The 57,671-nt window shown below is 70.8% G+C and carries 47 protein-coding genes and 1 tRNA gene (1 of these 48 running past the window's edge); 20 read left to right on the forward strand and 28 right to left on the reverse strand.

The annotated features are described in order from the left end of the window. Positions 1 to 562: 562 nt before the first annotated feature. The 3 genes from ASG04_RS07830 to ASG04_RS07840 all read right to left on the reverse strand — a co-directional run bounded on the left by ASG04_RS07830 (position 563) and on the right by ASG04_RS07840 (position 5,069). Positions 563 to 639 (reverse strand) — tRNA-Met (locus ASG04_RS07830). Positions 640 to 700: 61 nt separating this feature from the next. Then, on the reverse strand, positions 701 to 3,763 hold the full coding sequence (locus ASG04_RS07835; RefSeq protein WP_414835824.1) for a UPF0182 family protein: 3,063 nt from the start codon (positions 3,761 to 3,763) through the stop codon (positions 701 to 703). A gap of 196 nt (positions 3,764 to 3,959) precedes the next feature. Next, positions 3,960 to 5,069, reverse strand: coding sequence for a PDZ domain-containing protein (locus tag ASG04_RS07840; RefSeq protein ID WP_056122149.1), 1,110 nt, complete (start codon positions 5,067 to 5,069; stop codon positions 3,960 to 3,962). Between the two features lie 126 nt (positions 5,070 to 5,195). Between ASG04_RS07840 and ASG04_RS07845 the strand changes: the two genes are divergently transcribed. After that, positions 5,196 to 6,593 carry a zinc-dependent metalloprotease gene (locus tag ASG04_RS07845; RefSeq protein ID WP_056122152.1) on the forward strand — a complete coding sequence of 466 codons (1,398 nt, stop codon included), beginning with the start codon at positions 5,196 to 5,198 and terminating at the stop codon, positions 6,591 to 6,593. A 44-nt stretch (positions 6,594 to 6,637) separates the two neighbouring features. After that, complete coding sequence (locus ASG04_RS07850; protein WP_056122155.1) at positions 6,638 to 7,495, forward strand: TOMM precursor leader peptide-binding protein; 858 nt, start codon at positions 6,638 to 6,640, stop codon at positions 7,493 to 7,495. On the opposite strand, the gene ASG04_RS07855 is transcribed toward ASG04_RS07850, so the two are convergent. Further along, positions 7,386 to 9,149, reverse strand: a complete 1,764-nt coding sequence (locus ASG04_RS07855; protein WP_082517887.1) for an ATP-dependent helicase — start codon at positions 9,147 to 9,149, stop codon at positions 7,386 to 7,388. The two genes, ASG04_RS07850 and ASG04_RS07855, sit on opposite strands and share 110 nt — an antisense overlap. Next, entirely contained in the window at positions 9,146 to 10,081 is a 936-nt protein-coding gene (gene nudC / locus ASG04_RS07860; RefSeq protein WP_056122158.1) for an NAD(+) diphosphatase, read from the reverse strand. Before nudC ends, ASG04_RS07855 begins: the two co-directional genes overlap by 4 nt. Positions 10,082 to 10,212: 131 nt before the next feature. Here nudC and ASG04_RS07865 point away from each other — a divergent pair, with 131 nt between their 5' ends. Beyond that, positions 10,213 to 11,211 (forward strand): phosphotransferase, encoded by a 999-nt coding sequence (locus ASG04_RS07865; RefSeq protein ID WP_056122162.1) that lies wholly within the window; start codon positions 10,213 to 10,215, stop codon positions 11,209 to 11,211. A gap of 78 nt (positions 11,212 to 11,289) precedes the next feature. Here ASG04_RS07865 and ASG04_RS07870 read toward each other — a convergent pair whose 3' ends face one another. After that, on the reverse strand, positions 11,290 to 14,568 hold the full coding sequence (locus ASG04_RS07870; protein ID WP_235515478.1) for an ATP-dependent DNA helicase: 3,279 nt from the start codon (positions 14,566 to 14,568) through the stop codon (positions 11,290 to 11,292). After that, complete coding sequence (locus ASG04_RS07875) at positions 14,565 to 17,720, reverse strand: ATP-dependent helicase (RefSeq protein WP_162241701.1); 3,156 nt, start codon at positions 17,718 to 17,720, stop codon at positions 14,565 to 14,567. Before ASG04_RS07875 ends, ASG04_RS07870 begins: the two co-directional genes overlap by 4 nt. A 122-nt stretch (positions 17,721 to 17,842) precedes the next feature. Between ASG04_RS07875 and ASG04_RS07880 the strand changes: the two genes are divergently transcribed. Together ASG04_RS07880 and ASG04_RS07885 are read left to right on the forward strand one after the other, a co-directional pair. Continuing rightward, positions 17,843 to 18,067, forward strand: a complete 225-nt coding sequence (locus ASG04_RS07880; RefSeq protein WP_056122168.1) for a DUF3107 domain-containing protein — start codon at positions 17,843 to 17,845, stop codon at positions 18,065 to 18,067. A gap of 6 nt (positions 18,068 to 18,073) precedes the next feature. Beyond that, entirely contained in the window at positions 18,074 to 18,379 is a 306-nt protein-coding gene (locus ASG04_RS07885) for a hypothetical protein (protein WP_056122171.1), read from the forward strand. Between the two features lie 35 nt (positions 18,380 to 18,414). On the opposite strand, the gene ASG04_RS07890 is transcribed toward ASG04_RS07885, so the two are convergent. Further along, complete coding sequence (locus ASG04_RS07890; protein WP_235515479.1) at positions 18,415 to 19,131, reverse strand: ferritin-like fold-containing protein; 717 nt, start codon at positions 19,129 to 19,131, stop codon at positions 18,415 to 18,417. Positions 19,132 to 19,215: 84 nt separating this feature from the next. On the opposite strand from ASG04_RS07890, the gene ASG04_RS07895 reads away from it, so the two are divergent. Continuing rightward, positions 19,216 to 20,706, forward strand: coding sequence for a DEAD/DEAH box helicase (locus ASG04_RS07895; protein ID WP_056122174.1), 1,491 nt, complete (start codon positions 19,216 to 19,218; stop codon positions 20,704 to 20,706). A gap of 76 nt (positions 20,707 to 20,782) precedes the next feature. On the opposite strand, the gene ASG04_RS07900 is transcribed toward ASG04_RS07895, so the two are convergent. Then, the gene (locus ASG04_RS07900; RefSeq protein ID WP_056123822.1) at positions 20,783 to 21,655 is read right to left on the reverse strand and encodes a PHP domain-containing protein; all 873 of its coding nucleotides are present in this window, start codon (positions 21,653 to 21,655) and stop codon (positions 20,783 to 20,785) included. Positions 21,656 to 21,723: 68 nt separating this feature from the next. Between ASG04_RS07900 and ASG04_RS07905 the strand changes: the two genes are divergently transcribed. Together ASG04_RS07905 and ASG04_RS07910 are read left to right on the forward strand one after the other, a co-directional pair. Beyond that, positions 21,724 to 23,208 carry an aminopeptidase P family protein gene (locus ASG04_RS07905; protein WP_056122177.1) on the forward strand — a complete coding sequence of 495 codons (1,485 nt, stop codon included), beginning with the start codon at positions 21,724 to 21,726 and terminating at the stop codon, positions 23,206 to 23,208. A gap of 9 nt (positions 23,209 to 23,217) precedes the next feature. Next, positions 23,218 to 23,706, forward strand: a complete 489-nt coding sequence (locus tag ASG04_RS07910; protein WP_321164483.1) for a GNAT family N-acetyltransferase — start codon at positions 23,218 to 23,220, stop codon at positions 23,704 to 23,706. Between the two features lie 211 nt (positions 23,707 to 23,917). On the opposite strand, the gene ASG04_RS07915 is transcribed toward ASG04_RS07910, so the two are convergent. Beyond that, complete coding sequence (locus ASG04_RS07915; RefSeq protein WP_056122180.1) at positions 23,918 to 24,868, reverse strand: general stress protein; 951 nt, start codon at positions 24,866 to 24,868, stop codon at positions 23,918 to 23,920. 80 nt (positions 24,869 to 24,948) lie between these two features. Here ASG04_RS07915 and ASG04_RS07920 point away from each other — a divergent pair, with 80 nt between their 5' ends. The 4 genes from ASG04_RS07920 to ASG04_RS18020 all read left to right on the forward strand — a co-directional run bounded on the left by ASG04_RS07920 (position 24,949) and on the right by ASG04_RS18020 (position 29,413). After that, positions 24,949 to 26,265 (forward strand): magnesium transporter MgtE N-terminal domain-containing protein, encoded by a 1,317-nt coding sequence (locus ASG04_RS07920; protein ID WP_056122183.1) that lies wholly within the window; start codon positions 24,949 to 24,951, stop codon positions 26,263 to 26,265. Positions 26,266 to 26,293: 28 nt separating this feature from the next. Next, complete coding sequence (locus ASG04_RS07925) at positions 26,294 to 26,791, forward strand: DUF1003 domain-containing protein (protein WP_414835826.1); 498 nt, start codon at positions 26,294 to 26,296, stop codon at positions 26,789 to 26,791. After that, a complete protein-coding gene (locus ASG04_RS07930; protein ID WP_056122190.1) occupies positions 26,784 to 27,950 on the forward strand; it encodes an Mrp/NBP35 family ATP-binding protein in 1,167 nt (388 codons plus the stop codon). Before ASG04_RS07925 ends, ASG04_RS07930 begins: the two co-directional genes overlap by 8 nt. A 161-nt stretch (positions 27,951 to 28,111) precedes the next feature. Further along, entirely contained in the window at positions 28,112 to 29,413 is a 1,302-nt protein-coding gene (locus ASG04_RS18020; RefSeq protein ID WP_200938426.1) for a carbohydrate-binding protein, read from the forward strand. Between the two features lie 106 nt (positions 29,414 to 29,519). Here ASG04_RS18020 and ASG04_RS07940 read toward each other — a convergent pair whose 3' ends face one another. Beyond that, positions 29,520 to 29,894 (reverse strand): twin-arginine translocase TatA/TatE family subunit, encoded by a 375-nt coding sequence (locus ASG04_RS07940; RefSeq protein WP_056122195.1) that lies wholly within the window; start codon positions 29,892 to 29,894, stop codon positions 29,520 to 29,522. A 60-nt stretch (positions 29,895 to 29,954) separates the two neighbouring features. On the opposite strand from ASG04_RS07940, the gene ASG04_RS07945 reads away from it, so the two are divergent. After that, positions 29,955 to 30,587, forward strand: a complete 633-nt coding sequence (locus ASG04_RS07945; RefSeq protein WP_056123827.1) for an O-methyltransferase — start codon at positions 29,955 to 29,957, stop codon at positions 30,585 to 30,587. Positions 30,588 to 30,623: 36 nt separating this feature from the next. Here ASG04_RS07945 and ASG04_RS07950 read toward each other — a convergent pair whose 3' ends face one another. Both ASG04_RS07950 and ASG04_RS17075 read right to left on the reverse strand, forming a co-directional pair. Next, complete coding sequence (locus tag ASG04_RS07950) at positions 30,624 to 31,373, reverse strand: AAA family ATPase (RefSeq protein WP_056123829.1); 750 nt, start codon at positions 31,371 to 31,373, stop codon at positions 30,624 to 30,626. 90 nt (positions 31,374 to 31,463) lie between these two features. Further along, positions 31,464 to 31,634: a DUF3117 domain-containing protein gene (locus tag ASG04_RS17075; RefSeq protein WP_017887054.1), complete on the reverse strand. Its 171-nt coding sequence runs from the start codon at positions 31,632 to 31,634 to the stop codon at positions 31,464 to 31,466. Positions 31,635 to 31,761: 127 nt separating this feature from the next. On the opposite strand from ASG04_RS17075, the gene ASG04_RS07955 reads away from it, so the two are divergent. After that, entirely contained in the window at positions 31,762 to 32,919 is a 1,158-nt protein-coding gene (locus tag ASG04_RS07955; protein WP_162241702.1) for an AI-2E family transporter, read from the forward strand. Here the strand turns inward: ASG04_RS07955 and ASG04_RS07960 are convergent. Both ASG04_RS07960 and dapE read right to left on the reverse strand, forming a co-directional pair. Then, positions 32,898 to 34,148 (reverse strand): hypothetical protein, encoded by a 1,251-nt coding sequence (locus ASG04_RS07960; RefSeq protein WP_235515480.1) that lies wholly within the window; start codon positions 34,146 to 34,148, stop codon positions 32,898 to 32,900. The genes ASG04_RS07955 and ASG04_RS07960 overlap by 22 nt on opposite strands. Further along, positions 34,133 to 35,215 carry a succinyl-diaminopimelate desuccinylase gene (gene dapE / locus ASG04_RS07965; RefSeq protein ID WP_056122200.1) on the reverse strand — a complete coding sequence of 361 codons (1,083 nt, stop codon included), beginning with the start codon at positions 35,213 to 35,215 and terminating at the stop codon, positions 34,133 to 34,135. The genes ASG04_RS07960 and dapE overlap by 16 nt, the downstream gene beginning before the upstream one ends. 121 nt (positions 35,216 to 35,336) lie before the next feature. Between dapE and dapD the strand changes: the two genes are divergently transcribed. After that, positions 35,337 to 36,305, forward strand: coding sequence for a 2,3,4,5-tetrahydropyridine-2,6-dicarboxylate N-succinyltransferase (dapD, locus tag ASG04_RS07970; RefSeq protein WP_056122203.1), 969 nt, complete (start codon positions 35,337 to 35,339; stop codon positions 36,303 to 36,305). Positions 36,306 to 36,506: 201 nt separating this feature from the next. On the opposite strand, the gene ASG04_RS07975 is transcribed toward dapD, so the two are convergent. The 7 genes from ASG04_RS07975 to typA all read right to left on the reverse strand — a co-directional run bounded on the left by ASG04_RS07975 (position 36,507) and on the right by typA (position 44,623). Further along, positions 36,507 to 37,802 carry a citrate synthase gene (locus tag ASG04_RS07975; RefSeq protein WP_082517890.1) on the reverse strand — a complete coding sequence of 432 codons (1,296 nt, stop codon included), beginning with the start codon at positions 37,800 to 37,802 and terminating at the stop codon, positions 36,507 to 36,509. A 159-nt stretch (positions 37,803 to 37,961) separates the two neighbouring features. Then, on the reverse strand, positions 37,962 to 39,080 hold the full coding sequence (gene dapC / locus ASG04_RS07980; protein WP_056122206.1) for a succinyldiaminopimelate transaminase: 1,119 nt from the start codon (positions 39,078 to 39,080) through the stop codon (positions 37,962 to 37,964). Positions 39,081 to 39,093: 13 nt separating this feature from the next. Beyond that, positions 39,094 to 39,411, reverse strand: a complete 318-nt coding sequence (gene fdxA / locus ASG04_RS07985) for a ferredoxin (protein ID WP_056122211.1) — start codon at positions 39,409 to 39,411, stop codon at positions 39,094 to 39,096. A 37-nt stretch (positions 39,412 to 39,448) separates the two neighbouring features. Next, complete coding sequence (locus ASG04_RS07990) at positions 39,449 to 40,711, reverse strand: PIG-L family deacetylase (protein ID WP_162241703.1); 1,263 nt, start codon at positions 40,709 to 40,711, stop codon at positions 39,449 to 39,451. A gap of 19 nt (positions 40,712 to 40,730) precedes the next feature. After that, positions 40,731 to 41,276, reverse strand: coding sequence for a hypothetical protein (locus ASG04_RS07995; protein WP_056122216.1), 546 nt, complete (start codon positions 41,274 to 41,276; stop codon positions 40,731 to 40,733). A 101-nt stretch (positions 41,277 to 41,377) separates the two neighbouring features. Then, a complete protein-coding gene (locus tag ASG04_RS08000) occupies positions 41,378 to 42,568 on the reverse strand; it encodes an amidohydrolase (RefSeq protein ID WP_056122219.1) in 1,191 nt (396 codons plus the stop codon). A gap of 132 nt (positions 42,569 to 42,700) precedes the next feature. Then, positions 42,701 to 44,623, reverse strand: a complete 1,923-nt coding sequence (gene typA, locus ASG04_RS08005; RefSeq protein WP_056122222.1) for a translational GTPase TypA — start codon at positions 44,621 to 44,623, stop codon at positions 42,701 to 42,703. A 139-nt stretch (positions 44,624 to 44,762) separates the two neighbouring features. Here typA and ASG04_RS08010 point away from each other — a divergent pair, with 139 nt between their 5' ends. Further along, positions 44,763 to 45,512: a CPBP family intramembrane glutamic endopeptidase gene (locus ASG04_RS08010; protein WP_056122225.1), complete on the forward strand. Its 750-nt coding sequence runs from the start codon at positions 44,763 to 44,765 to the stop codon at positions 45,510 to 45,512. Positions 45,513 to 45,921: 409 nt separating this feature from the next. Next, positions 45,922 to 46,311: a PH domain-containing protein gene (locus ASG04_RS18075; protein WP_156463575.1), complete on the forward strand. Its 390-nt coding sequence runs from the start codon at positions 45,922 to 45,924 to the stop codon at positions 46,309 to 46,311. Positions 46,312 to 46,374: 63 nt separating this feature from the next. Here ASG04_RS18075 and ASG04_RS08020 read toward each other — a convergent pair whose 3' ends face one another. Continuing rightward, positions 46,375 to 48,090, reverse strand: coding sequence for an ABC transporter family substrate-binding protein (locus ASG04_RS08020; protein ID WP_162241704.1), 1,716 nt, complete (start codon positions 48,088 to 48,090; stop codon positions 46,375 to 46,377). A 259-nt stretch (positions 48,091 to 48,349) separates the two neighbouring features. On the opposite strand from ASG04_RS08020, the gene ASG04_RS08025 reads away from it, so the two are divergent. From ASG04_RS08025 to ASG04_RS08035, 3 genes are read left to right on the forward strand one after another with little or no spacing between them, the layout of a single operon-like run. Then, entirely contained in the window at positions 48,350 to 49,333 is a 984-nt protein-coding gene (locus ASG04_RS08025) for an ABC transporter permease (RefSeq protein ID WP_056122234.1), read from the forward strand. Positions 49,334 to 49,336: 3 nt separating this feature from the next. Then, on the forward strand, positions 49,337 to 50,275 hold the full coding sequence (locus ASG04_RS08030; protein ID WP_082517893.1) for an ABC transporter permease: 939 nt from the start codon (positions 49,337 to 49,339) through the stop codon (positions 50,273 to 50,275). Beyond that, positions 50,268 to 52,415, forward strand: a complete 2,148-nt coding sequence (locus ASG04_RS08035) for an ABC transporter ATP-binding protein (protein ID WP_056122237.1) — start codon at positions 50,268 to 50,270, stop codon at positions 52,413 to 52,415. The genes ASG04_RS08030 and ASG04_RS08035 overlap by 8 nt, the downstream gene beginning before the upstream one ends. Before the next feature lie 89 nt (positions 52,416 to 52,504). On the opposite strand, the gene ASG04_RS17980 is transcribed toward ASG04_RS08035, so the two are convergent. The 5 genes from ASG04_RS17980 to ASG04_RS08060 all read right to left on the reverse strand — a co-directional run. After that, positions 52,505 to 52,999, reverse strand: a complete 495-nt coding sequence (locus ASG04_RS17980; RefSeq protein ID WP_056122240.1) for a PH domain-containing protein — start codon at positions 52,997 to 52,999, stop codon at positions 52,505 to 52,507. A 62-nt stretch (positions 53,000 to 53,061) separates the two neighbouring features. Then, positions 53,062 to 54,804, reverse strand: coding sequence for a dipeptide ABC transporter ATP-binding protein (locus ASG04_RS08045; RefSeq protein ID WP_056122243.1), 1,743 nt, complete (start codon positions 54,802 to 54,804; stop codon positions 53,062 to 53,064). After that, complete coding sequence (locus ASG04_RS08050) at positions 54,801 to 55,751, reverse strand: ABC transporter permease (protein ID WP_056122246.1); 951 nt, start codon at positions 55,749 to 55,751, stop codon at positions 54,801 to 54,803. Before ASG04_RS08050 ends, ASG04_RS08045 begins: the two co-directional genes overlap by 4 nt. Continuing rightward, positions 55,741 to 56,670 (reverse strand): ABC transporter permease, encoded by a 930-nt coding sequence (locus tag ASG04_RS08055; RefSeq protein WP_056122248.1) that lies wholly within the window; start codon positions 56,668 to 56,670, stop codon positions 55,741 to 55,743. The genes ASG04_RS08050 and ASG04_RS08055 overlap by 11 nt, the downstream gene beginning before the upstream one ends. A 210-nt stretch (positions 56,671 to 56,880) precedes the next feature. Beyond that, positions 56,881 to 57,671, reverse strand: partial view of a peptide ABC transporter substrate-binding protein gene (locus tag ASG04_RS08060; RefSeq protein WP_056122250.1) — the end only. It continues 844 nt past the right edge of the window; only the last 791 of its 1,635 coding nucleotides appear in the window; the start codon falls outside the window, past its right edge; its stop codon occupies positions 56,881 to 56,883.

Genomic DNA, 57,671 nt, shown 5'->3' on the forward strand with positions numbered 1-57,671 from the left:
CCAGACCCCGCTCCCAACCAACCGCGCCGAACGGGCGGAAACGCCGGGTCCCTCCACGCCTGGCCCGGGGACTCCACCCGCTCGCGCTGGGACGGTTGGGGACGTCCATCCGATCGGCCTGGTCCATCTCGAGCGGGCGGGAACGCGCGCGCCGCACCGGCGGCACCCGGGTACTCCGCCCGCTCGACGTCGGAGGGATCACGTCAGGGCGCTGGCTCACGCGCACGAACACGCCTCGCCGAACGGGCAGGAACGTCGGGCTGCCGTTCACGGAACCGGGAGGATCCGCCCGTTCGCGAACATGCGCGCGACGGCCCCGGTTCGCGATGAGGAATTCCGTGTCACGGGGGGTGCCGGCAGACGGAAGCCCGGTGCACGAGCGGTACCAACCGGGGAGACGACACCTCGAACGGAGCTTCCGACACCAGGCAGTCGGAAACCGGGCACGAGGCACTGGGCATCGGGCACTGGGCACACGAAGAAGCCCCGGTCCTGATGGACCGGGGCTTCTTGTGACGCAAGAAGCCCCGGTCCTGATGGACCGGGGCTTCTTGTGACGCGTTGGTTGCGGGGGCAGGATTTGAACCTACGACCTCTGGGTTATGAGCCCAGCGAGCTACCGAACTGCTCCACCCCGCGGCACGTATGTAAGCCTACACGGGGTCGGGCGGGGTGCCAAATCGAGAACCCCGCCCGCGTGTCAGTTGCCCGACCCGGAGTCACCCTCGGCCGAGACGGCAGCCTGGATCGCCGCCTGCAGACGCTTGTCCGCCTCGGCCGCAGCGACCAGGTCGTTGTCGGCGTAGGCCTGCTGGCGGTCCTGCAACGCCGCACTCGCATCGGCCAGAGCCTGGCGGAGTTCCGGGCTCTGGGTGCTCGAGCCGGAGCCCGTCGAGCCAGAACCGGACGACCCGGAACCCGAGCCCGTCGAACCGGAGTCCGACGAACCACCCGACGAGTCCGACCCGGTGCCCGAACCCGAGTCCGAGGACCCGTTCGACGCGCCCTGGTCACCCGCGGCCGCACCGGAGTCGCCTCCGAAGAGCTGGTTGAGCGCCTCGTCGAGCGTGTCCTCGAACGCGATCTTGTCCCCGAACGCCACCAGGACCTTCTGCAGCAGCGGGTACGAGCCGCTCGAGGTGGACTGGACGTAGACCGGCTGCACGTAGAGGAAGCCACCGCCGACCGGCAGCGTCAGCAGGTTGCCCTGCTTGACCGTGCTGTTCCCACGCTTCAGGATGTTCAGCTCCTGCGACACCGTGGTGTCCGAGTTGAACAGGTTCTGCACCTGGAGCGGACCGGGGATGTTGTCCGTCTTGGGGATGGTCAGCAGTGTGAGCTTGCCGTACCCGGAGGCACGTTTGCCCTTGCCGGATCCGCCCGCGTCCGAGTCGACCGCGAGGTACCCGGTCAGCACGTTCCGCGCGTTCGACCCCGTCTGCTGTGGGATGTAGGTCGTGTAGAGCGTGTAGGCGGTCCCCTGCCCCGGCACCTTCATGGTCAGGTAGTACGGGTCCTGTTGGTCGGCCCGTGCCGCCGTCGTCTGGGTGCCCAGGGCGTTCGTCGTCGTGGTCGTGGTGGTGTTCGTGGTGTCGCTGCCGTTGGACGTGGCCGTCGGGTCGGACGGAGTCGTCCACGCATCGTCACCCGAGTAGAACGAGTTCGCGTTCGTGACGTGGTACGTGCCCAGGATCGAGCGCTGCACCTTGAACAGGTCGGTGGGGTAGCGGACGTGGTCGAGGAGCTCGGCGCTCATCTGCGACACCGGCTTGGTGGCCGTCGGGAAGATCTTCTGCCACGTCTTGAGCACCGGGTCCTTGGTGTCCCAGCTGTAGAGCGTCACCTTGCCCGTGTAGGCGTCGACCGTGGCCTTCACCGAGTTCCGGATGTAGTTCACCTGGTCGGTGCGGAAGCTCGAGGTCTCGGTGCCGTTGATGCTGTCCGACAGGCTCTGGCTCTGCGAGTACGGGTAGGCGTCGCTGGTCGTGTACCCGTCGACGATCCACTGCAGACGGTGGTCGACGATCGCCGGGTAGGCGTCGCTGTCCAGGGTCAGGTAGGGCGCGACCTTCTGCACACGGGTGATCGGGTCGCGGTCGTAGAGGATCTGCGAGTCCGGGTTGACCGCGTTCGACAGCAGGATCTGCTCGGACTGGAACTTCGCCGCGTAGACCAGACGGTTGAAGAAGTTGCCGATGCTCGGCCCGCCGTTGCCCTGGTAGGTCGTCGTCGCGTTGCCGCCGTTGGCGTCGTTCGAGTCGTCGGAGCCGGACGGGTAGTCGAGCTCGACGTTCTTCGTGCCCTTGGGCGCACCGACGATCGAGTACGGCGGCGAGGTCTCGCCGAAGTACACCCGCTGCTGGTAGTCGCCGAGGGCCCCGGTGGTCGGGATCCCCGACTCGAGGAACACGGGCTTGCCGTCGCTCGCGCGCTGGTTGCCGTACGCCGCAGTGACACCGAAGCCGTGCGTGTACACGAACGTTCGGTTGTACTGCGTGTTGGCGGCGCTGCTGAGCCCGTCGAGGTCGATGTCGCGGACCGCGATCACCGTGTCCTCGGTCTGGCCCTTGATGTCGTAGCGGTCGACGTCGAGCTCGTCCGGGAACTGGTAGTACTGCCGCGACTGCTGCAGCTGGCTGAACGTGTCGGAGACGATCTTCGGGTCGATCAGCCGGATGTTCGTCGTGGTCTGGGCGTCCTCGGCGAGGGCACCGGTGGCGGTCTCGGTGGTGGCGTCGTAGTCGGACTCCTTGACCCCCGAAACGTCGTAGGCATCACGCGTCGCGTCGATGTTGCGCTGGATGTACGCCGACTCGAACGAGCGCTCGGACGGAGCGACCTGCAGACGCTGGACGATCCACGGGTAGATGCCGCCGATGACGATGGCCGACACGAGCAGCAGCCCGGTGCCGACGATGGAGATGCGCCAGCGCCCGATGACCGCCGTCACGATGAACAGGAGCGCGACGATCGCCGCGATGCCCGCCATGATCTCGCGACCGGGGATCGTGGCGTTCACCTCGGTGTACTGCGCACCGGTGATGAGCGAGTTGCTCTTGGTGAGCGCCGCGTACTGGTCGAGCCACAGGCTGACCGCCTGGAGGGCGATGTAGACCGCCGCGGTCACCGAGAGCTGGACGCGCGCGGCACGGGAGATGCGGACCTCGCGACCACCGAAGCGCATGGCGCCGTACAGGTAGCTGGCGGCGACGGCGGCGAGCCCGGCGATGAGCACGACGGCCGACGCGTACGCCACGACCGAGCGCCAGAACGGCAGCTCGAAGACGTAGAAGCTGATGTCGAGCCCGAACTGCGGGTCGGTCTTGCCGAACGGCGTCCGGTTGAAGTACTCGAGGACCATGCTCCACCGCGGAGCCGTCGCCAGCCCGGCGAAGATGCCGAGCACCACCGGGATGCCGATCATCACGACGCGGCGGAGCGGCTCGATGACCTGCTGGTAGCGGTCGAGCTGCGAGCCGAGCTTCGCGTAGACGGGGCGGAGCCGGAACGCCAGCAGGATGCTGACGTAGACGGGGATCGCCATGCCGAGGAACCCGGCGAGGAACATCGCCGAACCCGCCAGCCACCGGGTGGTGAGGACCTGCTGAAACCCCAGCTGCGCGAACCACGCGTAGTCGGTGTACAGGCTGGCGAAGATGAAGAAGGCGATCACCAGTGCGGCGAGCACGATGATCGTGACCACGATGGGGACACGCGGCGAACGCCGTCCCGCGGTGGACGAGGTGGACGAGGGTGTCGTCACGTGATGTGCTCCAGACGTGTCGGACCGGCCGGCCCGGCGCACCGGGCCGTCAGTCCCACGATCCTATGGGACGTCACCGACAGCGAACCTGTACCCGACCTCAGGAAGTCCCCCGGTCCTCCTGTCCGGACTGGAGGCCCGGCGGACTCCGCCACGCGACGAGCGTCGCGCATGTGTCGGGTTCCGCAGTCGGTGGTCAGGAACCGCAGGTCGCCAGACCGGCGGTGCTCTTCCCGCTGGCGATGGTCTGCAGGTCGGTGACCGCCTGGTCGAGGGTCTTCACCGCGTAGACGTCGAGGCCCGCGGGGACGTGGCCGACCACCTCGTTGCAGTTCGACGCGGGCGCCAGGAAGACCGTCGCGCCCGCGTCCGCCGCCCCGTAGAGCTTCTGCCGGATGCCGCCGATCGGACCGACCTGACCGTCGGCGGTGATGGTGCCGGTACCCGCGACGTGCTTGCCGCCGTTGAGCTTGCCGGGCGTGATCTCGTCGATGATCCCGAGCGCGAACATCATGCCCGCCGAGGGACCGCCGACGTCCTGCAGCTGGATCTTCACGTCGAACGGGAAGTCGTACCGCACGACGACGCCGACGCCCAGCAGCGCGGTGCCGCTCTGCTCGCGCGGGGTGACCCGCACGTCGCGGGACGCGCCGTCGCGGGTGATCGTCACCGTGGCGGGCGACGAGGTGCCGTGCTTCGCGACCAGGTCGCGCAGCGTCGTGGCGTCGGCGTCGGTGGTGAGGGCGGTGCCGTCGAACGCCGTGATGACGTCGCCCTTGCGGATCGTGCCCTGGGCGGCGGTGCCCTCACCCACCGTGCCGACCTCGAGCTCGGTCGGGACCGCGATGCCCTGCTGGATCATCGCCGCGGCGACGGCGGACTGCTGCGAGTTCGTCATGTCGGCGGCGTCCTGCTCGTTCACCTGCTCGGTCGTCGTGCCGGGCGGGTAGATCACCGAGGCGGGGACGACCGCCTGGGACTTCGTGAACAGCGCCCGGATGACGCTCGTCCAGGCCGGCCGCTGCGTCGCGGTGCCCTCGACGCTCACGGTGAGCATGTCCAGCGCACCCGAGGTCGGGTAGGTCTCGCGGCCCCGGACCTCGATGAGCTCGACCTGCTTCGCGTCCTTGCCGGTGCCCTGCTGCTGCGTGCCGATGGTGTTGAACACCGGGCCGGGGAGCTCGATCACGTAGGGGCTCGGCAGGATGCTCGCCACGATCGCCAGCACGACGGCGCCCACGACCAGGACCCAACCCACCGTGCGGGAGCGGGAGCGGCGACGGGGCTCGGGCGCGAAGAGGGTCAACGGGGTCCTTCCGGAGGGCACTGGCGGGCCGCGCGGCCCGGCTGTTCGCCCTCGGCGCAGCCGGATGGGCGTTCCCACGGGGCCGTCCCAGGTGCGGCCCCACGAGCGGGGATTAGCGTAGTCGGCATGCCTGATGAACCGCAGCCGGGGCCGGACGACGACTTCCAGGAGATGCTCCGCAAGCTCCTCGCGGGCGAGGGACAGATCGACCCGTCCCAGCTCGCGGGTGCCGCCGGGCTGCCGAACGACCCGGCCTTCGTCGCCAACCTGATGAGCCAACTCCAGCAGGCCGCACAGCACGGCGGCGACGGCATCGACTTCTCGGTGACGTCGGAGCGCGCGGCCGCCATCGCGAAGGAGGGCTCGCACGGCGTCGACCCGGCGACCAGCCAGGCGAGCGACCAGGCGTTCCAGGTGGCGGCGCTCTGGCTCGACGAGGTCACGACCGTGGCCGAGCTGACCGCGACCCCGAGCCTGTACACGCGTGAGCAGTGGGCGAAGGCGACGGCTCCGGTGTGGGCGCAGATCGCCGAGCCCGTCGCCGCGAGCATCGCGGACGCCCTGACTGAGGCGATCGACCAGCGTGCCCCGGAAGAGCTCAAGGCGATGCTCGGCGACGTGTCCAAGGCGATGCGCGGCGTCGGTGGCGCCCTGTTCGCGATCCAGCTCGGCCAGGTCGTCGGACAGCTGTCGAAGGAGGTCGTGTCCGGCGGTGACGTCGGCGTGCCGCTCCTCGACGAGCAGGTCGCCGCACTGCTCCCTCAGAACGTCGCGGAGTTCGCCAAGGGACTCGACGTCCCCGAGGACGAGGTCCGCATCTACCTGGCCGTCCGCGAACTGGCCCACGCCCGGCTCTTCCGGTCCGCCCGCTGGCTCCGGCTGCACATCATCTCCTCGATCACCGAGTACGCCCGCGGCATCCACATCCCCTTCGACCGGGTCGAGGAGCTGGCCGCCGACATCGACCCGACCGATCAGGAGCAGCTCCGCGATGCCCTGGCCTCCGGTGCGCTGATCCCGCCCCGCACCCCGGAGCAGGACGCCGCCCTGGCGCGGCTCGAGACGATGCTCGCGCTCGTCGAGGGCTGGGTCGACACCGTCACCGCTGCCGCCACTGCACGGCTGCCCCGGTCCGGTGCCATCGCCGAGACCGTGCGTCGCCGCCGGGCGGCCGGTGGTCCGGCCGAGTCCGCCTTCGCCACGCTGGTCGGCCTCGAGCTGCGCCCGCGCCGCCTGCGCGAAGCCGCGGCGATGTGGCAGCGCGTCACTGACGAACTCGGTTCGGAGCAGCGCGATGCCCTGTGGGCGGCGTTCGACCTGGTCCCGGGCACCGACGACATCGACGCACCCGACGCGCTCGTCGCACGACTGCGCAGCCCGGGTCAGACCCCGGCGGACGACGAGTTCGACCGGGCGCTCGAGGACCTGCTGAACGACTCGACGGGATCGCGACCGCACGAGGACGAGTCCGGCGGGATCGAGGACCCGGACGCCGACGGCCCCGGGCGTTCTCCACAGATCTGACGACGGGTGCCCGCCCACCGGGTCGCTTCCGACACGGTGGAGCCATGGGCATCCGCATCGATCCGACACTCGAGTTCGTCTGGCGCGACCCGTCGACGGTGCAGCTCGGGGTCGATCCGCCGCGCGCCGTCGTGGCGGTCCCCACGACGGCCGAGGAACGCTTCCTGCTGGCACTCCGAGCCGAGACCGGCCGTGACGCCCTGGCCGGTGTCGCCACCAGCGTCGGCTGTCGGCCCGAGGTGGCGGCCCACGTGCTCGGTGCGGCATCCCCCGCGGTGCTCGACATGATCCCCGAACCGCTCGTCCGCGCAGAGGTGCACGGCACCGGGCGGGTGGCCGACGCGGTGGACGCCTACCTGACGGGCGAGGGCGTCACGGTCGTCCGGACCACGGCTCCCCGGGGCGGACCGGTCACCCTCCCGGACCCGGAGCCCAAGCTCGCGGTGCTCGTCGCCGACCACGTCGTCGACCCTGCGCTGCGTGCCGCCTGGACCCGCCGCGGTGTCCCGCACCTGCCCGTCGTCGTGAGCGACGGGCGGGTGCGCATCGGGCCGTTCCTGGTGCCCGGCGCGGGGCCGTGCCTGCAGTGCCTGGAGTACGCGCACGTCGACGACGACCCCGCATGGCCGGCCATCGCCGCGCAGGTCTGGGGACGTCCGGCCGCAGCCCTGTCGCCCTACCGCTCCGGGGCGATCGCTGCGGCGGTGACGCGACTCGTGGTCGAGCGGCTCCCCCGGACCACGGCACGGCCGGGCATCGACCAGCTGGTGTTCGAGCGGGACGACCTGTCGGTCACGCGTCGTCGGACGGCACCGCACCCCCGGTGCGCGTGTCGAGCGCTGCCAGGAACCGACTCGGCGCCCGGGAACCCCCGCGCGTGGACCCCTGCCGTGACCACGTGATCGTGACGGTGCGCCGTGCACGGGTCAGCCCGACGTAGAACAGCCGGCGTTCCTCGTCGACCTCGTCCTCGGTGGTGGCGTGCGAGATCGGCAGCAGGCCCTCGGCGGCACCGGCGATGACCACGTTCGGCCACTCCAGACCCTTCGACGAGTGCAGTGTCGACAGGGTCACCGCGTCCAGGTCGGGCTCGTGGTGCGTCGCCGCACGGTCGACCAGGTCCTGGGTGAACTCCTGCATGCTCGTGCCGGCAGGGGCGTCCTCGGCCAGCCCCATGATCGCCTGCAGCGCCTCCCACTGCTCGCGGACCGCACCGGTCCCCTCCGGCGCGGTCGGGGTCCAGCCGCTGACCTGCAGCACGAGTCCGACCCGTCGGGTCAGTTCGTCGTCGGTCTGGCGGATCGCCTCGCCGCGCATGTGGTGCACGGCGAGCTTCACCTCGGGTCGGTCGAAGAACCGTGTGCCGCCCTGCACCCGGTACGGCACCCCGTTCCTGCCGAGTGCCGCTTCGAGCGCCGCCGACTGCGCGCCGACACGGAACAGCACCGCGCAGTCGCCGTACGCGGCACCGGCACCGACGAGCTCGGTGATCCGCCGGGCGATCGTCTGTGCCTCGTCGCCGTCGTGCACGCACGGCACGACGACGGGGTCCGGTCCCGGCTCGGGGTCCTGGGCGGCGAGGTCGAGCGCGCCGGGTCGGCCCCGCATGAGGGCGTTCGCCGCGTGCACCACCTGCACCGTCGACCGGTAGTTGCGCTCGAGCCGCAGCACGGACCCGCGCGGGAACTCCGACCCGAAGCCGAGCAGGTAGCGGCTGGACGCGCCGGCGAACGAGTAGATCGTCTGGCTGGCATCGCCGACGACGCACAGGTCCTGCCGGTCGCCGAGCCAGGCGCGGAGCAGGTCGTGCTGCACGGGCGAGACGTCCTGGTACTCGTCGACCACGAAGAACCGGTACTGCTGCCGGACGTAGCTGGCCACCCGGGGCTCGGACTCGACCATCCCGAGCGTCGCGAGCAGCACGTCCTCGAAGTCGATCTGGTGGCGGTCGTCCTTGAGCCGTTCGTAGGCACGCATCAGGTCGATGACCCGCGCCGGGGTCGTGTCACGCGGCATCACCCGGTCGGCCGCAGCCGCTTCGTACTCGTCGACGGTCAGGCGCTGCACCTTCCGCCACTCGACCTCGGCCGCCAGGTCCCGCAGCACCGGCTTGTCGACGTGCATCCCGACCGTGTCCGCCGCGTGCGCGATGATCCGTGCCTTCGACTCGACGATCCGGGGCGCATGCCCGCCGACGGTGTCCGGCCAGAAGTAGCTCAGTTGGCTCATCGCCGCGGCGTGGAAGGTCCTGGCCTGGACCGCACCGGCGCCGAGCGCGCGGAGCCGGCTGCGGAGCTCGCCGGCGGCCCGGGTGGTGAAGGTCAGCGCGAGGACGTGACCGGGCGAGTAGGTCCCCGTCGCGACGCCGTACGCGATGCGGTGCGTGATCGCCCGGGTCTTGCCCGTGCCGGCACCGGCCAGCACGGCGACCGGACCGAGCAGGGTGGTCGCGACGGTCCGCTGCTCGGCGTCGAGCGCGGCCAGCAGGGCCTCCGGCGACGGAGGCGAGGACTGCGGAGCCGGGCGCTGCCCGGCCGGGGGCGACGCTGGCGTCACGGCAGGTCCAGCGGGCCGCCGTACCACTCCTCGATGATCGCCCGTGCGATCGACGTCCGGCCGGGCAGCATCAGGGTGTCACCAGCGCGCTCGCGGATGTCCTCGCGCGAGAACCACTGCACGTCGAGGATCTCGACGCCGTCCGGACGCACCGTCGACGGGTCGCCGTCGAGCGCACGGGCCCGGAAGCCGACCATGAGCGACGCGGGGAACGGCCACGGCTGCGAACCGAGGTACTCGGGCTCCTCGACGTGCACACCGGACTCCTCGAACACCTCGCGGCGGACGGCGTCCTCGAGGGACTCGCCCGGCTCGACGAACCCGGCGAGCAGCGAGTAGCGGTCCTGGTCCCACGCGGCGTTCGACCCGAGCAGGATGCGGTCGTCGCGGTCGACCACGCCCACGATCACGGCGGCGTCGGTGCGCGGGAAGAGCTCGTGGCCCTGGTCGTCACGGCGGACCCAACCGCCCGTCACCACCTCGGTGTCCGAACCGGTGCGCGGCGAGAACCCGTGGACGGCGTGCCAGTTCGCCATCGCGACCGCCTCGACCGCCAGGCCCTGGTCGCGAGCGGAGAGCTCGGTGCTGAACATCCGCAGGTTCTCCCACGCGTCGGTGTCCGGCTCGATCCGCGACGCGGTGTCGGCGTCGACCAGGACCGCGGCGAACCGGGTGCCGGCGGGGGCGTCCGCGGCGTCGGCCAGCGAGCGACCGAGGTAGACGAGCGGTGCGGACTCGGGCACGTCGGCCGCGTCGACGAACCGCAGGGTGCCGTCGGCGTTCCGCAGCATCGCGGCGCCGTGGACGGGCAGGAACCGGGTGGCGGTGTCGTCGCGCAGGACGCGCCCGACATCGGGGGTGGTGCGGAACTCGGCGTCGCGGTCGAGTTCGTTGCGGGCGAGCGGGAGGCGAGCGGCGAACTCCACGGTCACGTGGGACTCCTCGGGTCGGTGTCGTGTCGGGACCGGGCCAGTGGGAGTGGACACGGCTGGATGTGCGCACGGGCCGGTGCACACGGTGTGGCGCGCACGGTCTGGGTCGTCGGCGGACCTACCCTGAGGGCATGGCGGGATCCCAGTTCACTCTAGCGGCGTTGGCGACGACAGCCGTCCCAGGACTCGTCGTCACGGGCACGCGCACCCTCGGCTCGGTCGCTGCCGGCGACTACGAGTCGGCGCTCATCCGACACGCCGACGGCGTCCAGTCGGTCATCCGACGTCCGCGCAACCAGCGGGCGGAAGCACGGCAGTCGGCCGACCTCCTCGCGATCCGCGCGCTGAGCGCCGGGATCCGGTCGCGCCTCCCGTTCGCCGTCCCCGAGTACCGGGGCCAGGCGCCGATCGGCTCCACCCGCGCCATCGTGACCGGCTACGTGCCCGGCGCGCACCCGACGCTGCGCGCCCTGGGTGAGCGCCCTGCGCTCGCCACCGCCGTCGGCGGGGCCCTCGCGGCGGTCCACCAGCTCCCCACGAGCTTCGTCACCGACGCCGGACTGCCGTCGCTGACCCCCTTCGAGATCCTGCGGTCCGCGGTGTCCGTCATGGACCGCGCCGTCGCGACGAAGCTCGTGCCGGCCGCGCTCCAGGAACGCTGGGAGGGCGCGGCCCGCGACCAGCAGCTCTGGCAGTTCACGCCGACCGTCGTGCACGGCGCCGTCGGCACGGAGTCGCTGCTCGTCGAGGGCGATGCCGTCACCGGCGTGCTCGGCTGGGGCGAACTGCGGCTGGGCGACCCGGCGAAGGACCTGGCCTGGGTGCTCGCCGGGCCGCGCGAGGCGTTCCCCACGGTCCTCAGTGCGTACGAGGCGAACGGCGGCGGTCGAGACCGGCAGCTCGCGCAGCGCGCCCGTGTCCACCACGAGCTCGAGACGGCGCAGTGGCTGCTGCACGGCGTGCAGGCCAAGAGCACCGAGGTCGTCGACGACGCGGTCGCGATGATGCACCGGTTGGTCGACGCGGTGCACGCGCCGTCCACGCCGCCGCTGCAGTCGGTGTCGCCGGACACGATGGAGATCGGCGAGGTCGAGCAGCTGCTGTCGACGACCGAGCGCAAGCACGGCTGACCTCGGTCGGTCCTGCGGCCCGGTCCGTCCTGTCGGGAGGCCCGGTGCGGGTCCGCCGCGCGCGTCCCGCCGGGTGGGTCAACCGACGGCGACCCGCCATGCTCGTTCGAGCCCGGCGCGGTCCAACAGTTCGGTCGGCCGGATCTCGAGGTCGTCCGCCACGAAGTAGAACACCGCGTCGACGTCGTCGACCGGGCGCCCGGTGAACTCGGCGTAGGCCACTCGGTACAGCGCGAGCTGCAGCTGCCGGCGCTCCAGGTCCTGTGCGCCGCTGGGCGCCTTCCCCGTCTTCCAGTCGATGACCTCGAACCGGCCGTCGATCTCGTAGACGGCGTCGAGCTTGCACACGACGCTGTGCCCGAGGAACGGGATGTGGATCTCGCGCTCGACGTCGACCGGGGTCAACGCTGCCCAGCGTGACCGGGCGAAGGTCGCCTGGAACTCGCTCAGCCGGCGGGCGTCGTCGTCGCTGACGGCGGCGTCGGATGCTGCGGTCGACCCCTCGTCGGCGTCGAGGTCGAGTTCGCCGTCCCAGGCGTCGAGGGTCTCGAGCGCTCCGCCGGACCGGCCGCGCTGCTCGACCCACTGGTGGAAGAGCGTACCGAGACGGGTCGCACGGTAGGGGCGCTCGGGCATCGGTCGTCGCAGGCGCTCGGCGACCGCGTCGGGCTCGGTCAGGTAGTCCTTGAACCCGGACGCGGGCACCCGGTGCGGCACCACGACCCGGTGCTTCGCCGAGCGGGTGGCACGCCGCTCGGCGAGCAGCAGGTCGATGTCGGCCGCGTACCGTCCCGAGGCACCGGGGTTGGCGTTCCGCACGCGATCGGCGGCGGCCAGGACCCGGGGTGCGCGGTCGCCGAACGGCACGTGGGGCCAGGTCTGGGTCGCGCCGGCGTCACCGAGCGGGTTCGTCTCGTGCTCGGTGGTCTCGGGCACGGCCGCGCCGTCGACCACGCCGGCCTCGACCAGGTCGGCCAGGTAGCGGCTCGGCTGCATCGGCTTGACGCCCCCTGCCCAGAACGAGCCGCTCACGAGCAGCTCGTGCCGCGACCGGGTCAGCGCGACGTAGGTCAAGCGACGTTCCTCGTCCTCGTTGCGGGCCCTGACCTCGTCCTTGTACGACTCGATCGCCAGCGTGACGTCCTTCTGCGAGTCGTGCCCGCGCCACGCGAGACGCGGGAGCTCGTCGGCGTCGCCGCGGAACTCGTACGGCAGACGACCGAAGCCGAGCCACCCGGACGACCCTTCCTGGGGCCGCGCGGGCAGGGCGCCCTCGACCATCCGTGGCACCGCGACGGCGTCCCACTCGAGGCCCTTCGAGCCGTGGATCGTCAGGACCTGGACCGTGCCCGCCTCGGGCTCCTCGGACCGCGGGCCGAGGTCGTCCCGGCGCGCGGCGGCGTCGATCCAGCCCAGGAAGCCGCCGAGGTCGGCCCGGTCGTCGGTCGCGACGAAACCGGCCAGCTCGTCGATGAAGGCGTCGAGGTAGGCCGCGCTTCCCTGTTCGTGCGCGGCGACCTCGATGTCGAGGCGCATCTCCTGCACGACGAGCGTCACGAAGTCGACCAGGTCGCCGGCTGCCCGGGAGCGCAGCGACGCCAGCTGCTGCCCCAGGCTGCGCATCCGGTCACGTCCCGCCGGGGTGATGCCCTCGAGCGCGCCGTGGTCGTCGGGCGCCACGGCGACGAAGTCGAGTGCGTCGACGACGGATCCGTGTTCGCCGACCGCGACCGACGCCCGGAAGGCCGCGGTGACCTCGTCGTCCAGACGCTGCTGGGTGTGGTCGCGCTTGAACAGCCACGACGCCAGGGCGTGCAGGGCCTGGATGTCCGCGGCGCCCACCCGCCACCGAGCTCCGGCGAGCAGGCGGATCAGGTCGTTGCCAGCGGCCGGGTCGTGCAGCACGCGCAGGCACGCCACGAGGTCGACGATCTCCGGGCGCTGCAACAGTCCGCCGGTGCCGAGCACGTGGAACGGCACGCCGTGGTGGGTGAACGCCCCGGTGAACGCGGCGAGGTCCTTCCGGGCGCGCAGCAGGAGCGCCATCGAGCCGTCAGGGTTCCGGCGCCGGTGGTCGGCGAACCACGCGGCGACGGCGGCGGCCTCTTCCGGCAGGGTCTCGGTGAACACCGCGTCGACCACGCCGGCGTCGGCACCGGGTCTGGGCGAGAGCCGTTCGACGTCGACCTCGGAGGCGGCGGACAACGGTGCGACGACCGCGTTCGCGCCGGCGAGGACGTCGACCGGGTTTCGCCAGCTGGTCGAGAGCGCGAACGTCCGAGGGGCATCGACGCCGTCCGTGGTGCCGTCGTCACTCGCGCCGAAGTCCCGCGGGAACCGGGCGAGGTTCGCCGCACTCGCACCGCGGAAGCCGTAGATCGACTGGTGGGGGTCACCGACGGCCATCACCGGGTGGGCGCGGAACAGCCGGGCGAGGAAGCGGGTCTGCACCACCGACGTGTCCTGGTACTCGTCGAGCAGGACCACGCGGAACCGGGCGCGCAGGTCGTCGACCACGCGCGGTGCCGCCTGGCTCGCGGCGAGCGCCAGCGCGATCTGGTCCGAGAACTCGACGAACCCGCGGTCGACCTTCTGGCGTCGGAACTCCTCGACCAGGTCGGTCAGGGGCTCGAGCGCTCCGATGGCGGCGACCGCCTGGGTGATGGCGGCGTAGGGCTTGCCCCGGTTGCCGGGGAGCTCGAGCAGGCCGGCGAACTCGATCGCGAAGCGCCGCAGGCGAGCCGGCTCGACCAGGTGCTCCGATGCTGCCCCGGCGAGTGCGACGACCGCCGCGGTGACGGTGTCGACGTTCCGGTCGAGGCCGGCCAGGCGGTCGTCCCGGGCGGCCACCACGACGCGCCGCGCGAGCTGCCACGCGGACGGCTCGGTGAGGACCTGGGACTCGCCGTCCCGTCCGACCAGCAGCGCGTTCTCGCGGAAGACGCTGTTCGCGAAGGCGTTGTAGGTCGACACCGTCGGCGCTTCGAAAGCGTCGCCAGGGGTGATCAACCCGGCGTCCTCGAGCGCGCGGATGCGGTCGTTGATCCGGATCGAGAGCTCGCCGGCGGCCTTGCGCGTGAAGGTCAGCCCGAGCACCTGGTCGGGTCGGACGAACCCGTTCGCCAGCAGCCACACCACGCGGGAGGCCATGGTCTCGGTCTTGCCGCTGCCCGCACCCGCGACCACGAGGGCGGGCGCGAGCGGCGACTCGATCACCGCGCGCTGCTGTTCGGTGGGTCGGGGACGACCCAGGGCGTCGGCGATCGCATCGGCGCCGTGGCGCGGGACGGTGCCGATGCCCGTGGCGGCGCCGGATGCGGCGCCGAGTGCGGTGTCGGTCAGGAGGTCGTCGGTCACCAGGTCACCTCGCCCACGACGTGGATGCGGCACTCCACACCCGTCCGTGCCTTCTCGCAGTGGTCGTCGACGTTCGCGACGAAGGTCCGTCCCGCCATCCCCCGCGCAACGGTGTGCAGTCGTTCACGGTAGGCCTCGCGTGCTTCGGCGTCGAAGGCGTGCTGCGTCCGCTCAGAGTACGCGTGCCCGCCGCGGGGGTTCTGCACGAAGACCAGGCGGGCGTCGGTCATCGGGGACCCGGCGGGGACGCCCTCGACCGCGCCGTCCTCGACCGCGAGCTGGTAGGCCCCGAGCTGCGGGTGCTCCGGCATGTCGTTCTTCTCACTCGGCATCCAGCGTCCGGTCTTCAGGTCGACCACGCTGACGCGGCCCTCGGGGTCGACCTCGATGCGGTCGATGCTGCCGCGCACCCGCGCCGGGCCCGTGACGAGCGCGAACGAGGTCTCGGCACCGAGGACCTGCCTGCCCGCGCTGGCGAAGGTACGGAGGTAGTCGCTCAGCCCCTCGACCATCCGGCGCGTCCTTGCCCGCTCGCGGTCGGCGATCCACGGGGACTCGAACGAGAGCTCGCCCCACCGGGCGTCGACGCGTGCCCAGAGCGACTCGACGTCGATCTCGGTCGCGTGCTCCATCGCCTCGTGCACGATCGTGCCGATCCCCATCGCCGGACTCGGAGCGCCGCCGCCGAAGGTCTGCACGAACCAGTGCACCGGGCACTCCTCGAACGTGCCGATGCGCGACGGCGACACGGCGACCGTCGGGGCGGCCGGTTCGCCGGTCACCGGGTCGTCGACGGGCTCGCCCTCGAGGTCGACCAGGGGGTCCTCGGTCGTCGGCTCGACCGTGCCGTACCAGTCGTCCGGGGACGCCCCGGGGACCTCGGCCTCGGCCAGGCGAGCCAGCGCCGACGCGGCCTCGTGGTCGCCGGTCGACACCACGCGACGGCGGAGCGAGCCGGCCAGGCCGCGCAGCGACAGCGGGTGGGCAGACGGCTGACGGTCGGGAGGCACCGGGACCAGCCGGACGAACGGTGACGGTGACTCGTCGTCGTTGGCGATCGTGCCGATGACGACCTGGGTCGTCGCCCGGGACACGGCACGTGCGAAGAGTCGGAGCTCGTCCGCGACGACGGCAGCACGGTCGTCGACGTCAGTGTGGTCGATGCCCTGCGCGGCGCGGACCAGGCCGTCCGGGTCGAGCAGGCTGCCGCGGACGCGGGTGTTCGGCCAGACACCGTCCTGCAGCCCGAGCACGACGACCACGTCGGTCTCGAGGCCGATCGTCGCGGAGGGGGTCAGCACCCGGACGCGTCCCGCCGTGCGGTCGGGGCCGATGCTGTCCTCGGGCAGGTCGGCGCCGAGCAGGTCGTCGATGAACACCCGGGCCGGCGCGTCCGGCGTGCGCTCCACGAAGCGCTTGGCGGCGGTGAACAGCCCGACGACGGCGTCGAGGTGCCGGTCCGCTTCTCCCGCACCGATCCCGCCAGCGGAGGACTGCCCACCCCAGACCCCGGCCAGGCCGCTGCGTTCCCACAGCCCCCACAGGATCTCCTCGATGCTGGCACCGGTCTCGGCGTCGGTACGGGCCTGCACCAGGCTGCGCGCGAGCCGGGTCGCACGGCGCGCGAAGGCCGCGTCGACGGTGGCCAGACGTTCCGGGGCGCCGAGCGCGTCGACCAGGAGTTCGTCAGCGGTCCGGGTGCCGTCGCCCGCGAGTTCCTCGCGACGGAGGGCCAGCCGGAGCCGGCGCATCGCGAGGGTGTCGAGCCCGCCGAGGGGGCCGGTCGCGAACGCCGTCGCGAGGGTGGCGTCGAGCGGCAGCACCCCGAGGGCGACGGCCGCGGCGTCGATGAGCGAGCGCGACGCCGAGTCGTCGCGGGGCCTGGTCGGCGCCGCCCCGGCGGTGGCAGGGACCTCGGCCACCGAGAGTGCGCGGACGAGTTCGGGGATCGCGGACCCGCTGCGCGTGACCACGACCATCCGGTGCCACGGGACGCCGTCGAGCAGGTGGTGTTCGCGGAGCCGGCGGGCCACCGCGACGACCAGCGCCGAGCGGCTGCCCGCTTCGAGGTGCAGCACCGAGTCGGGGCGGCCGTCGGTGTCGGCGGCCACCGCCGTGCGCTGCCGTCCCGCAGCGGCGGCGCCGATGCGGGCGGTGACGGCGGACACGAGGGTGCGGACGGCCGCCGGGTGCCGGTGCACGGTCCCGAGGACGACGTCCTGCACGGCGTCCACCCCGAGCCGGACGGCGAGTCGACCGAGGACGTCGGGCTCCGCGCCCCGGAAGGCCGACGCAGCGATGTCGGGGTCGCCGAACGCCACGACCTGGACGCCGGCACGGGCCAGGGCCCCGAGCAGCGCGATCTCGCCCTCGACGAGCTCCTGCGTGTCGTCGACCACGACGAGTCGAAGCGCCGCGACCGCCGGCGGAACCGTCCCACGCAGGACCGCGGCGGTGGCGAAGGCGACGAGCTCGGCGGCGTCGAGACTGGTGGTGCGGAACGCCGTCAGGGCGGCTCGGTACTCGTCCACCAGGTCGCCGACCGCCCGCCACTCGGGACGGCCGTGGTCGTCGGCGAGCTCGCGCATGTCGTCCGGTTCGACCCCGGCGGCGACACTGCGCATCATGACGTCGCGCAGGGCCGTGCGGAAGCCGGCGCGTTCGCGGACGACGGCGGTGACGGGATCGGGCCAGTCGGGACCGGTGCCGTCGGCTTCGTGCCCGGCGAGCAGGTCGGCGAGGATGCGGTCCTGCTCGCCACCGGTCAACAGGGTCGGCGCCGGCTGCCCCTGGACGGCCGCGGCGTGCGCGACGATCTGGAACGCCAGGGAGTTCACGGTGCGCGCGAGGGCACCGGGGGTGACCCGCTCGACCGTCGCCGCGAGCTGGTCGCGCAACGCGGTGGCCGCGGTCCGAGACGACGTGAGTGCCAGGACGGCCGCGTGCCCGTCAGCGCTGACGCCGTCGGGACGTCGAAGCCGCGCCGCGACCAGCCGCGCGAGCGTCGAGGTCTTGCCCGTCCCCGGCGCGCCGATGACGGCCGCGTGCCGGCCGTCGGGCAGCTCGAGCACGGCCCGCTGCGCGGGGTCGTCGACCAGGGCACGCGTCACACCCGTCGGCGCGGGGGCGGGCGTCAGGATGGTCGGTGGCACGTCGGTACCGTACCCACCGCTGCCGACATCACCCATGCGGAGCGCCGCCTCTTGCTGGCGGCCTGCGTGCGCCCGCGGCGAACGCCGGGGACCCCGTCGAGACGCTCGGATATGGTGAGCACGTGGACATCAAGATCGGCATCATCAACAGCCCGCGCGAGATCGCCTTCGAGACGAAGCAGACCGCAGACGAGATCGAGAAGGCCGTCTCGGACGCGCTCTCCTCCGGTGCGACGCACCTCACGCTGCAGGACGACAAGGGCCGCAAGTTCATCGTCCCCTCGGTGTCACTCGCCTACGTCGAGTTCGGCGCCGAAGAGGCCCGTCGCATCGGCTTCGTCGCGTAGCTCCCCGTGGAGCTCCTCTTCGCCGTCCTCGGCGGCATCATCTGTGGCGCGGTCGCGCACGTGGTCCTGCCGTGGCGGTCGACGCGCGGACAGCTGCTCGGCCCGGCCGTCGGTGGCATCTCCGCCGCGGTGCTCTGGGAGCTCCTGACCTGGCTGGGGTGGCCGTACGACGGCACCTGGATCTGGGTCGTCGCCCTGCTCGGTTCGGGCGCGGTCGCGCTCGCCGTCGCGTGGCTGCTCGGACGACGGCGGACCGCACACGACGATGCGTATTACGAGGCCGCCAAGAACCGCGGCAGCCGGACCGTCTGAGTCGGAAGACCGACACGAACTCGATCTGGCGGCCGTCAGGCGGTCAGACCGAGCGCGTCCATGCGGCGGGTGTGGGCCGCGATCAGCTCGGTCCACACCGGCTCGAGCCGTGACTGGTCCTCGCGCGCATGCGACGCCAGCGCCGAGCGGGCGACCAGCAGCGTGTCGCCGACGAGCCGCCGGCCCCACATCGCCAGACGTGACGACACGAGGGGTTCCTCGTCGATCCGGGCGCTGAGTTCCTCGACCACAGCCGCTTCTTCGCGCGGGTCGAACACGGTCTTCAGGCGCTGCTGTACGTCGCTCGGGAGCGAGCGCAGCAGGTTGGCGAACAGGTCGTTGAGGATGCCCGCCGTCACGTAGCCGGTCAGCATCGACTCGTACCAGTCCGCACCACTGGTGCGCTCGACGAACCGGTCGATGGCCTGACGGTGCGGCGCCATCAGCTCGGCCGGGTCTGCGCCGGTGCGTTCGATCTCGGCCACGATCGACCGGTGCCGTTCGAGGGCGGTCGTCGCCAGCACGCCCGTGACGAGCCGTCCGGACAGCGTCGGCGCTCCGGCACCGGCACGGCCCATCGTCTCGTAGAGCGAGAGCTGCAGGTAGGCCGCTTGGCCCAGGTACACGTCGAGCTCGGGACTGACGTCGTCGAGCTGCAGACGCTCGGTCTGGGTGGCGCTCTTCGGGTTCCGCGACGCGAGCCACTGGGCTGCGAGCTGCGCCGCGCGCTTCCGGTTCCACCACGACACCACGCGACCAGCATAGGGGCCGCGACCGGCACCTCCCCGCACCCCGGTAGACTGGCACGGACTCCCCGATAGGACAGGGTGACCTTTTTGACTTTCTCAGACCTCAACATCGAGCAGGACATCGTCGATGCACTGGCCGGCAAGGGCATCATCGAGCCCTTCCCGATCCAGGAGCAGACGATCCCGCTCGCCCTCACCGGCCAGGACATCATCGGCCAGGCCAAGACGGGCACCGGCAAGACCTTCGGGTTCGGCCTCCCCCTGATCCAGCGCCTCGGCGCCGACCCCGCGCACGGCGTGAAGGCCCTCGTGGTCGTCCCGACCCGTGAACTCGCGGTCCAGGTGACCGAGGACCTCGAAGTGGCGACCTCGAACCGCCCCACCACGATCGTCTCGATCTACGGCGGCAAGGCGTACGAGGGCCAGATCGAGCAGCTCAAGGCCGGCGCGCAGATCGTCGTCGGCACCCCCGGGCGCCTGATCGACCTGCAGCGCCAGCGACTGCTCGACCTCTCCCACGTGCAGGAAGTCGTCCTCGACGAGGCCGACCGCATGCTCGACCTGGGGTTCCTGTCGGACATCGAGCGGATCTTCCAGGCCGTGCCGGACGTGCGCCACACCATGCTCTTCTCGGCGACCATGCCCGCGCCGATCGTCGCGCTCGCCCGTCGCTTCATGAGCCGGCCGGTCCACATCCGCGCGACGGACCCGGACGAAGGCCTCATGCAGGCCAACATCAAGCACCTCATCTACCGCGCGCACTCGCTCGACAAGGACGAGGTCATCGCGCGCATCCTGCAGGCCGAGGGCCGCGGCAAGACCGTGATCTTCACCCGCACCAAGCGTGCCGCGGCGAAGCTCGTCGAAGAGCTGAAGGACCGCGGGTTCAACGCCGCAGCGGTCCACGGCGACCTCAACCAGGAGCAGCGCGAGCGTGCGATGGCGGCGTTCAAGGCCGGCAAGCGCGACGTGCTCATCGCCACCGACGTCGCAGCGCGCGGCATCGACGTGGACGACGTCACCCACGTGATCAACCACACGATCCCGGACGACCCGGACACGTACCTGCACCGTGCCGGACGCACCGGTCGCGCGGGCAAGACCGGCATCGCGGTCACGTTCGTCGACTGGGACGACCTGCACAAGTGGACGCTGATCGACAAGGCCCTCGAGTTCGGCATCCCCGAGCCCGTCGAGACCTACTCGTCGTCGCCGCACCTGTTCGAGGAGCTCGACATCCCCCAGGGCACGAAGGGCCGCCTGCCCGGCTCCTCGTCGCACGCCGCCACCGCGGGCACGACGGAGCGCGCCGTGTCCCGCCCGCCGCGTCAGCCGCGCGAGCAGGGCACGTCCGAGCGGTCGAGTGACGCACCGCGTCGCCGCACCCGGAGCGCAGGCGCGGATCGGCCCGCGGCCTCGGCCACCGACTCCGCGCCCCCGGTCGACAGCACGGGTCCGGACAGCTCCGACGGCGACGGTTCCGCACCGAAGCGTCGCCGCCGCCGCCGCCGTCGCGGAGCCGGCTCGGGGGACGAGGCGACCGCCTCGGCACCGCAGCAGACCTCGGACGGCGAGTAGCGCCTCCTGGCAGGACACGACGAAGGCCCGTCGCTCACGCGACGGGCCTTCGTCGTCCGGTCTGCTGCCGCGCCGGTCAGGACAGGCGCGAACCGGGGCCGACCACCGGGTCCGCTCCGGTGGCCTGCGTGACGATCGCGTCGAAGGACCGACGCGCCGTCCGGTGTTCCCCGAGTCGGTTCGGCTTGCCGGTGCCGTGGTAGTCGCTCGAACCCGTGACGAACAGCCCGTAGCGGTCCGCCCACTCGAGCAACGTGCGCTTGCCGTGCGCGAGGTTCTCCCGGTGGTCGACCTCGAGGCCCCCGAGCCCCGCGTCCACGAGTTCGCGCAGTGCGGGCTCGTCGATGACGATGCCTCGCGAGCTGGCGGCCGGGTGGGCGATCACGGGGACGCCACCCGCACCACGGATGAGTTCGACGCCCCGGAGCGGTGACGGCGCCTCGTGCGGTTCGTAGTAGCCCGATGCCGGGTGCAGGATCCCGCGGAACGCGGCGCTGCGGTCGGACTCGAGGCCGCGTGCCACCAGCGCGTCGGCGATGTGCGGCCGGCCGATCGTGGCACCGGGACGGGCCTGTGCCAGGACGTCGTCCCACGTGATCGGGTGGTCCTGCCCGATGCGGTCGACCATCCGACGCGCGCGTGCGAGGCGCCCGTCGCGGATGCGTCCGGTCTCGGCGACCAGGCCCGGGTCGTCGGGGTCGACCAGGTACCCGAGGACGTGGACGCTGCGGTACCCGACGCGGGTGCTCAGCTCGAGGCCGGGGACCAGGGTGAGCGGGAGCCCACGGACGGCGTCGATCGCGTCGGACCAGCCCGACGTGGTGTCGTGGTCGGTGAGGGCCACGCCGTCGAGCCCGGCCGCCGCCGCCGCGCGGACGAGCGCGGCAGGGGGCTCGGTGCCGTCGGAGACACTCGAGTGCGTGTGCAAGTCGATGAACGGGTCGGGCACCACGCAATCGTATCCACAGGTGTGGGACCGCACAGGACGTCGATCCGGTGCGGTGCGATGATGGGGGCATGGCCGACACCACTCCCCGCGCGACGAGCAACCGCTCCACCACTCCCGGCTCCTCGACCTTCAAGGACTTCATCGGGTCCCAGTGGGCCGAGCGTGACCGCCCGATCCCCGCGGCGCGCGAGCAGGCGCCGTTCGCTGCCGAGCGCCGCGCCGCGCTCTCGGCGCTGCACACCGGACGCACCATCGTCGTGCCGGCGGGCACCGCCAAGGTGCGCTCGAACGACTGCGACTACCCGTTCCGCCCGCACTCCGCGTTCGCGCACCTGACCGGCTGGGGCACCGACACGGTCGTCGGCTCCGTGCTCGTCATGACGCCGGCCGGCGACGGTCACGACGCCACCCTGTACTTCCGGGCGACCGCCGGGCGCGACTCCGAGGAGTTCTACGCCAACCCCGAGATCGGCGAGTTCTGGGTCGGCCCACGTCCGTCCCTCGACGAGGTGTCCGCCGACCTGGGGCTCGCGACGGCCGACCTCGGCGAGCTCGACAGTGTGCTCGACGGGGTCGATGCCTCGGTGCTGGTCGTACGCGACGCCGACAGTGACCTGACGCGGTCGCTCGACGAGCGCCTCGGCTCCCCGGTCGGCGGGGCCGCTGCCACCGACGACTCCCCCGCGTCGGACGACGTCCTGGCGCGCGACCTGTCCGAACTCCGGCTGGTCAAGGACCCGTACGAGGTCAACGAGCTCCGCAAGGCGGTCGAGGCCACCGGGCACGGCTTCGACGACGTGATCGCCGACTTCGACGCCGTGCTCGCGCACCCCCGCGGTGAGCGCATCGTCGAGGGCACCTTCAACCGCCGCGCACGCGCCGACGGCAACACCGTGGGCTACGACACGATCGCCGCCTCGGGCCACCACGCCTGCATCCTGCACTGGACCCGCAATGACGGGGCCGTGCAGCCGGGCGACCTGATCCTCATCGACGCCGGGGTCGAGGTCGACTCGTTCTACACGGCCGACATCACCCGCACGCTGCCGGTCAGCGGCACCTTCACCGACGTGCAGCGCATGGTCTACGACGCGGTGCTCGAAGCCGCCGACGCCGCGTTCGCGATCGTCAAGCCGGGCATCACCTTCCGCCAGGTCCACGCCACGGCGATGCAGGTCATCGCCCGCAAGACCGCCGAGTGGGGCTTTCTGCCCGTCTCCGCCGACGAGTCCCTGCAGCCGGACAACCAGTTCCACCGCCGGTACATGGTGCACGGCACCAGCCACCACCTCGGGCTCGACGTGCACGACTGCGCCAAGGCCCGTCGCGAGCTGTACATCGACGGGGTCGTCGAAGCCGGCATGGTGTTCACGATCGAACCCGGCCTGTACTTCCAGCAGGACGACCTCACCGTGCCCGAGGAGTTCCGCGGCATCGGTGTCCGCATCGAGGACGACATCCTGGTGACCGCCGACGGCGCCGAGAACCTGTCCGTCGGCATCCCCCGGACCCCCTCGGAAGTGGAGGGGTGGATCGCCCGCACCGGACGCTAGCCTGAGCGGGTGAGCACACCCGACGCCCCGCAGCACACGGACCCGCGCAACATCGTCATCGACGTCGAGCACTTCGACTCGCCCGATGCGATGCGGCTCCGGGCTGCGCAGCGGATCGAGATCGACAGCACCTACGGCGGCGACACCGAACCAGGCGAGAAGCCCACGGCCGAGTCGATCGCGGTGTTCTTCGTCGCGCGCGACCAGGACGGCACGCCGCTTGGCTGCGGCGGGCTGCGCATCGTCGAGGACGGCATCACCGAGATCAAGCGGATGTACGTGCGGCGGGAGTCGCGGGGTGCCGGGGTCGCAACGGAGATCCTGCGGCGTCTCGAAGAGGCAGCGCTCGACCTGGGTTCACCGGCGCTCGTCCTCGAGACCGGTCCGGCGCAGACCCGTGCGATCGGGTTCTACGAACGCGAGGGCTTCACGCGCATCGCGAACTTCGGGCCCTACGTGGGTGCCCCGCTGTCCGCCTGCTACTCCAAGGTGCTCTAGCCCGCGAGGGGTTGACCGCCCGCCGCCGCCCACTCGGGCGCACGAGGTTCCAGAATTCTGGCATCTCGAGACCGCGGACAGGCTACTCGCGCGACCCCGACGGCCCTGAGCGGCGCGTCGCGGAACCTCGCGCGTCGGTGAGGCAGCGCCCCACCGAGACACACGCACCGGGGCCCGGGACACCGGGACACCGGGTCACCAGCCCACCGGGTCAGCGGGACTCGGCGTCCCCGTCCCGTCGCTGCTCGTCACGTGCAGGATCGGACGAGCCAGACCCGTCGGACGACGACGCGGGAGCCGCCGGGTTCGCACCCGACACACGCTCGCCGTACTGCGGCGGCTGGTCGGCGCGCGGAGCAACCGGACCGGACGGCTGCGCCGGTCCCGCAGGTCGCTGCGACGGCGCCGGCTGACCCGGCTGCGCGGACTCTCCGTAGCGGGGCCCGTCGTTCGTGCCGTACCGGGGGCCGTCGTTGGTGCCGTACCGGGGCTGCGAACCCGGACCCGACTGACCGCTCTGGCCGGAGCCCGCGGGCTGGTTGTGCGGGGTCGACTGCCCGCCGTAGGGCGAGCCCTGCGCCTGACCGGACGGACCGGGGCCCGGCCGCCACGGCTGCTGCTGCTGTCCCTGGAACGGGGCCTGCTGCTGCCCGGGGTTCCACGCGGCGTGCGGGGTCGCGCCGGACTGGCCGAGGATCCGCTGCGCCTGCCCGACGAGCTGCGGGTCGACGATGATCTGGTAGTTCGTGGCGAGCACCTGGTGCACGCTCGTGAAGTCCCGCTGGCGCTTCGTGATGGCGAACGAGACGATGCCGTACAGCATGCCGAACGCGGCACCGATGATCGCCGCGGCCAGGATCAGTCCGCCGGCGGTCGGCGAGAACAGGGTCAGCACGATGCCGAAGAAGATGCCGAGCCACAGCCCGGACAGCGCGCCGGCGATGGCGGCCCGACCGTAGGTCATCTTGCCGGTGACCCGCTCGACCGTCTTGAGGTCGTTGCCGACGATGGAGAGCTTGTTGACCGGGAAGTCGGACTCGGCGAGCTTGGCGACGACCGCCTGGGCTCCCGGGTAGCTGTCGAAGGTGCCGAGGACGTCGCCGCGGGGCAGCGTGGGGAAGACCTGCGCCGTACGACCGCGGAAGGGGCTCTGAGTGCTCACACAGTCATCATCCACCGTTCCCCTTGCAATCGTTCGAGAGCCGCCAGGGAACCGACCGGACGACCGGCTACGCTTGCCGTGTGAGCGCCTCGAAGGTATTCGTCGCCCGCCTGGCCGGGTGCTCCGTCTTCGACCCCGCTGGCGATCGCGTCGGCAGGGTCCGGGACGTCCTGGTCGTCTACCGGCGGGTCGATCCCCCGCACGTCGTGGGGCTGATCGTCGAGGTCCCCGGCAAGCGGCGCATCTTCGTCAGCATCGGTCGGATCACCTCGATCGGCGCCGGACAGGTCATCACGACCGGCCTGGTCAACATGCGGCGCTTCGAGCAGCGCGGCGGCGAGGTCCGGGTCATCGCGGAGATGCTCGGGCGCAAGGTGCTCATCACGAAGGACCGCATCCGCGCCACGATCGAGGACATCGCGATCGAGGACCGCGGGCAGGGCGACTGGGAAGTCGCACAGCTCTTCCTCCGCAAGCCCAAGACCACGCCGTCGCCGTTCGGCAAGGGCCCGACCACCTTCGCCACCTGGAACGAGGTGACCGAGGACGAGCTGCCGGGCGAGTCGCAGTCGGCCGAGCACGTCATCGCCGCGTACTCGGACCTGGTGCCAGCCGACCTGGCCTCGACGCTGCTCGACCTGCCGGTGGAACGCCGGCTCGAGGTCGCCGAGGAACTCCCGGACGACCGGCTCGCCGACGTGCTCGAGGAGATGCCCGACCAGGAGCGGGTCGAGATCCTCTCGTCGCTCGAGGACGCCCGTGCCGCCGACGTCCTCGACCAGATGCAGCCAGACGACGCCGCCGACCTGCTCGCCGAGCTCTCCGACGAACGGAGCGAAGCCCTCCTGCAGCTCATGGAGCCGGAAGAGGCGCAGGACGTCCGCATGCTGCTCGAGTACGAGCCGGACACGGCCGGTGGTCTGATGACGACCGAGCCGGTGATCGTCTCCGCCGACGCCACGGTGGCCGAGGGGCTCGCCCTCATCCGACGGCACGAGCTCGCTCCCGCCCTCGGTGCGAGTGTCTGCGTCACACTGCCGCCGTACGAACCGCCCACCGGCCGCTTCCTGGGCCTCGTACACTTCCAGCGCATGCTGCGGTACCCGCCGAACGAACGCCTCGGCACGCTCATCGACCAGCAGACCGAACCGGTCCGCGTCGACGCCAGCGCCGCCGAGGTCACGCGCGTGATGGCCACCTACAACCTCGTGTCCGTGCCCGTGGTCGACGACGCCCACCGTCTGGTCGGGGTGGTGACGATCGACGACGTGCTCGACCACGTCCTCCCCGATGACTGGCGAAGTCGCGGGGACGACGACGCAGCACGCCCCCGCACCCGCGCTCGCAGGACCCCCGTGACGACGGGCAGGAGGACCACTCGTGGCACGAACGGATGAGAACACCCGGCTCGACTCGCCGAAGGGCATGCGGACGAGCGTGCTGCCGACCCGCCGACGCAAGGGCAGCGGCGACGCGTTCGGTCGGGCCACCGAAGGCATTGCGCGTGCCATGGGAACGCCCTGGTTCCTGATCGGCCTGACCCTGTTCTGCGTGGTGTGGATGGGGTGGAACACGCTCTCCCCGAAGGCCTGGCAGTTCGACTCCGCCGCCATCGGCTTCACCGCCCTGACGCTCGTGCTGTCCCTGCAGGCCTCGTACGCGGCGCCGCTGATCCTCCTCGCGCAGAACCGGCAGGACGACCGCGACCGCGTGCAGTTCGAACAGGACCGACAGCGCGCGGAGCGGAACCTGGCCGACACCGAGTACCTGGCCCGCGAGGTCGTCGCCCTGCGTCTGGCGATGCGCGACATGGCGTCGAAGGACTTCATCCGCGCCGAACTCCGGTCGCTGCTCGAGGAGCTCGATCGACGCGACGCGATCGACGAGGGCGAACCGGGACGCACGGCGGACGTCCGTGGCTGACGCCACGGTTCCGCAGGACGACCAGCAGCTCGGTGCCGCCGTGTTCGCTGCGCTCGGACGTGTCATCGACCCCGAGATCCGTCGGCCCGTCACGGAGCTCGACATGATCCGTGGTGTCGACGTCGGTCCGGGAGGCTCGGTGCGGGTCGACCTGCAGCTCACGATCGTCGGGTGCCCGGCCGCCGACACGATCGAGCGGGACGTGCGAGCGGCCGCCGGTGGCGTCGCCGGGGTGGTCGACGTGGACGTCGACGTGTCCGTGATGGCGCCGGAGGTCCGCCGGGCGCTGACCGAGCGACTGCGCGACGGTCGGCCCCAGGGCGTGCAGTTCACCCCCGACTCGCTCACGCGCGTGATCGCGGTGACGAGCGGCAAGGGCGGCGTCGGCAAGTCGACGGTCACCGTGAACCTGGCCGTCGCACTCGCCCGCCGCGGCCAGCGGGTCGGCATCGTGGACGTCGACGTCCACGGGTTCAGCGTCCCCGGGTTGATGGGCCTGACCGACCGACACGGCGTCGCGCCCCGCCCGACCCGGGTCGACCAGATGATCCTGCCGCCCGTCGCCCACGACGTGAAGGTCGTCTCGATCGGCATGTTCGTCGACGACGTCTCCACCGCGGTCTCCTGGCGCGGACCGATGCTGCACCGCACCGTCAACCAGTTCCTGTCCGACGTGTGGTTCGGCGACCTCGACGTGCTGCTGCTCGACATGCCGCCGGGCACCGGTGACGTCGCGATCTCGGTCGGGCAGCTGCTCCCCCACGCCGAGGTCCTGGTCGTCACCACTCCGCAGGCGGCTGCGGCCGACGTCGCGGAGCGCAGCGGCATCGTCGCCCGGCAGACGGGTCAGCGGGTCATCGGCGTGGTCGAGAACATGTCCGGGCTCGTCCAGCCGGACGGCTCGGTGCTCCACCTGTTCGGCGAGGGCGGCGGCGACGAGACCGCACGACGGCTCTCCCGCGGGCAGGACTCCCCCGTCCCCGTGCTCGGCCGGGTACCGCTCTCAGTACCGCTCCGTCAGGGGGGCGACACCGGCGTGCCCGTGGTCCTCGGCGATCCGTCGGACCCCGCGTCCCTGGCGCTGCTCGACATCGCGGACGGACTGTCGGCGATGGGCCGGGGCCTGGCCGGACGGAAGCTCGGGCTCTCCCCTCGCTAGCCCTCCGGTTCCGTCCGGTCGACGCTCCCTGTACGTCTCCTCATGGTCGTGATCGCCATGTCGCGCAATTATGCAAGGGCATTGCACAATGCTCCTGCGGAATCAGGCGCAGGAGTTCCACCCTCCCGGCAACGGAGCCGGGCGAGGAACAGGAGAACCGCGTGGACAGGAACACCAGGATCCGGCTCGGGGCCATCGGCGCCGTCGCGGCAGCGATCATCGGGGGGACGATCGCCGCAGCACCGGTCGCGGCACAGGCCGCATCGACGTGTGCCACCGCATGGTCGTCCGGCACCGCCTACAACGGCGGGGCCACGGCCAGCGAGAACGGCACGAACTACACCGCCAACTGGTGGACGCAGGGTGACGACCCCGCGACGCACTCCGGCGCGACCGGCAGTGGCCAGCCCTGGACGGCAGCCGGCTCCTGCACCGGCGGCGGGACCGGCGGCAGCACCGGCGGCGGGACCGGCGGCGGGACGACGACCCCGGGGAACGGCAGCACCGGCACCGCGAGCGGGTTGGTCTTCAGCCCGTACAAGGACGTCACGGTGAACCTCGACTGGAACACGAGCGTCATGAACACCGCGGTCACCGGCACCCGGATCCCGGTCGTCGGGTCGAGCAACAGCCTGGTCTCGACGCGCGAGCCCGGACTCAAGGCCATCACGCTCGCCTTCGCGACCGGCACCTGCGGCAGCGAGAACTGGGGCGGGGTCGCCGCCGATGCCTTCGCCAGTGCCAACATCCCGAAGCTCGACGCAGCCGGGGTGAACTACATCGTCAGCACGGGTGGAGCAGCCGGTCAGTTCACGTGCTCCGGCACCGCGCTGCAGAGCTTCATCGCCCGCTACGCCAGCCCGCACATGATCGGCGTCGACTTCGACATCGAGAGCGGACAGTCCGCTGCCGACGTGCAGAACCTGGTCAACGCAGCCGCACTGGCGCAGGCGAAGTACCCGGGACTGCGCTTCTCGTTCACGCTGGCGACCCTCGCCGCCTCCGACGGCAGCTTCGGCGGGCTGAACAGCACCGGTGACGCCACGGTGAAGGCGATCAAGGCCTCGAGCCTGACGAACTACACCGTCAACCTCATGACGATGGACTTCGGCCGGGCCACCACCGCGAACTGCGTGCTGTCCGGCTCGACGTGCCAGATGGGCCAGTCCACGATCCAGGCCGTGACGAACCTGCAGCACACCTACGGGACGCCGGCATCGAAGATCGAGGTCACGCCGATGCTCGGCGTGAACGACGCCTCGGACGAGGTCTTCACGCTCGCCGACGCGGACACCGTGTCGTCGTACGCGAAGACGCACGGCCTGGCCGGGGTGCACATGTGGTCGCTCGACCGCGACACACCCTGCGCCAGCCCGACCAGCACCGCGTCGGCCACGTGCAACTCGGTCTCCGGCACGGCTGCCCTGGCCTGGACCGACCGGTTCCTGGCCGACCTGCGGTAGTCGCCGCCCCGTGACGGACGGGCGCGCCCCGCTCAGCGGCAACGCGAAGCGTTGCGCGGGGCGCGCCGACCGAGCCTGCGNTCGTCAGGTGGTCACGTGACGAGCGTCAGGTCGACTCGCCGTCGAATGGCGCGGCTTCGCCTGCGGCCAACGGCACGACCGGTGCCGGAGCGCGGACCTTGGTCGCCGACACCTGCGGAGTGGCCGCGTCGGCGGTGCTGGTCCCGGTCGCCGAGTCGATGAGCGCATCGCGGATGATGCGGCGCGGGTCGTACTGACGCGGGTCGAGCTTCTGCCAGTCGACCTCGTCGAAGTCGGGACCCATCTCGTCCCGCATGCGGTCCTTGGCGGTGTCGGCGAACCGACGCACCGCCTTGACGAACTCCGCCAACTTCTGTGCGTACATCGGCAGGCGCTGCGGACCGAGCAGCAGCACCGCGATGATCCCGATGATCAGGATCTTGTTGAAGTCGATGGACACGCACCGAGCGTAACGCCTCAGGCCGCGCGCTCACCTAGAGTTGTGGACCGAGGAGTGTGCGTGTCAGAGAAAGAGTCGAACTGGAAGTTCGCGGAGGACATCGTCTCCGAGTCCGAGGTGATCTCCCGCGCGCGTGAGCACTCGCTCGAGCTCGGCGTCGAGGCGATCTCGCCCGCGATCGGCGCGCAGATCGGTGTGGTCGCCGCAGCGTCGCGAGCCACGGCGATCATCGAGATCGGGACCGGTCTGGGTGTCTCCGGGCTGTACCTGCTCGGCGGCGCCCCCGACGCCACGCTCACCACGATCGACGTCGAGGTGGACCACCAGCAGTACGCCCGTGACGCCTACATCGCCGCCGGCACCGCTCCTGCACGCGTCCGGCTGATCCCGGGTCGGGCCAACCAGGTGCTCCCCCGCATGAACGAGGCGTCCTACGACGTGGTCCTGGTCGACGCGGACCCCGAGCACGTCATCGAGTACGTCGAGCACGGTCTGCGCCTGGCGCGACTGGGCGGGACCGTCCTGGTGCCGCACGCACTCTGGCGGGGCCGCGTCGCGGACCCGGTCAAGCGTGACCGGGCGACGACCGACTTCCGGTTGCTGCTGACCGAGGTGTCGACCTCGGGTGCCGTCATCAGTGCGCTGTCGCCGGCCGGGGACGGGCTGCTGCAGATGACGAAGGTCACCGCGTAGCGCGTCCGCACTCGCCAGCGTGCTCTGGTGCGGTCGTCACGGTCCTCCGCGTTCGTCGTCCAGGTGCCGCAGGTACCGCTCGGGCGAGGCCAGGAACGACCGCTGGTGCCGCACCAGGTCCAGGTCGGACCAGGCGCTGCGCCGCAGACCCCACTCGCCGACCTCGTGGATCGTCGCACCCGGGAAGGCCGCCAACACGGGCGAATGCGTCGAGAGCAGCACCTGCCCGAGGCCGTCGTCCACGATCGACTGCAGCAGGCCGATCAACGCCAGGCAGCCCTGGAACGACAGCGCCGACTCGGGCTCGTCGAGCACCCAGAGTCCCGGCCACTCGGAGCGGTCGATCACGAAGTCGAGGAACGACTCCCCATGGCTGCGCTCGTGGAACACCGGCTCGGGTCGATGACCGGGGTGTTGCTCGAGGTACGTGAAGAACCCGTGCATGGTCTCCGCCCGGAGGAAGAACCCGCTCTTCGGCGCACCCGGTTCGCGGTGCAGCGCGAGGTGCTCCCACAGCGACGACTCACTGGGACGGGTACTGTGCCCGGAGTTCGTCGACCCGCCCTCGGGACCCATGCCGAAGGCCAGGGCCACCGCCTCGACCAGGGTCGACTTGCCCGCGCCGTTCTCGCCCACCAGCACCGTGACGGGGTCGAGGTCGAGGCCGTGGTCGAGCAGCTGCCGGACCGGGGCGAGCGTGGCCGGCCAGACGTCGCGCCGCATCGGGTCGGCGTGGTGCTCCTCGACGCGGCGGACGGGACGACGGGAGCGGGGCACGGGGACCATCTTGCCGAGGACGCACGACACAGGGCCCGGGACGACGTGTCCCGGGCCCTGTGCGTGGTGCGTGGTGCGTGTTGGTGGTGCTTCGACGTCCTAGGCCGAGACGACCTCGGCCAGTGCGTCGTGGAGTTCCTTGGCCTCGGCGTCGTTGACCGAGACCACCAGGCGGCCTCCACCTTCGAGCGGAACCCGCACGATGATGAGTCGACCCTCCTTGACAGCCTCCATCGGCCCGTCACCGGTCCTCGGCTTCATTGCTGCCATCAGATGTCCCCTTTCGCGCAGTACATGCGACGCCATTATCCCGTACGGAGGGGCGAACTGCGAAACCGCCCAGGTTGGGGGGTCCTGATCGGGACGTTCTCGCGGCTCGGATTCCTACGCTGTGCGTGTGCCGATCATCCCCTCCAAGCGACGTCCGAACCCGGTGGACCCGGCTGTCGATGCCGTCCCGGCCGGTCTGCGCATCGGGGCGGCCTTCTCGTGGCGCATCCTGATCGTCGTCGCGGCACTGGCCCTCGTCGTCGCGCTCGTCGTGCTCCTGCAGGACATCGTGGTGCCGTTCCTCATCGCGCTGCTGCTCTGCGCGCTGCTCGCCCCGATGTCCGCGTTCCTGCAGCGCCACCGGTGGCCGAAGTGGCTCGCGGTGTTGTCGAGCCTGGTCGTCGTCGTGCTCGTGATCGGCACGCTGGCCCTCATCGTGACCGCGCAGATCCGCTACGACCTGCCGTCGCTGGAGCACCGCCTGCACAAGACGGTGCTGTCGCTGCAGGCACTGCTCGACAGCGAGCCGTTCGGCATCACGATCAAGGACGTGAACCACTGGGTGTCCACGGGCTCCGCCTACCTGCAGTCCCACGCGTCGTCCATCGCGTCCGGGTTCCAAGAGGCCGGCAGCGGCGCCGTGCACGCCCTCGAGGGCCTGTTCATCGTGGTGTTCACCACCATCTTCGTGCTGATCGACGGGCGACGGATCTGGGGCTGGGTCGTGCGGCTGTTCCCCCGTCGGGCGCGGCCCCGCATCGAGGCCGCCGGTGACGCCGGGTGGCACACCCTGACGAGCTTCATCCGCGTGCAGCTCGTGGTCGCGGTCACGGACGCGCTCGGTGTCGTGATCGGTGCGCTCATCCTGCAGGTCCCGCTGGCCATCCCGATCGGTGTGATCGTGTTCCTCGGCGCCTTCGTCCCCGTCGTCGGCGCCATCGTGGCCGGGTCGGTCGCAGTGGTCATCGCACTCGTGTTCAACGGCTGGGTCGCCGCGCTGTTCATGCTGGGGGTCGTCGTCCTGGTCCAGCAGCTCGAGAGCCACGTCCTGCACCCGTTCCTGACCGGCACGGCCGTCAAGGTGCACCCGCTCGGCGTCGTGCTCGGCGTGACGGCGGGGACGACGATCGCCGGCGTCGTCGGGGCCTTCTTCGCGGTGCCGTTCATCGCCACCGTCAACGCGATGGTCACGGCGGCCGCAGCGTGGCGGCCGGACGACGCGGTGGCGGCGAGCGGCTCGGGGTCAGCGCCCGCCGACCCCGATCACGGTGGGGTCCAGTCGTAGCCGTCGACCCACCAGCAGTAGTACAGCCACACCCACTGCAGCACGACGCACAGCACCACGACGACCACGCGGTACAGCCGTGACCGTGGGAGTGCCACGATGCCGAGCAGCGGGGCGATCGGCAGCAGGATGCGCCACGTGCTCGACTGCGGGAAGAACACGGCGAGCAGGTACACGAGGTAGGCGACCGACCACAGCCGGAGCTCCAGGTTGATCCGCCGTGCCGCGGGCATCGCGACGAAGAACGCGAAACCGACCAGCACGACCACGAGCAGCACGGTGCCGGCGGGCTGCCGGAACCACCAGCCGAAGCCCTGGACCCACGGGGCGAACGGCACGAGGTCCTTCCACCCGATGTAGGACGACCGCCACGCGAGCTCGGTGTCGGTGTACGCGCGCGGCACGCCGGTCATCGCCCACGCGATGGCCGGCCACGCCAGCCCGACCACTCCCGACACCACGGCGACCACGGCGGGCGGGACCAGCTGACGGAGCGTCGGTGCGGCGGGTTCCCGAACCCACGCCGGGCGCACGACCCAGACCCCGACGAACAGCACCATGAGCAGCGCGAACGCGAGCCCGGTCGGTCGGGTCATCCCGAGCAGCAGCACGACGGGCAGCATCGTCCAGAAGCGTCGCTGGACGAGCAGCAGCAGCGCGACGAGGAGCAGGAAGAGCCCCATCGCCTCGGCGTAGGCGACCTGGAACATGACCGACACGGGTGCGACGCAGAACAGCACGGTGGCGAAGGTGGCCCGTGCCGGGTCGAGGAAGCGGCCCATCAGCCGGCGGAACACCAGTGCAGCGCCCCAGCCGGTCAGCAGCGACACCGAGACCGCGACGAGCTCGAAGGACCCGCCCGTCAGCAGCATGAGCCCCCGGACCAGGAACGGGTAGGCGGGCATGAACGCCCACGCGTTCTCGGTGACGTGTCCGGCAGCGTCGATCGGCAGCGTCGACGGGTACCCGGACGTCGCGATCACGCGGTACCAGGCACCGTCCCAGATCGAGGCGAAGGACAGGTACTTCGGGTGTTGCAGGGTGAAGGAGTTCGCGGCCTGGATGCTCGCGAACCCCATGAGCAGCGCGCCGGTGACGATCCGGGCGAGCACGTAGACCACCGTGATGCGCAGCCACCACGGCACGACCCGGTACCGCGCCCGCCACCACACCGTCCGGGGGTGCGGACGGTGCACGGGCACCGCGCCGGTCCTCAGGCCGTCAGCCACCGACGCAGACCGTCCTCGACCGCGGTGATCTGCGCTACGGGGACCTGCTCGTCGTCGTGGTGCGCGAACACCGGCTCACCGGGGCCGTAGTTCACCGCGGGCACCCCGAGCGCCGAGAACCGGGCGACGTCGGTCCAGCCGTACTTCGGGCGTGGCTCGGGACCACCGACGGCGGCGACGAAGTCCTGCGCGAGCGGGGCGTCGAGCCCGGGGCGCGCGCCGGCGGCCAGGTCGACGATGTCCACCTGGTAGCCGTCGAACAGCTCGCGGATGTGCGCCACGGCCTCCTCAGCGGAGCGCGAGGGGGCGAACCGGTAGTTGACGTGGACCATGACCTCGTCGGGGATGATGTTGCCCGCGATGCCGCCGGTGACGCCGACGGCGTTCAGACCCTCGCGGTACTCGAGCCCGTCGACCTCGACCGTGCGGGGCTCGTACGCCGCCAGGGTGGCCAGGATCGGCGCGGCCTTGTGGATCGCGTTGTCGCCGATCCAGCTGCGGGCACTGTGCGAGCGCTTGCCGTACGCGCGGATCTCAGCGCGGAGGTTGCCGTTGCAGCCGCCCTCGATCTGCGCACCCGAGGGCTCTCCGAGGATCGCGAAGTCGCCGACGAGCAGCTCGGGGCGCGTGCGGGCCAGGCGGCCGAGGCCGTTCAGCGCGTCGGAGACCTCTTCGTGGTCGTACCAGACCCAGGTCACGTCCACACTCGGCGATGTCAGGTCGTAGGCCAGCTTGAGCTGCACGGCGCAGCCCGCCTTCATGTCGACGGTCCCGCGGCCCCACAGGATCTCGGTGCCGTCGTCGGCGGTGCGGAACTCGGTGGGCAGGTTGTGGTTCAACGGCACGGTGTCGATGTGCCCGGCGATGACGACCCGTCGGTCCCGTCCCAGGTTCGTCCGCGCCACGATCGCGTCGCCGTCGCGGATCACCTCGAGGTGTGCGAGCGGCGCCAGTGTCGCCTCGATCGCGTCGGCGAGCGCCTGCTCGTTGCCGGACACCGACTCGATGTCGCAGATGGCACGGGTGATGTCGATGGACGAGGCGGTGAGGTCGAGCTGCTCCGGCATGCGGTCACTGTATCGGCAGCCCCTGGCGACCGGCTGCTCCGACCGGGAGGCTCGGGTCACGCGGGCAGCGCCCGTCCAGCCGGACGGGTGGCCGGGTCCACCCCCTCGCTACCCTGGTGCGGTGACCGACACGACCGCAGCCTCCGCCCACCCGCGCTCCGCCTGGGGCCACGGACTGGCGACCGTCGCCGCCGACGGCACCGAGCTCGACACCTGGTTCCCCGAGACCCACCTCGGGGCGCTCCCCGCCGACGCCGTGTTCCCGCTCGCGCTGCAGGACCACATCGGTCCGGACGAACGCCGGAACGTCCGCATCGAGGCGGTGACCGTCGAGATCGACCTCGACGCCGCCCCCGCGAGCACCCCGGATGCGTACCTGCGCCTGCACCTCCTCAGCCACCTGCGGGTGCAGCCGAACACGATCAACCTCGACGGCGTCTTCGGGCACCTGCCGATCGTCGCGTGGACGAACGCCGGTCCGGTGCTGCCCGCCGACCTGACGCGGCTGCGGCCGTCGCTCCAGCGCGCCGGCATCGCCGTGCACGCCATCGACAAGTTCCCGCGCCTGCTCGACTACGTGACGCCCGACCGGGTCCGCATCGCGGACGCGAACCGGGTCCGGCTCGGGGCGCACCTGGCGCCGGGCACCACGGTCATGCACGAGGGCTTCGTGAACTTCAACGCGGGCACCCTCGGCGACGCGATGATCGAGGGCCGTGTCTCGCAGGGCGTCGTCGTCGGGAACGGCACGGACGTCGGGGGCGGCGCGTCGATCATGGGCACGCTGTCCGGCGGCGGCACGCACCGGGTGTCCCTCGGCGAACGCGCCCTGCTCGGCGCGAACGCGGGCCTCGGCATCTCACTCGGCGACGACTCGGTGGTCGAGGCTGGTCTCTACGTGACGGCCAGCACGAAGGTCGTCTTGGTCGGCGCGGCCCCGAACCCGGACGGCACTCCCAAGACGATCAAGGCCGCCGAGCTGTCCGGCACGCCGAACGTGCTGTTCCGCCGCAACAGCCTGACCGGTGCGGTCGAGGCGCTGCAGCGCCGCGGCGAGGGCATCCAGCTGAACACGGCGCTGCACGCCTGACCGCGCCGCTCGGGTCTGGCGAGGTCGCGCAGACTGTCGCTCGGCAGCCCCGGCGGCGACGCTTCGTGACCTCTCGGCGGACCTGAGCGGCGCGTTGCGCGACCTCGGGCATCCTCCGCAAGCGGAGCCGACCGACTGGAGGCCCGGTGCCGGTCTCACGGACCGGCACCGGGCCTCCTGGGCGTGGCGGGGTGCGACGCGTCAGCGTCCGGGCAGGTCCCGCTTCGGCGCGCCCACGTACAGCTGCTGGGGGCGACCGATCTTGTTGAGCGGGTCGTTGTTGAGTTCGCGCCACTGAGCGATCCAGCCGGGCAGGCGCCCGATCGCGAACAGCACCGTGAACATGCGGGGCGGGAAGCCCATCGCCTTGTAGATGATGCCGGTGTAGAAGTCGACGTTCGGGTACAGCTTGCGGTCGATGAAGTACTGGTCCGACAGCGCGATCTGCTCCAGCTCCTTCGCGATGTCGAGCAGGTCGTCCTGCACGCCGAGGGACTCGAGGACCTCGTCCGCGCTCTCCTTGACGAGCTTGGCGCGCGGGTCGTAGTTCTTGTAGACGCGGTGCCCGAAGCCCATGAGCTTGACGCCGCGCTCCTTGTTCTTCACGCGCTCGACGAAGCGCTGCACGGGCTCGCCGGAGTCCTTGATCTGCTGGAGCATCTCGAGGACGGCCTCGTTCGCACCGCCGTGCAGCGGGCCGTACAGGGCGTTGATGCCGGCGGAGATCGACGCGAACATGTTCGCCTTGGTCGAGCCCACCAGACGGACCGTGGCGGTCGAGGCGTTCTGCTCGTGGTCCTCGTGCAGGATGAGCAGGCGCTCGAGCGCCCGGGACAGCACGGGGTTCGGCTGGTAGGTCTCGGCCATGGTGCCGAAGTTCAGGCGCAGGAAGTTGTCGACGAACGACAGCGAGTTGTCCGGGTACAGGAACGCCTGGCCGATCGCCTTCTTGTGCGCGTAGGCGGCGATGACCGGGAGCTTGGCGAGCAGCCGGACCGTCTGCAGCTCGACCTTCTCGGGGTCGTCGACGTCCATGTCGTCCTCGTAGTACGTGGACAGGGCGCTCACCGCGCTGGACAGCACCGACATCGGGTGCGCCGAGTGCGGCAGCGCGTCGAACAGGCGGCGGAGGTCCTCGTGCAGCAGCGTGTGGCGGCGGATCCGCGCGTCGAAGCCCTCGAGCTCCGCCGCGGAGGGCAGCTCACCGTAGATGAGCAGCCAGGCGACCTCGAGGAAGGTGCAGTTCGACGCGATCTGGTCGATCGGGTACCCGCGGTAGCGCAGGATCCCCTGGTCGCCGTCGATGTACGTGATCGCGCTCTTGGTCGAGCCGGTGTTCACGAAGCCGTAGTCGAGGGTGTTCATCCCCGTCTGCTTCTTGAAGGTCGAGATGTCCACCGTGGACGCGCCGTCGACGCTCGGCAGGATCGGGAACTCCGCCTGGCCGCCCGGGAACGTCAGCGTCGCGGTCTCGGTCGCGTCAGCGGCGGGACTCACGGGGACGGGCGTCGTTGGCGGTGTGGCCGTCTTCTGAGCATCGTTGGCAGTGTCAGTCACACCGGACAGCCTAATCGTGCGCTCTGTCGCTCGTGCACACCCGGGCGGTGGGAACTTGGTGGGACTCGCCACTGGCGGACGCCCCGTCGAGCAGGCGGTTCAGTCGCCGGCGAGCCGACGGCCGCTCGTCAGGCGCTGTGCGGCGGCGGCGATCCGCTCGTCGGTGGCCGTCAGCGCGACCCGCACGTGCTGGCCGCCGGCCGCGCCGTAGAAGGTCCCCGGGGCCACGAGGATGCCCCGGTCCGCCAGCCACGCGACGGTGTCGAGCGCCGGTTCGCCGCGGGTCGCCCAGAGGTACAACCCGGCTTCGCTGTGGTCGACGCGGAAGCCGGCGCCCTCGAGCGCGCGACGGAGCATGCCGCGTCGGGCACGGTACCTGGCCTTCTGCTGTTGGACGTGCGCGGTGTCGGCGAGGGCGACCACCATCGCCTGCTGCACCGGCAGCGGCGGCATCATGCCGGTGTGCTTGCGGACGGCCAGCACGTCGGCCAGGACCGCGGCGTCACCGGCGACGAACGCGGCGCGGTACCCGGCCAGGTTCGACTGCTTGGAGAGGGAGTACACGCTGAGGACCCCGTCGACCGAGTCCCCCACCACGCGGGCGTCGAGGATGGTCGGCGTCGGCTGGGTGTCGTAGGGCGGTTCCCAGCCGAGTTCGGCGTAGCACTCGTCGCCGACGATGACGGCCCCGAGTTCGCGCGCACGGGCCACGGCGAGCCGGAGTTCCTCGATGGACAGGACGCGACCGTCGGGGTTGCCCGGGGAGTTCAGCCACACGAGCTTCGTGCCGACCGGCCACGCGGCGGGGTCGTCCGACGCCAGGGCGGTGGCACCGACGAGCGCAGCACCGAGCTCGTAGGTCGGGTACGCGGCGGCCGGGAACACGACGGTGTCACCGCGGCCGATGCCGAGCCACAGCGCCAAGCCCGCGATGAACTCCTTCGAGCCGATCGTCGGCAGCGTCTGCTCCTCGGTCAGCGTGACGCCGTGACGGCGGCCGTACCAGTCGGCGATCGCCTGACGCAGCGCCGGGGTCCCCGCCACCTGCGGGTAGGCGTGCGCGTCGGTGGCCTCGGCGAGGGCCGTGCGCACCACGGCGGGGGTCGGGTCGACCGGGGAACCGACGCTCAGGTCGACGATGCCGCCCTCGTGTCCGGCGGCGCGCGTCTTGTAGGGGACGAGCTGGTCCCAGGGGAAGTCGGGGAGGTCGAGCGCCACGGGACGGTCCGGCTCAGCCGCGCGGCGGTTCGGCCATGACGACCGGGTGGTCCTTGTGGATCACGCCGACCTTGGCGGCACCGCCCGGTGAACCGACTTCCTCGAAGAACTCGACGTTCGCCTTGTAGTAGTCGGCCCACTGGTCGGGCAGGTCGTCCTCGTAGTAGATGGCCTCGACCGGGCAGACCGGTTCGCAGGCACCGCAGTCGACGCACTCGTCCGGGTGGATGTAGAGCGACCGATCGCCTTCGTAGATGCAGTCGACGGGGCATTCGTCGATGCACGCACGGTCCTTGACGTCGACACAGGGCTGGGCGATCACGTAGGTCACGGTCGGGGTGCTCCCTTCGAACTGAGCGGTTGCGAGTCTACTCGTGCGACGCGGCGGAGCCTGACCGCGCGGCGACACCTGTCGCAGACCCGTCGCCCGAGCGCGTCGACGTCGTGGAACCGCCGCCCGAGCGCGCTGCGCGCAACCCGGACAGGTCCGGCCACGCGAGCGCCAGCATCGCGATGACAGCCGGACCGAACGTCCAGACGTACCCCGCGGTGTTCGCCAGCACGAGCGGCGAGCTCTGCCCGCCGACGGCGACCAGCACCTGGGTCGCGACGATGATCCCGATCCCGACGGCGGCGACCATCGCACGGGACCGGTAGAGCAGCCGCACGCCGACCGTCAGACCGACCGCGATGAGCGTCGTCAGCACGATGCCGGCCGGGAACGCGCCGAGCGTCTGCTGGTGGGTGATCGTCCCCAGGCCACCGGCGAGCACCCCGAGCACACCGGCGACGACGACCGAGGTCACCTTGCCCGCCGGGGTCATGTCGGCGAACGTCTCCGGTGCGGGCTCGGCCGCCGGTGCGTCGTGCCGGAACGCCTCGACCGCGGGGGCGTGCTGCCGGACGCCGTGCGGCATCACCCACGACAGCGCGGTCGGGTCGGCGGGGTCGACCGGGTCCACGGTCACCTGCGAGCGGTACTGCTCGATCGCCGCACGGACCTTCGCCCGGACGGGCAGGACGTCGACGGTCATGTCGGTCCCCGCGGCGTCGTCGGGGTCGACGATCATCGAGAACGGGACGTCCTCGGCACGGGCGGCGTAGCGGGCAGCGTGGTGCACCCGGACGTGGTCGGGGTGTCCGTAGCCGCCGTCGTCGGCGTAGCTGACGACGGCGTCCGCCATCGTCGAGCGGATCGCGGCACGGACGTCGTCGACGACCTCGCCCAGGTCGGCAGCCGTCAGGGAGTCGGCCGGGGCGTCGTCCGCGGCCTGAGCACGCCCGTCCGGCCCCCACTGCATGCCGGAGTCCGTGTAGCGCCGTTCGGGCAGGTCGGTCGGGCGAGCGCCCGGTCCCCCGAGCCACAGGTGGTCGGGTCCGCCGAGGGCAGCGAGTGCCGCGCGGATCTCGGTCTCGCGGTGCGCCGCCACGCGCGGTCCGTCGCCGGCGAGCGGTGCGAGCGACGCGGTCAGCATCTCGCCGCGCTCACCGCGGGTCGCCGTCAGCACGGTCACGTGCGCACCGAGTTCGAGCAGGGTCGCGATCGTCCCGCCGGACGACAGGGTCTCGTCGTCGGGGTGGGCGTGGACGAGGAGCACGCGCTCGGGGCGCGTCGCGGAGGCCTTGGACATCATGCCCAGGGTACTTCGCCTAACGCGGGGTCACGATGTAGGTCGCCGTCGCGCCGCCGTCGCCCTTCGAGAAGGTGAGCACCACGCGGTGGTCGTCGCTCCGGAAGATCCCGAACGCGCTCGAGGAGTCCGCGCGCTTGGCCGACTCGGTGAACCCGGCGTCGGTGAGCTGCTGCGCCGCGGCGGCGAAGTCGTCGACGGACGATGCCTGCACCTGCACGACCCACCCGGAGTCGTTCGGGCCGGTCCCACCGCCCTTGACCGTGCCGTCCACCAGCGGGACGGCCGCGGTCGGGAACCCGTCGGGGACCTGGCCGTCGCTCGTCACGTCGGCACCCTTGAGCGCGGTGTCGAGCGCACCGTCGATGCCGCCGGCGACGTTGGCCATGCCCTGCTCGATGGCCTTGCCGTCGATGTTCCGCACGCCGTCGCTGACGCTCGACGCCACGGAGGAGCCGAGGTCGGTGGCCTGCTTGACCGACTCACTCGAGCAACCGGTCAGGCCGGCCAGGGCGATGCCGGCGGCGACGGCGGCAACGAGCGGAGTGCGGAGGGAGGAACGCATGCGCCGACCGTAACCGACCATCCGGGAGGCCGGGCCTGAGTTCCCTGAGAAGGTCACCTGTGCGTCGGGCGCGACCACGGCCTCCTGTTCGTCCCGGCGCGTCAGCGCAGGTATGCGCCGACCGCCGCGACGAGCGCGTCGACGCCCACCGGGATGGCCGTGTCGGCCTGCGGCGCGTAGAACGGCGAGTGGTTGCTCGGGATGTCAGCACCGGTGCGGAACAGCTCCGGGTCGGTGATCCCGGTGAACCAGTAGACGATCGGCACGCCGGCCGCGGTGGCGAGCTGCCCGACGTCCTCGGACGCCATGGCGAGCCCGGATTCCAGATCGACCGCCTTCGGGACGACCGGGCGGATCGCGTCGAGCACCCGCGCCGCGTGCGTCGGGTCGTTCACGAGCACGTCGGCACCCGGAGCGCGCTCGATGGTCGGGGCCGACAGCCCGCCGGCCTCGCTCTCGGCGCGGACGATGCGCTCGATGGACGCGACGATGCGGGCGCGGGTGTCCTCGTTGCGGGCGCGGGTGGAGATCTCGATGACGGCCGTGTCCGGGATGATGTTCGGCCGGGTGCCGGCGTGGAACGTGCCGACGGTCACGACGCCGGCGTCGCTGGGGCCGACCTCGCGCGACACGACGGTCTGCAACCGGACGACCGCCGACGCCGCGGTGACGATCGGGTCGAGCGAGGCCTGCGGGGCGGACCCGTGCGCACCCCGTCCGTTGAACGTCACCGTGAAGCGGTCGCTCGAGGCCATCACCGGGCCGGAACCGACGGCGACCGTGCCGACGGGCGCCGGCGCCGAGTGCTGCCCGAGGACCACGTCGGGCGTCGGGAACCGGTCGACGAGGCCGTCCTCGATCATCGCGCGGGCGCCGGAGATGACCTCTTCGGCGGGCTGGAAGACGGCGACGACCGTGCCGTGCCAGTCGGCCGTCGTGGCGACCAGACGCTCGAGCGTGCCGAGCAGCCACGTCACGTGGATGTCGTGGCCGCAGGCGTGCATGGTGGGGACCTCGCGCCCGGTCTCGTCCGTGCCGCGGTGGGTGCTGGCGTACGGCAGGCCCGTCTGTTCCTCGACCGGCAGGCCGTCCATGTCGGCGCGGAGCCACACCACGGGGCCGTCGCCGTTCGTCAGGACCCCGACGACGCCCGTCCCGCCGACAGCGGTGGTCGTGTCGATGCCCAGGTCGGCGAGCCGGTCGGCGACGATGCCGGCCGTCCGGTGCTCCTGGAAGCCGAGTTCCGGGTGGGCGTGCAGGTCCTGGTACAGCGCGAGGAGGTCGATTGTCACCCGACCACCGTATCGCCCGACACCGACGCGGCGGCCACGTCGACGACGTGGCGGACATGCCGACGGCCCGGCCACCTGGAGCGGTGACCGGGCCGTCGGACGGAGGCGGGGCCTCCTGGGTGTGCTGTCCGGCTACGCGTCCTGGCGCTTGAGGCGCGCGTAGGAACGCTGGCGGGCCGACGCGTCGAGCTCGACCTTGCGGATGCGGACTGCGGCGGGGGTGACCTCGACGCACTCGTCCTCACGCGCGAACTCGAGGCACTCCTCGAGCGACAGCTGCCGCGACGGCGTCATCGACTCGAAGGTGTCCGCGTTCGCCGAACGCATGTTCGTGAGCTTCTTCTCCTTGGTGATGTTCACGTCCATGTCGTCGGCGCGCGAGTTCTCGCCGATGACCATGCCCTCGTAGACCTCTTCGGTCGGGTTCACGAAGAACGACATGCGCTCCTGCAGGTTCGTGATGGCGAAGGGCGTGACCACACCGGAGCGGTCGGAGACGATCGAGCCGTTGATGCGCGTCTGGATCGCACCGGCCCAGTCGTCGTAGCCGTGGAAGATCGCGTTGGCGATGCCGGTGCCGCGGGTCTCCGTGAGGAACGACGTGCGGAAGCCGATCAGGCCGCGCGACGGGACGATGAACTCCATGCGCACCCAGCCGGTGCCGTGGTTCGTCATGTTCTCCATGCGGCCCTTGCGAGCGGCCATGAGCTGCGTGATCGCGCCGAGGTACTCCTCGGGGGTGTCGATCGTCATGTGCTCGAACGGCTCCTGGAGCTTGCCGTTCTCGTCACGCTTGGTGACGACCTGCGGCTTGCCGACGGTGAGCTCGAAGCCCTCGCGACGCATCTGCTCGACCAGGATGGCGAGCGCGAGCTCACCACGGCCCTGGACCTCCCACGCGTCGGGGCGGCCGATGTCGAGGACCTTGAGCGAGACGTTGCCGACGAGCTCGCGGTCGAGGCGCTCCTTGACCATGCGGGCGGTGAGCTTGTGGCCCTTGACCTTGCCGACGAGCGGGCTGGTGTTCGTGCCGATCGTCATCGAGATCGCCGGGTCGTCGACCGTGATGGTCGGCAGCGGCCGGACGTCCTCGGGGTCGGTCAGGGTCTCACCGATGGTGATCGTGTCGAAGCCGGCGACGGCGACGATGTCACCGGGGCCCGCGGACTCGGCCGGGTAGCGGTCGAGCGCCTTCGTGATGAGGAGCTCGGTGATGCGGGCGTTGACGACGGTGCCGTCGTGCTTGACCCACGCGACCGTCTGGCCCTTCTTCATGGTGCCGTGGAAGATGCGCAGCAGCGCGAGGCGACCGAGGAACGGCGAGGCGTCGAGGTTCGTGACGTGCGCCTGCAGCGGGTGCTCGTCGTCGTACTTCGGGGCCGGGACGTGCTGCAGGATCGCCTCGAACAGCGGCTCGAGGTCGTCGTTGTCGGGCAGCTCGCCGTCGTTCGGCTTGTTGCGGCTCGCGGCACCGTTGCGACCAGAGGCGTAGACCACGGGGACGTCGAGGATGGCGTCGAGGTCGAGGTCGTCGACCTCGTCCGACAGGTCGGAGGCGAGGCCGAGGAGCAGGTCCTGGGACTCGGAGACGACCTCGTCGATGCGGGAGTCGGGGCGGTCCGTCTTGTTGACGAGCAGGATCACCGGGAGCTTGGCGGCGAGGGCCTTGCGGAGCACGAAGCGGGTCTGGGGCAGGGGGCCCTCGGACGCGTCGACGAGCAGCACGACACCGTCGACCATGGACAGGCCGCGCTCGACTTCCCCACCGAAGTCAGCGTGACCCGGGGTGTCGATGACGTTGATCGTGATGGGGCCGTCGGCGCCGAACTCGGTCGCGTGCTTGCCGTTGTAGAGCACCGACGTGTTCTTCGCGAGGATCGTGATGCCCTTCTCGCGCTCGAGGTCGTTCGAGTCCATCATGCGGTCTTCGCCCTCGAAGTGGGCGTCGAACGAGTTGGTCTGCGTGAGCATCGCGTCGACGAGGGTGGTCTTGCCGTGGTCGACGTGTGCCACGATGGCGACGTTGCGCAGGTCGGACCGGGTGGCGAGCGCCATACAGGACATCCTTCAGTTTCTGGGAGAGTGTCGGGCCAGTAGTCGATCAACACAGTTGCCGTCGACGGCACCGCACCCGCGGGCAGAACGCCCGACACACCAGTCTACCGGTAGTGCGCAACCGACAGGAGTACAGCGAATGAGCCGACGGCGAACGTGGTCCGAGATCGCGATCGTCCTGCTGCTCTCGCTGGGCGGCAGCGCGCTCTACTCGATCCTGCAGATCATCGACGACCTGTCGCAGACGACCCCGTTGGGCCAGCAGTCCACGGCGCTGAACACGTCGACCACGACCGTGCAGTACGTCGACCTGGCGCGGCAGCTCGTGGGCATCGCGGTCGACCTGGCCCCGGTCGCGCTCGTGTGCTTCCTGCTCTGGCGCAGCACCCGCCCGCACCTGTCCGCGCTCGGGATCGACCGGTTCCGCCTCAAGCCCGACCTGGGCCTGCCCGTGCTCATCGCGCTCGGCATCGGGATCCCCGGGCTGGCGCTGTACTTCACGGGCCGCGCGCTCGGCTTCACGGTCGACGTCGACCCGGCTGCCCTCGGCTCGTACTGGTGGACCGTCCCCGTCCTCCTGCTGTCCGCCGTCCGGTCGGGGCTGCAGGAGGAGGTCATCGTCATCGGGTACCTGTACCGGCGTCTGGGCGAACTCGGCTGGGGACGCTGGCAGATCATCCTGTCCACGGCGCTGCTGCGGGGCAGCTACCACCTGTACCAGGGGTTCGGCGCCTTCGTGGGGAACGCCGTGATGGGCATCGTGTTCGGCTGGATCTACACGCGGTGGGGGCGGCTCATGCCGCTCATCGTCACGCACTGTCTGCTCGACGCGGCGGTGTTCGTCGGGTACCCGTTCGTCGCGCACGCGTTCCCGCAGCTCTTCTCCTGATCCCTGCCGCGACGAGCGAGTGGCCGATCACCGCAACGACGGCGTGTCCTCCCGGGATCGTTTCGGATCGGGGTATTGACACCACTTCTAGGGGCGCGCACCATCGTCGGTACGAGAGGTCCACCACGGACTTGCCTCCCCGGGGAATCGGGTCGCCAGCTGGTACGCGCAAGGCGTTTCACGTCCGCTCAGCAGGCGTCCCCGGGGAGGTGTCCTCATGGACGCCCTCCTACGATTGCAGGATGAGCGACTCCCCCGCCCCCGACGTCGTGCGGATCGTCGCCCCCGGCATGCGGACGCTCGCCGTCGCGCTGTGGGTCGTCGCCGCGGTGCTGTTCGTCCTGGGCTTCGTCGTCCGGGGCACGAGCCCGGCGTGGCTCGTGCCCGTCCCGAGCCTGTGCGTCGNGCGGTGCTGTGGCGTCCCCGCCTCGAGCTCACTCCCGACGCGCTCGTCGTCGTCGACGTCCGCCGGACCTCGACCTACGCCTGGCCTCGCGTCACCGGGATCCGGACCAAGTACGGCATCGAGGTGCAGTCCACCGAACCCGATCGGCGCACCTGGATCGCGCCCCGCCCGACGGCGCGCCTGCGCATCGACCGACCGGGAGGCTCGGTGCCGGCAACCGTCGACGCCGTGGCGGCCGAGGTGCTCGCCCGCGTCCCCGTGGTCGCGGTGCAGGACGGCCCACCGCCGGCGACGGTCGCGGCGCTGCCCATCGTGCACCGGGCGCACGGCTGGTCGATCCTGGCGATGGTCGTCCTCGGCGTCGCGGCGTCGCTGGCCGCGGCGCGACTCTGACGCGACCGGAGAACGACGAACGGGGCGCGCCACCGTCGGTGACGCGCCCCGTTCCGGTCGTGCCTACTGCTTGTAGCCCACGTCCTGCCACTTGACCGAGGACTGCTGGAACTGTGCCGGACCGTAGTTCACCAGGTCCTTGCGCACACCCCAGGCGTAGGGCTCGGCGAACAGCGGGATGGTGCCGGCGACCTTGACGATCTTCTTGTCGATCGCGTTGGCGTCGTCGATGCGCTTGGACGCGTCGAGTTCGGCGTTCGCCTTGTCCCAGGCCGCACCGAGCGACGAGTCCGTCACGCCGGTGTAGTTCTGGCCGGCGTCGGCCGGGTAGTAGATCGACTTGAGCGAGGACACCGGGAACGGCGTGCCCTGCCAGGCGAAGTACGTCGCGTCGAAGTCGCGGCCGTCCGTGGTGATGTACTTCGTGAAGAAGTCATCGGTCGGGACGGTGTCGATCGTCACCTTGAAGCCGGCGGCCTTGGTCTGCTGCTGGACCAGCTGTGCCACGTTCGCCGAGTTCGGGTTGTCCGACGGGATCACGAACCGGACCTCGAGCGTCTTGCCGCCCTTGGTCGCGTAGCCGTCCGAACCGATCTTCCAACCGGCGTCCTCGACCTTGGACTTCGCCTTCGCGGCGTCGTAGCCGTACACGCTCGAGACGTGGTCGGTGTAGCCCTTCTGACCGGGCAGGTACACCAGGCTGTTGAGCACCCCACCGGGGCTCTTGACCGGCGACAGGATCGCCTGGGCCAGGACCTTGCGGTTGATCGACTGGGCGAAGGCCTGACGGACCTCGGCGTCCTTGAAGACGTCGGCGGTGCCGTTCAGGGTGATCTGCCGCTGCGTGGTGCCGAGCGAACGCTCGATCTTGGAGTCCGAGCGCGAGTTGGCGGTCTTGTAGTTGTCCGCGCTGCCGTTCAGGTTGAACGCGTCGAGCTCCTTGTTGGCGTACGCCTGCGAGACGCCGTCCCGGGACACCGTCTTGAAGATGATCGTGTCGAGCTTCGGTGCGTCACCCCACCACTTGGAGTTCTTCTCGAAGGTCACGACACCGCCGTTGGTGTCGAAGGACTTCAGGATGTACGGGCCGCCCGACACGTACGTCGTGCCGTCAGCGGCGTACGGACCCTTGGCCCACGCCTTGTTGAAGTGGTCGGGGGTGTCCACGGCCCAGTAGGGGTAGATCGCCGTGAAGACCGACGGCCAGTCCGCGTTCACCTTCGAGAAGGTGACGATGACGTCCTGGGCGCTGGAGCCCTGCGTGACCGAGTCGACGTCCTCCCAGACGTTCGTGGCGAGCGGGGCGAACGCGGCGTCCTTGCCGTTGAGCGCCTTCCAGTTCGCCTCGACGTCCTTCTCGGTGATGGGGGTGCCGTCGGACCAGACCGCCTTGGGGTTGATCTTGATCTCGACGGTCTGGGGCGAGTCCTTCGTCAGCTTGATCGAGTCGACGTAGTCCTTGTTCGGCTCCCACTCCCCGTTCTCCTTGAACTGGATGAAGCCCGGCAGGTAGGTGCCGGAGATCGTGTTGTCGTCGACCGTCCCGGAGTCCAGGTTGGCCAGCTGCCAGTTGGCGGGAGCGGAGTCGATGGGGAGGGTGATCGAGCCCCCGTCCTTGATCGAGTCACGGTCGGCCGTGGTCCAGCCGGTCGACTTCAGCGACGACGAGGCGACCGCCGAGCTGTCGTTGCCTGCCGTTCCACCGCCGCCGGAGCAACCGGCGAGCACGACGGCGGACGCCGCCGCGAGGGCCAGTACGGCCGTTGCCTTCATCCTCATTCGCATCGCGAGGATTCCCTTTCGTTGTGTCGCGCACATCGCGCCGAACACGGCGACCCCCGCCGCCGTGGCTGTTGGGAGTCGACCCTAGCCACATGCCGCGCGCCGCGGGGAACAGCAGTACCGAATCGAAACAAGGCCGTAACAGTCGTTGTCTACCGTTGCGCAAGTCGTCCTGGCCCACGCCGTCGGGCGACTACGCTGTCCCCACCGACAGCGCCGTCCGGCCGGACGGTCAATCGACCCCTGGGAACCGCCAATGCTCGCATTCATCGCGAAACGGATCGTCAACTACGTGATCCTGACGATCGTCGCGACGACGCTCGGATACATCCTCGCCAGCACCACGCTCAACCCGGCGGCCCGGTTCTACGGCAAGAACCCGCCCGTGCCGCAGGGGACGATCGACGCGGCGCTCGCCAAGCTCGGAGCGGACCCCAACGTCCCTGTCCTGGTGCGCACCTGGAACTGGTGGGTCGACCTGGTCACGCGCGGCTCGCTCGGGATCAGCACGCGCAGCACCGAGGTGACGGCCGACATCGTCTCGCGATCCGGCACGAGTCTGCGGCTGCTGGTGATCGGCGCGCTGCTGGGCGCGGTCCTCGGTGTGCTGCTCGGCGTCTGGAACGCGGTCCGGCAGTACCGGACCTCCGACCAGGTCTCGACCTACCTGTCGTTCGCGGTCCTCGCGACGCCGGTGTTCGTCATCGCGGTCGTGCTCATGATCCTGGCGACCGGGCTCAACAGCGCCGTGGGGACCCAGGTGATCCGGTTCACGGGCGAGTACACGCCCGGGTACGGCGGTGGGTTCTTCGCGAACCTCGGCGACCGCCTGGTGCACCTGCTGCTGCCGACGATCTCGCTGACGATCGGTGCCGTCGCGAGCTACTCGCGGTACCAGCGCTCGGCGATGCTCGACGTGCTGTCGAACGACTTCATCCGCACCGCGCGGTCGAAGGGCCGCACGCGCGGTTCGGCGATCATGCGACACGGCGTCCGGGTGGCGCTCATCCCGATGTCGACGTTCTTCGCGTACTCGTTCGGCCTGATCCTGACCGGCGCGAGCGTGACCGAGCTCGTGTTCAGCTGGCACGGGATGGGCGAGTACTTCGTCACCAGCATCACCAACAACGACGTCAACGCAGCGGCCGGGACCATCCTGTTCACGGCCATCCTGGTGCTCATCGCCGGGACGCTGGCGGATCTCCTGTACGCGGCGCTCGACCCGCGAGTGAGGGTGTGACCCGTGTCCGTTCTCGACCCCACCACCACGACCACCGCCGGCGACCCGGGTGACGGCAACGCCGGTGTGCCCGCGCACGTCGTCGACGCCACCAGCCGGCGCGTCCCGTTCTGGCGCAAGGTGCTCGGCACCTGGCGCGCGCGGATCGGTGCCACGGCGCTGCTGCTGATCATCCTCTGGGCCTTCGTCGGCCCGCTGCTCTACCACTGGAACGCGGTGGACTCGGACGGACTCGCGTTCGGCATGGGGCCGAGCGCGTCGCACTGGTTCGGCACGAACGACATCGGCCAGGACATCTACGCGCAGACGCTCGTCGGCCTGCAGAAGTCGCTGCTGATCGGGCTCATCGCCGGTCCGGGGTCGACCCTCATCGCCGGTGTCATCGGCGCGATCGCCGGGTACTTCGGCGGGTTCGCCGACCGGGCGATCGTCTGGGCGATCGACCTGCTGCTCGTGATCCCCTCGTTCTACGCGCTGGTGCTGCTCAGCCCGGTGTTCAAGAACCTGACCTGGGTGGCCCTGATCATCGGGCTCGCCATCTTCAACTGGATGATCATGGCGCGGGTGATCCGCGGGCAGACGATGTCCCTGCGCGAGCGCGACTACGTCAAGGCAGCGCGCTTCATGGGCGTTCCCGCGCGCACGATCATCCGTCGGCACATCCTGCCGAACGTCGCGTCGCTGCTGATCATCGACGCCACGCTGGGCGTCGGGGCGATGATCCTGGCGGAGAGCACCCTGAGCTTCTTCGGGTTCGGCATCCAGGTGCCCGACGTGTCACTCGGCACCCTGCTCGCCGCGGGCAGCCAGTCCGCGGTCACCCGTCCATGGCTGTTCGTCCTGCCCGCTGCCACCCTCGTCGCGACCGTCCTGTCCACGAGCCTGCTCGGCGACGCCCTGCGCGACGCCATCGACCCGACCTCCGGAGCCAACCGTGACTGACCCCCTGCTCTCCGTCTCGGACCTCTCGGTCACCTTCAACGCGAAGACCAGGCCGGTCTACGCGGTCCGTGGCGTCGACTACGAGGTCCGCCAGGGCGAGTTCCTCGGGATCGTCGGCGAGTCCGGATCCGGCAAGTCGGTCTCCTCGATGGCCGTCATGGGCCTGCTGCCCTCGTCGGCCCAGGTCGGCGGCAGCATCAAGTACGACGGCCGGGAGCTCGTCGGCATGAACGACCGCGAGATGTCACGGCTGCGCGGCCGCGACATCGCGATGGTGTTCCAGGACCCGCTGTCGGCCCTGACGCCCGTGTACACGATCGGCCAGCAGATCGTCGAGGGCCTGCGACTGCACGACCGGTCGCTTACCGCGCACGCCGCCCGCGCCCGGGCCGAGGAGCTCCTGCGGGTGGTCGGCATCCCGAACCCGGCACGACGGCTGGACGCGTTCCCGCACGAGTTCTCCGGTGGCATGCGGCAGCGGGCCATGATCGCGATCGCCATCGCCAACGACCCGAAGCTCATCATCGCCGACGAGCCGACGACCGCGCTCGACGTGACGATCCAGGCGCAGATCCTCGACGTGCTGCAGACGGCGAAGGAGATGACCGGGGCCGCCGTCGTGCTCATCACCCACGACCTGGGTGTCGTCGCCGGCAACGTCGACCGCGTCGCGGTGATGTACGCCGGACGCATCGTCGAGAACGCGCCGGTGCACACGCTCTTCCGCGAGCCGGTGATGCCGTACACGATCGGCCTGCTCCGGTCGATGCCGAACATGACGGCACCGCGCACCGAACGCCTCGTCCCGCTCGAGGGCCGACCGCCCCTGCTCACCCAGAAGCCCACCGGCTGCCCCTTCGCGGACCGGTGCCCCGCGGTGATCGACGCCTGCCGCGACGGCGAGCCCGCCCTGCTGTCGCCGAGCATCACCAACGCGGGCGCCGGCAGCATCGCCGACCTGCCGACCGGCGCGATGGTCTCCGCCCCCGCCGTGCTCGAGGACCACACCGCCGCCTGCATCCGCCGAGACGAGATCGCCGCCGGCACGCTCGGACGGTCCGATATCTTCCCCCGTCCCGAGGAGATCGAAGAAGCGGCGACCGACCACGGCGACGACGTGGTCCTGCGCCTCGACGACGTCGTGAAGACCTTCCCGCTCACCAAGGGCGCGGTGTTCCGCCGGCGGATCGGCGAGGTCCACGCGGTCGACGGGATCTCCCTCGAGCTCAAGCGCGGCAGGGTCCTCGGCCTGGTCGGCGAGTCCGGCTGCGGCAAGACGACGACCATCATGGAGATCCTCGAACTCGCGGGCGCGCAGCAGGGCACCATCGCGGTGAACGGCGTCGACACCGCGACGCTGAGCAAGAAGGACCGGCTGGCGCTCCGGAGCAACATCCAGGTCGTCTTCCAGGACCCGATGGCGTCGCTGGACCCTCGGCTCGACATCGGCTCGGTCATCGGGGAGCCCCTGACGGTGCAGGGCGTGCCGAAGGACGAGATCCGGCGACGGGTGCAGGACTCCCTGGCGCTCGTGGGCCTCGAGCCGAGCTACATCGACCGGTTCCCGCACGAGTTCTCCGGCGGCCAACGCCAGCGGATCGGGATCGCGCGTGCGCTGATCGTCGAGCCCGCGATCCTGGTGCTGGACGAGCCCGTCTCGGCCCTCGACGTCTCGGTGCAGGCCGGTGTCATCAACCTGCTCGAGGACCTCAAGCACCGACTCGGCCTGTCCTACCTGTTCGTCGCGCACGACCTGTCCGTCGTCCGGCACATCGCGGACGACGTCGCGGTGATGTACCTCGGTCGCATCGTCGAGTACGGCAGCGGTGACGCGGTCTTCGACGACCCGCAGCACCCGTACACACGGGCGCTGCTCTCCGCAGTGCCGGTGCCGGACCCGTCCGCCGAGGCGGCGCGCGGCCGGATCCTGCTCGACGGCGACCTGCCGTCGCCCACCGAACGGGTCGACGGCTGCCGGTTCCGTACGCGGTGCCCGCTGTACCAGCTGCTGGACGACCGCCGCAAGGAACAGTGCCGCACGGTCGACCCCGCCCTGCGGCACGTGCACGGGCGCGGCGTCGCCTGCATCCAGACCGACCAGAACGACCTGCTCACGCAGCGCGCGGTGGCGGCGGTCTAGGGGCGGTCGCGTCCCCCGACGACGGACGGGAGGCTCCCCACCGGACCGGTGGGGAGCCTCCCGTCCGCCGTTGGTCGGTCCGGACCCGCTCAGACGAGGAGCGAGACCACCAGCAGCACCACGGCGACCGCTCCGACGACGAGCGCCGGTCGGTCCCACCGGCGCGTCACCGTGCCGCCGTCCAGTCCGCGGTCGCGCGCGACCGCCCACGCGTCGAGGACGACGGAGAGCTCCGGGGAGGTCGGCATGACGGGCCGCTCACCGCGCCGCGCGGGCTTCGGGCGCGGCAGTGTCGGGCCGCCCCAGCAGGTCACCCTGCGCGTGTCGGTCGCCTCGACGACGATCTGGTACCGCATCCGGACGTCCGCGACCGCCCCCCACGGCAGCTCGACGACCCGCAGCGGGTTCGTGACCGTCAGCCGGTCCGGCCGCACCACGACGGTCGGTCGGACCATGAGCACCCAGACCGCCCAGACGACGACCGCGATCGGTCCGAGCGCCTGCAGGACGACGTCCCACCGGCCCCGCACCGCGGCGTCGACCAGCAGCGCCAGCCCGAGCGCGACGACGAGGCCGGACGACACCAGTCCCCCGCGGCCGCCGCGGAGGACGATCGGTCGTCCGGCCTCGTCCTTCGTCAGGTCGCTCAGCGCCCGAACTCGAAGCTCGCGCCGGGGATGGCGGCGAGCAGGTCGCGCGTGTACTCCTGCTGCGGGTTGGCGAAGACCTCGTCGGTCGTCGCCTTCTCGACGATCTGCCCCGAGCGCATCACGCAGACGTTGTCCGCGACCAGACGGACGACCGCCAGGTCGTGCGTGATGAACAAGTAGGTCAGGCCGAGTTCCGACTGCAGCTCGGTGAGGAGCTCCAGGATCTGGCCCTGCACGAGCACGTCGAGCGCGGAGACCGCCTCGTCGAGCACGATGACCTCGGGCTTGAGCGCGAGCGCCCGGGCGACGGCGATGCGCTGCCGCTGCCCGCCGGAGAGCTCGTTCGGGTAGCGGTTGACCATCGACGACGGCAGCGCGACCTGTTCGAGGAGCTCGCGCACCCGCTCACGCCGCGATGCCTTGTCGCCCACGCCGTGGGTGATCAGGGGCTCGGCGATCGTGTTCCCGACGTTGTACATCGGGTCGAGCGACCCGTACGGGTCCTGGAAGACGGGCTGCACGCGACGACGGAAGTCGAAGAGCTCCTTGCCCTTCAGCCCGCCGATGTCGGTGCCGTCGAACTGCACGGTGCCGCTCGTGATCGACTCGAGCTGCAGGACGAGCTTGGCGACGGTGGACTTGCCGGACCCGGACTCACCGACGAGCGCCGTGGTGGTGCCCTTCGGGATCGAGAACGACACGTCGTCGACGGCCTTCAGCTCGCGCGTGGCGAGGCTCTTCCCCCGCAGCTTGTAGATCTTCTGCAGGTTCCTGACGACGATGAGGTCCTCGGCCGGGCGGTGCTCACGCTGCTGGGCGCGGGCGATCAGCTCGGCGTCGTCGCTGCCGGCATCCGCGATGTCGATCGAGTGGTGCTCGACCTTCGACTGGATGCGACGGCTCGCCAGCGACGGCGCTGCCGCCACCAGACGCTGCGTGTACGGGTGTTGTGGGTTGCCGAGGATCTCCTTCGAGGGTCCCGCTTCGACGACCTGGCCCTTGTACATGACGACGAGCTTCTCGGCACGCTCGGCGGCGAGGCCGAGGTCGTGTGTGATGAAGAGCACGCTCGTGCCGTAGTCGCGGGTCAGGGTCTCGAGGTGGTCGAGGATGACGCGCTGGACGGTGACGTCGAGGGCGCTGGTCGGCTCGTCGGCGATGAGCAGCTTCGGGTGGCTCGACAGCCCGATGCCGATGAGCACGCGCTGGCGCATGCCGCCGGAGAACTCGTGCGGGTACTGCTTGAGACGGTTCGCGGCGTCGCCGAGGCCCGCTTCCTTCAGGACCTCGATCGCGCGCTCGCGGACGGCCTTCTTGCCGGTTGCCATGTTGTTCGCGCGGATCGCCTCTTCGACCTGGAACCCGATGGTCCACAGGGGGTTGAGGTTCGACATCGGGTCCTGCGGCACGTAGCCGATCTCGCTGCCGCGGATCTCGGACATCTCCTTGTCGGAGAGGCCGACGAGCTCACGACCGTTGAACTTGATCGACCCGCCCGTCACCTGCCCGGCGCCCGGGAGCAGCTTGATGATGGCCTGGGCGCTGGTCGACTTGCCGGAGCCCGACTCGCCGACGATCGCCAGGCGCTCGCCCTGCTCGAGGGTGAAGTCGACACCGCGGACGGCCTGCACGAAGCCGCTCTGGGTCTTGAAGCCGATCTCGAGTCCGGAGACCTCGAGCAGCGGTGCCGCGTCGGTGCCGGTGCGGCGGGCCGTGGGGTCGGTCAGTGTCTCGCTCATCGGCGGGCCCTCGCCTTCGGGTCGAGTGCGTCGCGGACCACGTCACCGAGGAGGAGGAACGCGAGCACGGTGATGGACAGGGCGAGCGACGGCCAGAAGATCGTCGACGGGTTCGTGCGCAGCGAGGCCTGGGCCGCGTTGATGTCGTAGCCCCAGCTGAGGGACGACGGCGGCAGACCGATGCCGAGGAACGACAGGGTCGACTCGGCGACGATGAACGTGCCGAGCGACACGGTCGCGACCACGATCACCGGGGCGATCGAGTTCGGGATGACGTGCCGCACGAGCGTGCGGAACCGGCTGACGCCGAGCGCCGCCGAGGCGGTGACGTAGTCCGCGTTCTTCGCCGACAGCACGGCACCGCGCATGATGCGGGCGATCTGCGGCCAGGCGAAGGCCGCCAGCACGAGCGCCACCGTCCAGGGGCTGCGCTGCGGGATCGTCGACATGATCACGATCGCGCCGAGGACGGTCGGGATCGAGAAGAAGATGTCGCCGATGCGGGAGACGACCGAGTCGAGCGCACCGCCGTAGAAGCCCGCGAGCGAGCCGATGACCACACCGACGACGACCACGAGGATCGTCGCGACGAGGCCCACCAGCAGCGAGTTCTGCGTGCCGTAGATGACGCGCGAGTACACGTCGCAGCCCTGGCGTGTGTAGCCCAGGATGTGCCCGGCACGGCCGCTCTCGCCGGAGTTGGCGAGGTTGCACGCCCGGGGGTCGGCGTGCGCGAACACGCCGGGCATCAGCGCGACGGCGATGATCAGGACGATCAGGACGCTCGACACCCAGAAGATCGGGCGGACGCGCATGGAGTCCCACGCGTCCGTCCAGAGGGAACGGGTCTTCTCGTCCTCGTTGACGTTGTCGATCGCCTGGAGCGGCGTCTCCTCGATCGGCGCGACGTAGTGCGTGGCCGATCGCGATTCCGTGTTACTTGGCATAGCGGATCCTCGGGTCCAGGACGGCGTACAGCAGGTCGACCAGGAGGTTGGCGAGCATGAAGATGATGACCATCACGGCGACGAAGGACACGACGGTGGGTCCCTGGCCGAGCTTGATGGCCTGGTACACAGTCCCGCCGACACCGTGGATGTTGAAGATGCCCTCGGTGACGATCGCTCCGACCATCAGGTTGCCGATGTCGATGCCGAGGTACGTCACGACCGGGATCAGCGAGTTCCGGAAGATGTGCACGCCGATGACCCGGCGACGCGGCAGGCCCTTCGCCGTGGCGGTGCGGACGAAGTCGGCACTCATGTTCTCGGCGACGCTGGCGCGGGTGAGCCGGACGATGTAGGCGAACGACCCCGTCGCGAGCACGATCGCGGGGAGCACGAGCTCCGACCACGGTGCCTCGCCGGAGACCGTCGCGCGGAACAGCGCCAACTTGATGCCGAGGCCGTACTGCAGGATGAAGCCGGTGACGAACACCGGGATCGAGATGAGGAGCAGGCTCACGACGAGCGCCGTGGCGTCGAAGAGCTTGCCCTTGCGCAGACCGGCGATGACGCCGACGACGATGCCGGCGACCGACTCGAACACCAGGGCGAGGATCGCCAGGCGTGCGGTGATCGGGAAGGCCTGAGCGAGCTGCTCGGTCACGGGGATGCCCGAGTAGGTCTGCCCGAGGTCGCCCCGGAAGAGGCCCCCGATCCAGAGCAGGTACTGCACGAAGAAGGGCTTGTCGAGGTTGTACTGCGCGCGGATCTGTTCGATCACCTGCGGCGACGGCTGGTGGTCGCCGAAGAGCGCGGCGATGGGGTCGCCCGGAAGGGAGAACACCATGTAGTAGATGAGGAACGTGGCACCGAAGAACACGGGGATCAGCTGCAGGAGGCGCTTCCCGAGGTACCAGAGCATCAGATCTCCGCCTGGGTCGGAGCGAGCATGTGGATCACAGTCATTTCGTCAGGGTGGACGGTCCGTGTGGTGACACGGGTGCCCGACGCGGGGGCGGCGCCCGCTGTGGTGGGGGAAGGTGTGCCGCCGCGGTACGGGGGTTCGGGAACCAGTGGCTCCCGAACCCCCGTCCGGTGGTGCTGCTGAGGCAGGATACCTGCACTCAGTGGGTTACTTCTTGACCTCGACGTCGTAGTACAGCGGCACCGAGTCCCAGCCGAACTTGACGTTCGACACGTTGTCAGCGGACCAGACACCGGTCACGTTCGAGTACCAGAGCGGGATCTCCGGCAGGTCCTTGAGCAGGAGCTCCTGGGCCTGGTCGAAGTACTTGTTGCCGGCCTCGACCGAGTCGGCCGACTGGCCCTGCTTGAGCAGGTCGTTGTACTCGCTGGAGTCGTAGCGCGAGTAGTTGTTCGACGAGCCCTCGCCCATGGTCGGGCCGAGGAAGTTGTACAGCGACGGGTAGTCGGCCTGCCAACCGGTGCGGCTGCCGCCCGTGAGCTTGTCGTTCGTCTGGACGTCCAGGGCTTCCTGGAACGTCGGGTACGCCTTGCCCTCGGCCTTGATGCCCAGCGTGTTCGCGATGCTGTTCGAGACCGCGGTCACCCATGCCTCGTGCCCGCCGTCGGCGTTGTACGAGATGGTGAGGGTGTCGTTGTACGGCGAGATCTTGTCGGCCTCGGCCCACAGCTTCTTCGCCTCGGACTTGTTGTAGTCGAGGACGTCGGAGCCGTCGAGGTTCTTCGACCAGCCGTCGATGACCGGCGAGGTGAAGTCGCTGGCCGGCGTGCGGGTGCCGTCGAAGATCTTCGAGGTGATCTGCTTGCGGTTGATCGACATCGAGACCGCCTCGCGACGGAGCTTGCCCTCTTCGCCCTTCCAGTGGTCGAGGTAGTAGGGCAGGTAGATCCCCTGGAAGATCGCGGCCGGCTGGTTCACGTTCGAGTCGGGGAAGTCCG

The sequence above is a fragment of the Curtobacterium sp. Leaf183 genome (assembly GCF_001424385.1).
Taxonomy (GTDB): Bacteria; Actinomycetota; Actinomycetes; order Actinomycetales; family Microbacteriaceae; genus Curtobacterium.

Excerpts from the sequence above, each read along its gene's own strand:
- ASG04_RS07845 (WP_056122152.1), top strand. The coding sequence starts at position 5,196 with ATGCCTGATGAACCGCAGCCGGGGCCGGACGACGACTTCCAGGAGATG.
- ASG04_RS07850 (WP_056122155.1), top strand. The coding sequence starts at position 6,638 with ATGGGCATCCGCATCGATCCGACACTCGAGTTCGTCTGGCGCGACCCG.
- ASG04_RS07865 (WP_056122162.1), top strand. The coding sequence starts at position 10,213 with ATGGCGGGATCCCAGTTCACTCTAGCGGCGTTGGCGACGACAGCCGTC.
- ASG04_RS07905 (WP_056122177.1), top strand. The coding sequence starts at position 21,724 with ATGGCCGACACCACTCCCCGCGCGACGAGCAACCGCTCCACCACTCCC.
- ASG04_RS07925 (WP_414835826.1), top strand. The coding sequence starts at position 26,294 with ATGCGGACGAGCGTGCTGCCGACCCGCCGACGCAAGGGCAGCGGCGAC.
- ASG04_RS07950 (WP_056123829.1), bottom strand. The coding sequence starts at position 31,373 with ATGGTCCCCGTGCCCCGCTCCCGTCGTCCCGTCCGCCGCGTCGAGGAG.
- ASG04_RS17075 (WP_017887054.1), bottom strand. The coding sequence starts at position 31,634 with ATGGCAGCAATGAAGCCGAGGACCGGTGACGGGCCGATGGAGGCTGTC.
- dapE (WP_056122200.1), bottom strand. The coding sequence starts at position 35,215 with ATGCCGGAGCAGCTCGACCTCACCGCCTCGTCCATCGACATCACCCGT.
- ASG04_RS07990 (WP_162241703.1), bottom strand. The coding sequence starts at position 40,711 with ATGTCCAAGGCCTCCGCGACGCGCCCCGAGCGCGTGCTCCTCGTCCAC.
- ASG04_RS07995 (WP_056122216.1), bottom strand. The coding sequence starts at position 41,276 with ATGCGTTCCTCCCTCCGCACTCCGCTCGTTGCCGCCGTCGCCGCCGGC.
- typA (WP_056122222.1), bottom strand. The coding sequence starts at position 44,623 with ATGGCGCTCGCCACCCGGTCCGACCTGCGCAACGTCGCCATCGTGGCA.
- ASG04_RS08010 (WP_056122225.1), top strand. The coding sequence starts at position 44,763 with ATGAGCCGACGGCGAACGTGGTCCGAGATCGCGATCGTCCTGCTGCTC.
- ASG04_RS08020 (WP_162241704.1), bottom strand. The coding sequence starts at position 48,090 with ATGAGGATGAAGGCAACGGCCGTACTGGCCCTCGCGGCGGCGTCCGCC.
- ASG04_RS08025 (WP_056122234.1), top strand. The coding sequence starts at position 48,350 with ATGCTCGCATTCATCGCGAAACGGATCGTCAACTACGTGATCCTGACG.
- ASG04_RS08045 (WP_056122243.1), bottom strand. The coding sequence starts at position 54,804 with ATGAGCGAGACACTGACCGACCCCACGGCCCGCCGCACCGGCACCGAC.
- ASG04_RS08050 (WP_056122246.1), bottom strand. The coding sequence starts at position 55,751 with ATGCCAAGTAACACGGAATCGCGATCGGCCACGCACTACGTCGCGCCG.
- ASG04_RS08055 (WP_056122248.1), bottom strand. The coding sequence starts at position 56,670 with ATGCTCTGGTACCTCGGGAAGCGCCTCCTGCAGCTGATCCCCGTGTTC.